The sequence below is a fragment of the Curtobacterium sp. MCJR17_043 genome (assembly GCF_003224315.2).
Classification (GTDB): Bacteria; Actinomycetota; Actinomycetes; order Actinomycetales; family Microbacteriaceae; genus Curtobacterium.
Window position 1 is genome coordinate 2,288,707 of the sequence record NZ_CP126259.1, and the last position, 57,671, is coordinate 2,346,377.

Annotated in this window: 35 protein-coding genes, 1 tRNA gene and 20 pseudogenes; 19 read left to right on the forward strand and 37 right to left on the reverse strand. The window is 73.0% G+C overall.

What is annotated here, in order from left to right; all coding sequences use genetic code 11:
- Positions 1–69: 69 nt before the first annotated feature.
- The 4 genes and pseudogenes from DEJ15_RS11840 to DEJ15_RS18555 form a co-directional block, all read right to left on the reverse strand.
- On the reverse strand, positions 70–1,041 hold the full coding sequence (locus DEJ15_RS11840; RefSeq protein ID WP_110825101.1) for an AAA family ATPase: 972 nt from the start codon (positions 1,039–1,041) through the stop codon (positions 70–72).
- A gap of 179 nt (positions 1,042–1,220) precedes the next feature.
- Entirely contained in the window at positions 1,221–2,219 is a 999-nt protein-coding gene (locus tag DEJ15_RS11845; protein WP_284175027.1) for a hypothetical protein, read from the reverse strand.
- 343 nt (positions 2,220–2,562) lie between these two features.
- Positions 2,563–2,823 (reverse strand): annotated as a pseudogene (locus tag DEJ15_RS18550) (fibronectin type III domain-containing protein); the annotation flags it as partial.
- 1,177 nt (positions 2,824–4,000) lie between these two features.
- A pseudogene (locus DEJ15_RS18555) lies at positions 4,001–6,256 on the reverse strand (Ig-like domain-containing protein); the annotation flags it as partial.
- Between DEJ15_RS18555 and DEJ15_RS11855 the strand changes: the two are divergent.
- Positions 6,156–6,521, forward strand: a complete 366-nt coding sequence (locus DEJ15_RS11855; RefSeq protein ID WP_284175029.1) for a hypothetical protein — start codon at positions 6,156–6,158, stop codon at positions 6,519–6,521. The pseudogene DEJ15_RS18555 and the gene DEJ15_RS11855 sit on opposite strands and share 101 nt — an antisense overlap.
- Positions 6,522–7,135: 614 nt before the next feature.
- On the opposite strand, the gene DEJ15_RS11860 is transcribed toward DEJ15_RS11855, so the two are convergent.
- The 17 genes and pseudogenes from DEJ15_RS11860 to DEJ15_RS11945 form a co-directional block, all read right to left on the reverse strand.
- Positions 7,136–7,669, reverse strand: a complete 534-nt coding sequence (locus DEJ15_RS11860; protein ID WP_284175030.1) for a hypothetical protein — start codon at positions 7,667–7,669, stop codon at positions 7,136–7,138.
- Complete coding sequence (locus tag DEJ15_RS11865) at positions 7,644–8,549, reverse strand: serine/threonine-protein kinase (protein ID WP_284175031.1); 906 nt, start codon at positions 8,547–8,549, stop codon at positions 7,644–7,646. The genes DEJ15_RS11860 and DEJ15_RS11865 overlap by 26 nt, the downstream gene beginning before the upstream one ends.
- Before the next feature lie 162 nt (positions 8,550–8,711).
- On the reverse strand, positions 8,712–9,101 hold the full coding sequence (locus DEJ15_RS11870; RefSeq protein WP_284175032.1) for a PP2C family protein-serine/threonine phosphatase: 390 nt from the start codon (positions 9,099–9,101) through the stop codon (positions 8,712–8,714).
- 236 nt (positions 9,102–9,337) lie between these two features.
- Entirely contained in the window at positions 9,338–9,541 is a 204-nt protein-coding gene (locus DEJ15_RS11875) for a hypothetical protein (RefSeq protein WP_284175033.1), read from the reverse strand.
- Between the two features lie 3 nt (positions 9,542–9,544).
- Complete coding sequence (locus DEJ15_RS11880) at positions 9,545–9,994, reverse strand: FHA domain-containing protein (protein ID WP_284175034.1); 450 nt, start codon at positions 9,992–9,994, stop codon at positions 9,545–9,547.
- 976 nt (positions 9,995–10,970) lie between these two features.
- A complete protein-coding gene (locus DEJ15_RS11885) occupies positions 10,971–11,252 on the reverse strand; it encodes a hypothetical protein (RefSeq protein ID WP_284175035.1) in 282 nt (93 codons plus the stop codon).
- Between the two features lie 85 nt (positions 11,253–11,337).
- Positions 11,338–11,742: pseudogene (yaaA, locus tag DEJ15_RS11890) on the reverse strand (peroxide stress protein YaaA); the annotation flags it as partial.
- Positions 11,739–12,002: a F0F1 ATP synthase subunit epsilon gene (locus DEJ15_RS11895; RefSeq protein WP_110825108.1), complete on the reverse strand. Its 264-nt coding sequence runs from the start codon at positions 12,000–12,002 to the stop codon at positions 11,739–11,741. The gene DEJ15_RS11895 and the pseudogene yaaA, both read right to left, overlap by 4 nt.
- A 1-nt stretch (position 12,003) precedes the next feature.
- A pseudogene (atpD, locus tag DEJ15_RS11900) lies at positions 12,004–13,459 on the reverse strand (F0F1 ATP synthase subunit beta).
- A gap of 49 nt (positions 13,460–13,508) precedes the next feature.
- Positions 13,509–14,411 carry a F0F1 ATP synthase subunit gamma gene (locus DEJ15_RS11905; protein WP_110825110.1) on the reverse strand — a complete coding sequence of 301 codons (903 nt, stop codon included), beginning with the start codon at positions 14,409–14,411 and terminating at the stop codon, positions 13,509–13,511.
- Positions 14,412–16,040, reverse strand: coding sequence for a F0F1 ATP synthase subunit alpha (gene atpA, locus DEJ15_RS11910; RefSeq protein ID WP_110825111.1), 1,629 nt, complete (start codon positions 16,038–16,040; stop codon positions 14,412–14,414).
- 107 nt (positions 16,041–16,147) lie between these two features.
- Positions 16,148–16,943, reverse strand: a pseudogene (locus DEJ15_RS18560) (F0F1 ATP synthase subunit delta).
- A 2-nt stretch (positions 16,944–16,945) separates the two neighbouring features.
- A complete protein-coding gene (locus tag DEJ15_RS11920; RefSeq protein WP_110825113.1) occupies positions 16,946–17,509 on the reverse strand; it encodes a F0F1 ATP synthase subunit B in 564 nt (187 codons plus the stop codon).
- Positions 17,510–17,518: 9 nt separating this feature from the next.
- The gene (gene atpE, locus DEJ15_RS11925) at positions 17,519–17,758 is read right to left on the reverse strand and encodes an ATP synthase F0 subunit C (protein ID WP_110825114.1); all 240 of its coding nucleotides are present in this window, start codon (positions 17,756–17,758) and stop codon (positions 17,519–17,521) included.
- A 61-nt stretch (positions 17,759–17,819) separates the two neighbouring features.
- Complete coding sequence (gene atpB / locus DEJ15_RS11930) at positions 17,820–18,680, reverse strand: F0F1 ATP synthase subunit A (RefSeq protein WP_258365879.1); 861 nt, start codon at positions 18,678–18,680, stop codon at positions 17,820–17,822.
- Positions 18,681–18,758: 78 nt separating this feature from the next.
- A complete protein-coding gene (locus DEJ15_RS19565) occupies positions 18,759–20,411 on the reverse strand; it encodes a Cg1360 family ATP-synthase-associated protein (protein WP_502866097.1) in 1,653 nt (550 codons plus the stop codon).
- A 103-nt stretch (positions 20,412–20,514) separates the two neighbouring features.
- A pseudogene (locus tag DEJ15_RS11945) lies at positions 20,515–21,190 on the reverse strand (L-threonylcarbamoyladenylate synthase).
- Between the two features lie 66 nt (positions 21,191–21,256).
- Between DEJ15_RS11945 and DEJ15_RS11950 the strand changes: the two are divergent.
- A complete protein-coding gene (locus DEJ15_RS11950; RefSeq protein ID WP_349814883.1) occupies positions 21,257–21,877 on the forward strand; it encodes an HAD family hydrolase in 621 nt (206 codons plus the stop codon).
- Positions 21,878–21,901: 24 nt separating this feature from the next.
- Here the strand turns inward: DEJ15_RS11950 and prmC are convergent.
- The 9 genes and pseudogenes from prmC to argS all read right to left on the reverse strand — a co-directional run bounded on the left by prmC (position 21,902) and on the right by argS (position 33,670).
- Positions 21,902–22,799, reverse strand: a pseudogene (prmC, locus tag DEJ15_RS11955) (peptide chain release factor N(5)-glutamine methyltransferase).
- A 5-nt stretch (positions 22,800–22,804) separates the two neighbouring features.
- Positions 22,805–23,888 (reverse strand): annotated as a pseudogene (gene prfA / locus DEJ15_RS11960) (peptide chain release factor 1).
- 3 nt (positions 23,889–23,891) lie between these two features.
- Positions 23,892–26,069, reverse strand: a complete 2,178-nt coding sequence (rho, locus tag DEJ15_RS11965; protein WP_110825119.1) for a transcription termination factor Rho — start codon at positions 26,067–26,069, stop codon at positions 23,892–23,894.
- Positions 26,070–26,198: 129 nt separating this feature from the next.
- A pseudogene (gene thrB / locus DEJ15_RS11970) lies at positions 26,199–27,180 on the reverse strand (homoserine kinase).
- A 41-nt stretch (positions 27,181–27,221) separates the two neighbouring features.
- Positions 27,222–28,302: pseudogene (gene thrC / locus DEJ15_RS11975) on the reverse strand (threonine synthase).
- Positions 28,303–28,374: 72 nt separating this feature from the next.
- A pseudogene (locus tag DEJ15_RS11980) lies at positions 28,375–29,683 on the reverse strand (homoserine dehydrogenase).
- Positions 29,684–29,711: 28 nt separating this feature from the next.
- Positions 29,712–31,028 (reverse strand): diaminopimelate decarboxylase, encoded by a 1,317-nt coding sequence (gene lysA / locus DEJ15_RS11985; protein ID WP_502866098.1) that lies wholly within the window; start codon positions 31,026–31,028, stop codon positions 29,712–29,714.
- Between the two features lie 173 nt (positions 31,029–31,201).
- Positions 31,202–31,996: a hypothetical protein gene (locus tag DEJ15_RS11990; protein WP_110825123.1), complete on the reverse strand. Its 795-nt coding sequence runs from the start codon at positions 31,994–31,996 to the stop codon at positions 31,202–31,204.
- A 2-nt stretch (positions 31,997–31,998) separates the two neighbouring features.
- A pseudogene (argS, locus tag DEJ15_RS11995) lies at positions 31,999–33,670 on the reverse strand (arginine--tRNA ligase).
- Between the two features lie 209 nt (positions 33,671–33,879).
- Between argS and DEJ15_RS12000 the strand changes: the two are divergent.
- The 4 genes and pseudogenes from DEJ15_RS12000 to DEJ15_RS12015 all read left to right on the forward strand — a co-directional run.
- Positions 33,880–34,326: a hypothetical protein gene (locus DEJ15_RS12000; RefSeq protein ID WP_284175038.1), complete on the forward strand. Its 447-nt coding sequence runs from the start codon at positions 33,880–33,882 to the stop codon at positions 34,324–34,326.
- A gap of 132 nt (positions 34,327–34,458) precedes the next feature.
- A tRNA-Arg gene (locus DEJ15_RS12005) sits at positions 34,459–34,532 on the forward strand.
- Positions 34,533–34,708: 176 nt separating this feature from the next.
- Positions 34,709–38,697, forward strand: a pseudogene (locus tag DEJ15_RS12010) (Pls/PosA family non-ribosomal peptide synthetase).
- 83 nt (positions 38,698–38,780) lie between these two features.
- Positions 38,781–40,040: pseudogene (locus DEJ15_RS12015) on the forward strand (M1 family metallopeptidase); the annotation flags it as partial.
- Here the strand turns inward: DEJ15_RS12015 and DEJ15_RS12020 are convergent.
- The 3 genes from DEJ15_RS12020 to DEJ15_RS12030 all read right to left on the reverse strand — a co-directional run bounded on the left by DEJ15_RS12020 (position 40,020) and on the right by DEJ15_RS12030 (position 41,021).
- Positions 40,020–40,307: a hypothetical protein gene (locus DEJ15_RS12020; protein WP_284175040.1), complete on the reverse strand. Its 288-nt coding sequence runs from the start codon at positions 40,305–40,307 to the stop codon at positions 40,020–40,022. The pseudogene DEJ15_RS12015 and the gene DEJ15_RS12020 sit on opposite strands and share 21 nt — an antisense overlap.
- 18 nt (positions 40,308–40,325) lie before the next feature.
- Positions 40,326–40,724, reverse strand: a complete 399-nt coding sequence (locus tag DEJ15_RS12025) for a 4'-phosphopantetheinyl transferase family protein (protein WP_284175041.1) — start codon at positions 40,722–40,724, stop codon at positions 40,326–40,328.
- A 93-nt stretch (positions 40,725–40,817) separates the two neighbouring features.
- The gene (locus DEJ15_RS12030; protein ID WP_110825128.1) at positions 40,818–41,021 is read right to left on the reverse strand and encodes a hypothetical protein; all 204 of its coding nucleotides are present in this window, start codon (positions 41,019–41,021) and stop codon (positions 40,818–40,820) included.
- Positions 41,022–41,245: 224 nt separating this feature from the next.
- Here DEJ15_RS12030 and DEJ15_RS12035 point away from each other — a divergent pair.
- The 5 genes and pseudogenes from DEJ15_RS12035 to DEJ15_RS12055 form a co-directional block, all read left to right on the forward strand.
- Positions 41,246–41,776: pseudogene (locus tag DEJ15_RS12035) on the forward strand (TPM domain-containing protein); the annotation flags it as partial.
- 1,570 nt (positions 41,777–43,346) lie between these two features.
- Positions 43,347–44,072, forward strand: a complete 726-nt coding sequence (locus DEJ15_RS12040; protein ID WP_110825130.1) for a PspA/IM30 family protein — start codon at positions 43,347–43,349, stop codon at positions 44,070–44,072.
- Between the two features lie 172 nt (positions 44,073–44,244).
- Positions 44,245–44,952 carry an arginase family protein gene (locus DEJ15_RS12045; RefSeq protein ID WP_349814884.1) on the forward strand — a complete coding sequence of 236 codons (708 nt, stop codon included), beginning with the start codon at positions 44,245–44,247 and terminating at the stop codon, positions 44,950–44,952.
- Between the two features lie 80 nt (positions 44,953–45,032).
- Positions 45,033–46,434, forward strand: a pseudogene (locus DEJ15_RS12050) (dihydrolipoyl dehydrogenase family protein).
- Between the two features lie 3 nt (positions 46,435–46,437).
- A pseudogene (locus tag DEJ15_RS12055) lies at positions 46,438–46,794 on the forward strand (Fe-S oxidoreductase).
- Positions 46,795–47,018: 224 nt separating this feature from the next.
- Here DEJ15_RS12055 and DEJ15_RS12060 read toward each other — a convergent pair.
- Genes DEJ15_RS12060 through DEJ15_RS12070 form a run of 3 tightly spaced genes read right to left on the reverse strand, consistent with a single transcriptional unit; the run spans position 47,019 to position 48,748 of the window.
- Entirely contained in the window at positions 47,019–47,828 is an 810-nt protein-coding gene (locus tag DEJ15_RS12060; protein WP_502866166.1) for an ABC transporter ATP-binding protein, read from the reverse strand.
- Positions 47,710–48,348, reverse strand: a complete 639-nt coding sequence (locus DEJ15_RS19570; RefSeq protein WP_284176203.1) for a siderophore-interacting protein — start codon at positions 48,346–48,348, stop codon at positions 47,710–47,712. The genes DEJ15_RS12060 and DEJ15_RS19570 overlap by 119 nt, the downstream gene beginning before the upstream one ends.
- Entirely contained in the window at positions 48,284–48,748 is a 465-nt protein-coding gene (locus DEJ15_RS12070) for a siderophore-interacting protein (protein WP_284175044.1), read from the reverse strand. Before DEJ15_RS12070 ends, DEJ15_RS19570 begins: the two co-directional genes overlap by 65 nt.
- Positions 48,749–49,113: 365 nt before the next feature.
- Here DEJ15_RS12070 and DEJ15_RS18575 point away from each other — a divergent pair.
- The 7 genes and pseudogenes from DEJ15_RS18575 to DEJ15_RS12100 form a co-directional block, all read left to right on the forward strand.
- A pseudogene (locus DEJ15_RS18575) lies at positions 49,114–49,248 on the forward strand (hypothetical protein); the annotation flags it as partial.
- A gap of 650 nt (positions 49,249–49,898) precedes the next feature.
- Complete coding sequence (locus DEJ15_RS12080) at positions 49,899–51,398, forward strand: ABC transporter substrate-binding protein (protein ID WP_110825136.1); 1,500 nt, start codon at positions 49,899–49,901, stop codon at positions 51,396–51,398.
- A 9-nt stretch (positions 51,399–51,407) separates the two neighbouring features.
- A pseudogene (locus DEJ15_RS19575) lies at positions 51,408–52,362 on the forward strand (ABC transporter permease).
- 296 nt (positions 52,363–52,658) lie between these two features.
- Positions 52,659–53,264 (forward strand): annotated as a pseudogene (locus DEJ15_RS19580) (ABC transporter permease); the annotation flags it as partial.
- Positions 53,261–53,899 carry an ATP-binding cassette domain-containing protein gene (locus DEJ15_RS12095; protein ID WP_502866099.1) on the forward strand — a complete coding sequence of 213 codons (639 nt, stop codon included), beginning with the start codon at positions 53,261–53,263 and terminating at the stop codon, positions 53,897–53,899. The pseudogene DEJ15_RS19580 and the gene DEJ15_RS12095, both read left to right, overlap by 4 nt.
- A complete protein-coding gene (locus DEJ15_RS19585) occupies positions 53,887–54,066 on the forward strand; it encodes a hypothetical protein (RefSeq protein WP_502866100.1) in 180 nt (59 codons plus the stop codon). The genes DEJ15_RS12095 and DEJ15_RS19585 overlap by 13 nt, the downstream gene beginning before the upstream one ends.
- Before the next feature lie 263 nt (positions 54,067–54,329).
- Complete coding sequence (locus DEJ15_RS12100) at positions 54,330–54,878, forward strand: ATP-binding cassette domain-containing protein (protein ID WP_349814886.1); 549 nt, start codon at positions 54,330–54,332, stop codon at positions 54,876–54,878.
- Positions 54,879–55,023: 145 nt separating this feature from the next.
- On the opposite strand, the gene DEJ15_RS12105 is transcribed toward DEJ15_RS12100, so the two are convergent.
- Positions 55,024–56,463 (reverse strand): amidase, encoded by a 1,440-nt coding sequence (locus DEJ15_RS12105; RefSeq protein ID WP_110825139.1) that lies wholly within the window; start codon positions 56,461–56,463, stop codon positions 55,024–55,026.
- A gap of 71 nt (positions 56,464–56,534) precedes the next feature.
- Here DEJ15_RS12105 and DEJ15_RS12110 point away from each other — a divergent pair, with 71 nt between their 5' ends.
- On the forward strand, positions 56,535–57,503 hold the full coding sequence (locus DEJ15_RS12110) for a hypothetical protein (protein ID WP_284176319.1): 969 nt from the start codon (positions 56,535–56,537) through the stop codon (positions 57,501–57,503).
- Positions 57,504–57,671 lie beyond the last annotated feature (168 nt).

Here is a 57,671-nt window from a genome sequence, read left to right on the forward strand (position 1 = left end):
CGACCGTGGCACGACGCGACCGCGTCGCGGACGGGCGACGCGAGCGCGTGGCGACGGGCCGGCGGTCGGTCACCGCGGCGTCCGGTCCGCGGGCGGCGGCGTCTCGACGAGGATCTGTCCGATGACGCTCGACGCGCTGACGCCGTCGAACTCCGCCTCGGCGTCCAGGACGAGGCGGTGGGCGAGCACCGGCTCGGCCAACGCCTTGACGTCGTCCGGTGTGACGTAGTGGCGCCCCTGCACCGCGGCGTAGACGCGTGCGGCGCGGACGAGGCCCATGGCACCGCGGACGCTGACGCCGAGTCGGACCTCGCCGGCTGCGCGGGTCGCGTCGACCAGACGAGCGACGTAGTCGGCGATGACCGGGTCGACGTGCACGGTGCGGGCGAGCGCGGCGAGCTCGGTGACGCTGGCGGCGGGGACGACGCTCGCGAGCGGGACGGCGGCGGACGGCGCCGAGGACGTCTCGAGGATGCGGACGGTCGCAGCGTGGTCCGGGTAGCCGATCGAGGTCTTCATGAGGAAGCGGTCGAGCTGCGCCTCGGGGAGCCGGTACGTGCCGGCCTGCTCGACCGGGTTCTGCGTGGCGATCACCATGAACGGCGCGCCGAGGCGGTGGCTGACGCCGTCGACCGTGACGGCGGACTCCTCCATCGCCTCGAGGAGTGCGGACTGGGTCTTCGGGCTGGCGCGGTTGATCTCGTCCGCGAGGACGACGTTGGCGAAGACGGGCCCGCGGTGGAACTCGAACTCCTGCGCGCGCTGGTCGTAGACGCTGATGCCGGTGATGTCGCCGGGCAGCAGGTCGGGCGTGAACTGGATGCGGCTCGTCACGCCCTGCACGCTCTGGGCGAGGGCTCGGGCGAGGCTCGTCTTGCCGGTGCCCGGGACGTCCTCGAGCAGCAGGTGCCCCTCGCTGAGCATCGCGGTGACGGCCAGGCGGATCACGAAGGCCTTGCCGAGGAGCACCTGCTCGACGTTCGTCACGATGCGGGCGGCGACGTCGGCGAAGCGGGTGGCCTGCTCCGGGGTCATGGTCATGCGGGTCGTTCCTCGTCGGGTCGGGCGGGGTGCGGGCTGGCGGGGTGCGGACTGGCGGAGTGCGGTTGGCGGGGTGCTGCGGGCCGGGTCGGTGGGGTCTGGGTCGTCGCGGTCTGGATCGTCGCGGCCTGGCGGGGCACGGCTGACGAGCCGTGTCTGCCCGCGGGGCGGCCCGGCGGTCAGCCGGACGCGCCCTGGCCGGGCGGGTCGCCCGTCCCCGGTGGGTCGCCCTGTCCCGGGATCGGTGCGGGGTCGGGCGCGGGTGCGTCCGGGTCGGGGCCGACGTCGACGGGGTCGGAGTCGGTGCCTGTACGGGTCAGGTCCGCGTCGAACGACGTGGTCACGGACGCCCGGACCGACACCGTCGAGGCGTCCGTCGGCGGGGTGGGCCCGACGCTGGACCCGTCCCACGGGTTGCCGTCGCCCGCGGGCAGGACCGTGCCGTCCGCGTCGTACCAGGTGGCGGTGTAGCGGACCGATCCGACGGCGCTGCCGTCCGGGCCGCTCACCACGATCGGGTGCCCGTGCGCCGCCGTCGTCACGGACGCGGACAGGTCGAGGGCGCCCGCGGTCGCGGAGGTCCGGTCCGAGCAGAACGCGTCACCAGGGGCACCGCACGCCTGCAGGGCGACCTTCACGGCGGTGTTGCGCGACCCGGCACCGGGGACACCGGTCCAGGAGTCACCGGGCGCCAGGTCGACCGTCCCGCTCCCGGTGTCGAGGCGGTAGTGGTCGACCTTCGTGGTCGGGGCCGTGACGCGCGCGTCGACGCGGTCCGGCTGGCCTGACGCGACGAGGCCGACCGACGGAGCGACCGGAGCCGCGGGCCGTTCGTAGGCGACCGTGTCCGTGACGGCCACGCTGCAGAACAGGCCGTTGTCGGCGACGACCGCGTACCGCGTCACGCCGGCCGGCACGCCCCGGTCGACGGAGCCGGACGCCGTCCCGACGGGCGTCTCCCCGGCGAGGCTCCGGCAGGTCGGCGTCGAGCCCGCCGCGATCCGGTACGCGGCGTACGACGGCCCGCTGCCGCCCCGGCCGTCCGCCGCGCCCCAGGTCACGGTCACGGTGGACCGCCCGTCGGTGTCGGGCGTGCTGCCGGTCGAGGCGCTGAGGGCGGTGACCGTCCCGGGCGTCCCGACCGCGGCGCCCGTCGCGGAACCGGTGTTCCACTGCACGGCGGTGCCGTCGCGGGCCGCGTCGTTCCGTGCCGAGACCGTGACCGCGTACGTCGCACCGCTGAGGGCGCCGTCGAAGGTCGTGGCGGTGGCACCGCGGACGGTCTTCGTGGTGCTGAGCCCCGGCCCGGCGACGGTGACCACGTACTGGTCGACGAGGCTCCCCCCGCGACGGACGCGGCACGGCGTCCCAGCGGACGTCGAGCCGGTTCGGCGTGGTGCGGTCCGGGGCGACCGTCGTGCCGGTCGGTGCCGCGGGCACGAAGTCCGCGCTCATCGCGGCCGACTGCGCGGACGGGTCCGACCGACCGACGGCGTTCGCGGCGGTGACGGAGAACCGGTACGACGCCGTCGGGTCGAGCCCCGTGACCGTGCAGACGGTCGCGGTGCCGCAGTCCTGTGAGACGCCGTTCGTCCCCGTCACCCGGTAGCCGGTGATCGCCGAGTTGTTCGCCCGCGGGGTCGACCAGGAGAGCGTCACGCGGCCGCCCTCGGACGACCCGGTCCGGGTCGGGGTCCCGGGCGCGTCGGGCACGTCCTGCACGGAGATCGTGACGTCGCCCCACACGGACCGTGCCGTGTCCCCCCGTGACGTCGGCGACACGGTACTGCAGGTGCGCGTCGACCGGCCTCGCGTCCCGCGCGACCGTCACGCGGAGGCGCGAGCGGTCGGCAGTCGGGGTCACCGAGACGCCGGACGGCAGCCCGCCGCCGAGCCCGCGGATGTCGGTCACGCGGAGCGGCTCGCCGGGGAACGGGTTCGTCGGCCGGTCGTTCGCCAGGACGTCGACCGTCGTGGTCGTGCCACGGGCGACGACGGCGCTGTCCGGCGCGGGCTGCACGAGCGGTCGGGTCGAGGTCACGACGTCGACGACGATCCGGCCCGCGCGACCGGCGTTGGTCGCGTCCGCGACGCCGACGCCGACGGAGGTGCTCGTCCCGGTCCGTGCGGACTCCGGCACCCGCACGGTGAGGCGCTGCCCGGTCACCGAGGCGGTGGTGCCGCCACCCGGTCGGTCGACCACCGAGTACCGCAGCTCCGGCAGGTCGGCCGGGTACGGGTAGTCGGTGAGCTTCGTGAGGTCGAGTGTGCGGGTGTCGCCCGGCTGGAGCTCGAGCGTGGTCCCGCTCAGCGACGGCGGCTGGTTCGACCGGGGCGTGACGGTGATCGGCAGGACCAGGGTCGCGACCCGCCCCTTGCCGCCGTCGGCGTCCGAGCCGTCGGTGACCTCGAACGAGATCGACGCGTTGCCGTAGTACAGCTCGGCGGAGGTGAACTGCAGCGTCGAGCTGTCGACCACGAGCGAGCCGCCGCTGGCGTGGGTGGCCTTCACGGCACCGCGGTCGGTCAGCGTGGCGGTGCGGCCGGTGGCGGTCACGACGTAGCGGTCGAGCGGGATCCGCACCGTCGACTCGCTCCGCACCGTGACGGCGGGCGCGGACCGGTCGACCTGGGGCAGGGCGTCGTCGGTGCCGGGCACGTGGACGAAGCCGAGCGAGACGACGTCCGGCTGGTCGCGCAGGGCCACCGAGAACGGGATCACCTGCGACCGTGCCGTGATCCGCACCGCGATCCGGTCGTCGTCGGTGACGCGGGCGCCGCTCCGGTGGCCACCGACGAGGCCGACCCGGAGGTCCGCGCGCGTGCCCTCGGCCGCGAACACGTTCCGGAGCACGTCGACCGTGACGGAGTCGCGCCCGAGGACGTCCTGCAGGTCGAGCACGGTGTCGTCGACCTCGGGCCGGAGCGGCGACGCGTCGGGGTCCACCGTGACGGTGAGGAAGGCGGTGCTGGACCCGGCCCGCTCGTTCGTCACGGTGTACAGGACGGCGAAGTCACCCGCGCGCGCGGACGCGGGCGGCGTGACGCGCACCGTCTCGCCGCCGAGGACCCGGGCCCGCACGCCCGACCCCGTCGGCTCGGCGGACGCGACGCGGAGCCGCCCGCCCTCGGGGTCCGAGTCGTTCTGCAGGACCCGGACCGTCACGGTGCCACCGGGCCGGATCGTGACGCGGTCGGCCTGCGCGACCGGGTCCGACGCCTGGTCGGCACGCGGCGCGATGCCGACGCGGACCGTTCCGGTGGCGCGGGCGCCGAGAGCGTCGACCACCGTGTACGTGAACTCGTCCGTGCCGGCGGAGTAGTCGCCGGCCTCGTACGTCAGCGCATCCGTCGTGACCTCCGTGACAGCGCCCTTCTCCGGGTTCGACCCGACGCCGACGAGCTGTACGGAGTCGCCGTCCGGGTCGGTGTCGGCGAGGGGCACCGCGATCCGGACCGTCTGCCCGGCGACGACGCGGGCCGTCACCGTCTGGGGCACCGGGGCGCTGTTCGTCGTCCGGTCGCGGTCGCGGACCGAGATGGAGACGGTCGCGTCGGCGGTCTGCCCGTCCGGGCCGGCGACACGGTAGGCCGCCGTGTACGTGCCCGGCGTGGTCGGTGCGAGGTACCGGAGCCGGTCGCCCGACACGAACAGCAGGCCGCTGCCGCCCGGGACGTCCTGCACCAGGTCGGGCAGCAGCGTCAGCGAGCCGCCCTCGGGCTGGGTGTCGTTCGCGAGGACGTCGATGTCCGTCACGTCCCCGACGCGGACCGTCGCCGTGTCCGGCTGGGCCACCGGCGGCTGGATGCGGTCCGGCTCCGGGATCTCGACGACGGTCACCGTGCCGGTCGCCGAGGCCAGTCCGTTCGACACCGTGTACCGGAAGGACACCGGGCCGGCCAGCGGGGCGGTCAGCGTCACGCGGACCACGTGCTGGTCGAGGACGCTCGCCTGCACGCCCGATCCGTCCGCGGGGCCGTCGAGCCCGGTCACGAGGAGGACGCCGCCGGACGGGTCGGAGTCGGTCGCCGTGACGTCGGTGTCCTTCGTGCCGAGGGTGTTGACGAACACGGTCTTCGGCGTCGTGACCGGGGCGCTCGAGGCGTCGGGCGGCGCGAGCACCGTGACCCGGACGACGCCGCTCGTGGTCTTGACGCCGTCGGTGACCGTGTACTCGAGTTGGGCGTCGCCGGCGGCCCGCGCGACGACCCGGAAGGTGCCGGCGTCGTAGGACGGGGTGATGGTCAGGCCGGACGCCGACGACACGCTCGTCAGCGTCACCGTGCCGTTCCCGCCGCGGACGTGCTCGAGCGGGTCGACCGTGAAGGGCTTGCCGGCGTACCCGGAGACGGGGAACGAGTCGGCGCGGAGCGGGACGTCCCCGGGCGCGGCGACGTCGACCGTGACCGAGCCCCGACCCTGGTCGCGGCCGTCGCTCACGACGACCAGCTGCGTCCGCTCGCCGGTGCGGCCGCTGTCGTTGCGGTAGTCGAGCAGCCCGTCCGGCGTCGTCGAGGCCGCGTCCCCGTCGGACGGCGTCGCCGAGCGGAGGAACACGGGGTCGCCGTCGGGGTCGATCCAGTCCCCGAGGACGTTCGTCGTGACGTGGCCGCCGCGCACGACGTCGGCCCGCGTGTCCCGGACCTGCCGCGGCGGCTCGTTGACCGAGTCGGAGCGGACCGTGACGCGCACGGCGGCCGTGTCCGAGCCTCCGTTGCCGTCCGTGATCGTGTACGGGAAGGTCAGGACGCCGGACGCGTCGTCGGGCAGGGTGACCTGCAGCCGCTGCCCGTCGGACACGATCGCGACGGTGCCGCGAGCCGCCGGGACCGTGCCGACCTCGCTCACGACGAGCGGGTCGCCGTTCGGGTCGTGGTCGTTGAGGAGGACCGGGAGGGTCGTGGTGCGTCCGGGACGCGCCCCGAGGTCGTCGTCGACGGCGACCGGCGGCGCCTGGTCCTCCTGCACCTCGGGGTCGTCCTCGGCGATGCGCTCCTGCTGGCGGTCGTCCGCGCGGTCGACCAGGTCCGCCCAGTTGTCGATGAGCTGCCCGCTCCGCCCGACCGCCCACGTCCGGCCGCTTTCCGGGTCGTTCGCGACCACCGCGGCGCCGTTGTGCACGATCCGGAGGGCGGCACCCCCCCGGGACGCGGTCGAGGTCCTGCACGGCCCGGCCGGCGCACGTGTCGACGGCCTGACCACCGTTCCAGGCACCGTACGTGCACGAGCCGCTGACGAGGGGTCGTGCGGCCCGCCCGGAGACGGCGAGCGGGACGGCGTCGACGGAACCCGACGGCCCGACCCGGACGAGGCCGGTCGCACCGGCGACGGTGACGCTCGCACCACCGTCCGACGACCGCTGGAGCGCGGGTGCCGCGCCGACACGGCTCGCGAGGTCGACCCGGCGCCCGTCCACCGCGAGCACACCGTCGGTCTGGTCGAGCACGGCGACGTGGTCGCCGAACGCGGCGACCTGTAGGTCGTGCGTGCGGTCCATCCGGACCGTCCACCGGTGCGCGACGGTCGGCGTGGCACCGAGGTCGACGAGGGACGCGGTCGACGTGCGGGGCGAGTAGACGGCGACGCGGTCGTCGGCGGCGTCGAACACCGCGTCGGCGCCGAGCGTCAGGTCGGCCTTCGTCGAGGCGTCGAAGTCCTCGAGCGCGGACGCGGGCGTGGTCCAGAGCTCGCCGGTGTCGCCGTTCCCGACGACCGCGGTGCGCCCCGCGAAGAAGACGTCCGGGCTGCCCGCGGGCAGCGTGACGGCGTCACCCAGGGTGGCGTCCGCGACGTCGACCCGTGCGACCGTCCCCTTCGTCCGGTCGACGCTGTACACGGTCGACCCGTGCTGCAGGACGTCGACGGCGTCGGAGGACGTCGACACCGCGGTGTTGAGCTCGAGCACCCCGGGGTTCGCGCGACCGACCGCGCCGTACTCCGCGGACGGCACCCAGACCGTGCCGTCACCGAGGTCGACACGCTGCGTGTGGTACCCGGTCGACACGAGAGCCGTCCCGGTGACGACCGCGCCGACGACGACGGCGACCACGGACGTCAGCGCCGCCGACCGGTGCGCGCGGAACAGCCGCCGGATCACGAGGCGCCGCCGATCGTCGCGCACCGCTGGTCGCTCACGGCCCCGGTACGCCCGTCCCGGTTCACCGCGACGGTGACGCACTCCTCGACACCCGAGCGTCCGGTGACCACGAAGGACGTGCCGGACTGCTGGCTCGTCGACCCGCCCGAGGTGACGACGTACGTGTCCCCGGGGCGCAGGCCCGGGTCGTCCCAGCGGAACGTGACCGACGACCCGGTCGTGCTCGTGCTGATCCCGGCCACGGTGGGGATGGACGCGTCGGCGTCGCGGGTGACGACCACGACGGCCGTCACCGCCAGTGCGGCGACGACGACGGCGGACGCCACGGAGGCCCACACGACGGTCGTGCGCGGGCCGCGTCGGGCGCGGGCGGACGAGCCGGTGCGGTGCACCGTCCCGACGCTCCGCGAACCGGTGCCGTCGACGCCACCGAGGACGGCTCGGCGTCGACGCCGTCGGCGACCGGCACGGACGGGAGGCTGGAGGGCGCGGACCACGGTCCGGTCACCCTCTGCCGTCGGTGTCGTCACGGCCCAGCTCTCCACGGCGACGTCGGCATGCGTCTGCGGGAGGCCGAGCTCGGCCTCGACCTGCTGGAACCCACGCACGAGGTCGAGGACGGTCGCGGGGCGGTCCGCGGGACGACGGGCCATGCCGGCGGCGAGGACGCGCTCGAGGGTCGGGGGGGACGTCCGGCCGTCCGGTGGGGCGTGGGCCGCCCTTGTCGATGCGGGCCATCAGGTCGGCGGCGCCGTTCGCACCGCCGGGGACCTCGAACGGGCTCCGCCCGGCGAGCAGGGTCGAGATCGTGGCCGCCAGCGAGTAGACCTCGGACTGGATCGACCCGCGGGACTCGTCGGACAGCACCTCGGGTGCCGACCACGGGATGGACATGCCGATCGGCTCGTCGGGGTCGGCCTCACCGAGGGACGCGGCGATGCCGAAGTCGCTGAGGACCGGGTTGCCGTAGGCCGTCATGAGGATGTTCGACGGCTTGACGTCCCGGTGCAGCACGCCCTCGCGGTGCGCGGTCTCGAGCGCGGCACCGATGCGCACACCGATCGAGAGGACCTGCGACACCGGGACCGGCTCGCGCCGGTAGCGGTCGCTCAGCGACGACGAGCACAGCTCCATGACGAGGTAGGGCCGTCCGTCCGCCGCGACGCTCGCCTGGAAGACGGTGAGGATCGAGGGGTGGGTGCTCAGCCGGGCCATGAGGTTGGCCTCGAGCTGGAACATCTGGCGGACGCGGTCGTCGACGACCTCGTCGAGGAGGACCTTCACCGCGACCTGTCGACGCGGCATGTCCTGCTCGTAGAGGAAGACGTCGGCGAAGCCGCCCGACCCGAGCACGTGCACGGCGGTGAAGCCGGGCAGGACGGGAGGGCTCGACGGCAGCCGGCGGGCCATGGTCGCTCCTTCCCGGCCGGACGGCCTGCTCTCGACACGGTCAGGACAGTCTACGAAGCAGCGGTGACGGCTCGGGGCCGGTCGCCGGAGGCGGACACGCGCCGGACCCCCCAGTTCGGGGGGCCTGCGTGACCGGACGGGGCGCACCCGGGCCCTCGCGGCTCAGTGGCGCGGGAGGGTGTCGTCCACGTCGTCCGGGCCCGCCGGTGCAGCGTCGACCTGCAGCACGACGACCGTGACGTTGTCACGCCCGCCCGCGATGACCGCGTCGCCCACCAGGCGCTCGGCGAGCTCCTGCGGGTCCGCGACCTTCGCGGCGATGCGCGAGATGCCGACGTCGCCGATCTCCTTGGTCAGGCCGTCCGAGCACACCAGGTACCGGTCGCCGGTCCGCAGCGGGATCGTCCACCAGTCCGGCTCCGGCGGCTCGCCGAACCCGACGGCCCGCGTGATGACGTTGCTGTCGGGGTGCGACTCGGCGTCCTCGGCGCGGAGCACGCCGGCGTCGACCATCTCCTGCACGACCGAGTGGTCGACCGTCAGACGACGCAACGGCCCTCCGGCCTCGCTCCGGTAGGTGCGGGAGTCCCCCCACGTTGAAGACGAGCGCCGCGGGCTGCCCCTGGCCGGCGACGAGTGCGACACCGGTCACCGTCGTCCCCGCCCCGAGGGCGTTCCCGCCCGCTGCGCGCTCGATGTCCGCCGTCGCGAGCAGCAGCGCGTGCTGGATCGTCTGGCGCGATGCGAACGACTCGTCGGTCGACGCACCGAGCCGTCGGACGACGGCGTCACTGGCGCGGTCCCCCCGCGAGGTGCCCGCCCATGCCGTCCGCGACGACGAAGAACGGCGCTGCGACGATGTAGCTGTCCTCGTTGTGGTCCCGGCGTCGACCGACGTCGGTCGCCGCACCCCAGGAGAGCGTGAGGGTCTCACCCCCGGCACCGGGGACGTCGATCGCGTGGGCGGAGGCTGCTCGGCCGAGTTCGGTCACGGTTCAGGATCGCTCTCTGGTGTTCGGGACGGACCGGGGTCCGGGGAGGGACCGGGGGGACGACGTGTCGGACGGCCACCGGTCGGACGGGCGTGCGACGACGGGCGGCACCGCCCGCGTGAACGGCGACAGCACCTCGATCCCGTTGCCGTCACCGATGTCGACAACCGTACCGGTCAGCACGACCATCGAGGCGCCGGACGGCATCCGGTGCGGCGGAGCGCCCGCGGGCCGGATGACCGTGCCGTTGGTCGACCCGAGGTCGTCGACGACCGTGGAGGTCCCGGCGGCGGAGAAGCGCACGTGCGACGACGAGACGAGGCCGGTCGGCGACGCCACCGTGACGAGCTCCGGCGCCGCGCCCGGGACCACGCGCGGCGATGCCGGGCGTCGCCCGACGACCACCGGTCGGTCGAGGCGGTGCACGCGGTCGCCGATGCGGACGGCGGGCACCGGGACGGACGGCGTCCACCGAGCTGCCGGGCCCGACGTCTGGGCGGACGCGGACGCCGATGCTCCGTCCGACCCGGCCGCCGATGCTCCGTCGGACCCGGCCGGCGCACCGGGGGAGTCCGCTGCCGACGCTCCCCCCAGGTGCCCGCAGCCGGGCGGGCAGCGCTGCCGACGGTGTCACCGAGGTCGTCCGGCTCCGCATCCCGCCGGCGCGCAGGACGGAGCACGGTGTCGTCGAGGTCGTCCTCGTCGTGCACGTGCGGCTCCTCCCGTCGGCACCCCCCACCGTAGACGATGCGGTGCACCGGGGCTTCACCTCCGCCACGCCGCGCGGGCGCCGGCGCGACAGGTCCGCAGCACGAGCCCGGCGAGCGGGTCGTCCGCCCGGACCGCGAGGGCGTGGCGCGCCCGGGTCGTCGCCCGGAGCTCGGAGCCGAGGGCCCACGAACACCAGGCTCCGAGTGCGAGGGCACCGGCGACACCGATCTCGGACAGCCCGGAGTCCGATGACCGCGTCCACCGACGCCACGCCTCGACGCACCGGTCCCCCCGCGGTCCGCACCCGGTCCCGATCCGGTTCCGGACCCGAACCGTGCAGCGCCGACGGCGTCGGCTCGCTGAACGGGTCGAGCGGCCGGACGTCCGCGGCGTCCATCGGACCCGGATCGGCGAGGAACCGGACGAGGGCGAGCCGGGTCGCGAGCGCCCCGCAGGCGGTCGTGACCGCGACTGCTCCCGACGCACTGAGGTCCTCCGGAGCGACGAGGGCACGGGCGGCTGCCGGCAGGGTCACGGCAGCGGCGATCTCGCGGGTGTGTCGTGTGTACGGGTCGGTCGTGGTGCTGATCGTGGTGGTCTCCATGCCGACAGCCTGCCGACCGGCGACCACCGCATCGTCACTCCCGGCCCGACCCGTGGACGTGCCTGCCGCGTCCGCACCCTGTGGACGAACGGTCGGGACGGCAGGGGACGGCGGTCAGGCCGTCGCCGGCTCGAGGCTCTCTGCGACGAGGTCCCATGCGTCCCCGCGGCGTTCGAGGTCGACCCCGTTCCCCGCTGCCCAGTCGACGAGGTCCGCCGTCGACGAGACCGCTGCACCGGTCCGACCGAGCAGCGCGACGAGCCGTCCCTTCGCGGTCTTGTTCCAGTGGTTCAGCGCCTTCCGCCGCCCGTCCGCGGTGACGGACACCACCCGCAGGACCACGGCGCCCTCGACCGGCCCGAGTGCCCGGTACCCCTCCGAGCGGAGGTCGAGCACGAGCCCCCCCGGTGCGGCCCGTCAGGGCAGCACCCGCCGGGGCCGGCCAGTGCGTCGCGAGCCGGAGGCCCGGCAGTCGGGAGTCGTGCGACAACCGGTACGCCGGCACCGGGTCCGCTGCCCCGACCGGCCCGAACATCGCCGACTGCACGACGACGTGTTCCGCCCACCACGCACGCGTGGTGGCGTCGGCCGCCGGCACGTCGAGCGGGTCGTAGAGCACGCCCGTGTAGCGCTCGATCGCCGGCATCGTCGGACTCTCGTGCAGCACGAGGTTCCGGAGCCGTTCCGCGACCGACCTCGGTCCGAGCTTGAGCGCCGCCCGCGCGGTGGACTCCTCGGAACTGACGGAGCGGGCCGCGGTGATCACCGCGGCCCGCTCTGTGGCCAGTTCCGGGAAGGAGAGCGCCCTCAGGTCGAGGGTGCGCTCCGGGTCCCCGCCCTCCCGCTTCGTCTCGGACGGCGGGAGGAGGACGGTCAGTCCGGTCAGGACGCGAGCGCGGCCTGCCGCGCCACGATCGTGACCGTGTCGTGCTCGACGGAGAGGAAGCCGTCCTCCGCGTCGACCGCGACGGTCGAGCCGTCGGCCCGCGTGATGCGGACCTGACCCTGCGCGAGGGTGGCGAGCATCGGCTCGTGTCCCGCGAGGATGCCGATCTGGCCCTCCGTCGTCCGTGCGACGACCATGGTGGTGTCGCCCGACCAGACCTCGCGGTCAGCCGAGACGACACTCACGGTGAGACCCGCCATCTCAGCGGTTCTCCTTCTGGATCTGTGCCCACTTCTCTTCGACGTCGTTGATGCCACCGACGTTGAAGAACGCCTGCGTCGCAACGTGGTCGAACTGGCCGTCGGCGATGGCGCGGAAGGACTCGATCGTGTCCTTCAGCGGGACGGTCGAACCCTCGACGCCCGTGAACTTCTTCGCCATGTACGTGTTCTGCGAGAGGAACTGCTGGATCCGGCGAGCACGCTCGACGGTGATCTTGTCCTCTTCGGAGAGCTCGTCCACACCGAGGATCGCGATGATCTCCTGCAGTTCCTTGTTCTTCTGCAGGATCGCCTTGACGCGGGTCGCGGTCTCGTAGTGGTCAGCACCCAGGTACCGGGGGGTCCATGATCCGCGAGGTCGACGTCAGCGGGTCGATCGCCGGGTACAGACCCTGCGACGCGATCTCACGCGACAGCTCGGTCGTGGCGTCGAGGTGCGCGAACGTCGTGGCCGGCGCCGGGTCGGTGTAGTCGTCGGCCGGCACGTAGATCGCCTGCAGCGAGGTGATCGAGTGACCACGCGTCGAGGTGATGCGCTCCTGGAGCACACCCATCTCGTCGGCGAGGTTCGGCTGGTAGCCCACCGCGGACGGCATGCGACCGAGCAGCGTGGAGACCTCGGAACCGGCCTGCGTGAAGCGGAAGATGTTGTCGATGAAGAGCAGGACGTCCTGCTTCTGCACGTCGCGGAAGTACTCCGCCATCGTCAGCGCCGACAGGGCCACGCGGAGGCGCGTTCCCGGCGGCTCGTCCATCTGGCCGAACACGAGGGCCGTCTTGTCGAAGACCCCCGCCTCTTCCATCTCACCGATGAGGTCGTTGCCCTCACGGGTGCGCTCACCGACACCGGCGAACACCGACACACCACCGTGGTCCTGCGCGACGCGCTGGATCATCTCCTGGATGAGGACGGTCTTGCCGACGCCCGCACCACCGAAGAGGCCGATCTTGCCACCCTGCACGTACGGCGTGAGGAGGTCGATCGACTTGATGCCGGTCTCGAACATCGAGGTCTTGGACTCGAGCTGGTCGAAGGCCGGGGCCTTGCGGTGGATCGGCCAGCGCTCGGTGATCTCGAGCTTCTCGTCCGTGTTCAGCACGTTGCCGAGCACGTCGAAGACCTTGCCCTTGGTCACGTCGCCCACGGGCACCGAGATCGGAGCGCCGGAGTCGCGGACTTCCTGGCCGCGGACGAGACCGTCGGTCGGCTTCAGCGAGATCGCACGGACGAGGTCGTCACCGAGGTGCTGCGCGACCTCGAGACCGATCTCCTGCGACGAGTCACCGATGGTGATCGTCGTGAACAGGAGGTTGTACATCTCGGGGATGGCGTCGTGCGGGAACTCGATGTCGACGACGGGACCCGTGACACGGGCGATCCGGCCGACACCGGGCGCCGACGACGTCTCGACCGCGGTGGTGGCGGTGTCGGTCATGGCTGGTGCCTTCCTGAGGGTGGGTTCTGTCCGCGAGCTGCGCGGACCACTACTTCTTCTTCGACGAGAGTGCGTCGGCGCCGCCGACGATCTCGGAGATCTGCTGCGTGATCTCGGCCTGACGCGCGTTGTTGGCGAGTCGGGTGAAGTCGCGGATCAGCGAGTCGGCGTTGTCGCTCGCCGACTTCATCGCCTTCTGGCGGGCGGCGTGCTCGGAAGCGGCCGACTGCAGCATGGCGTTGAAGATGCGGCTCTCGATGTAGACCGGGAGCAGGGCGTCGAGGACTGCGTCCGCGTCCGGCTCGAACTCGTACAGCGGGAGGGGCTCGTCGTTCGACGGGGCTTCCACCCCGTCGACGACCTCGAGCGGGAGCAACCGGACGACCTGCGGCTCCTGCGTGGCGAGGCTGAGGAAGCGGTTGAACACGATGTGGATCTCGTCCACGCCGCCCTCAGCCGTGTCCTGGAGGAACTTCGACACGACCGCGTCGCCGATCTCCTTCGCCGTCGAGAACTCCGGCTGGTCGGTGTTGCCGACCCACTGGCGCTCGGACGGACGCTCGCGGAACGCGAAGTACCCGACGGACTTGCGTCCGACCAGGTAGAAGACGACGTCCTTGCCCTCGCTGCGGAGCAGGGAGGCGAGCTCCTCGCCCTGCTTGAGGACGTTCGTGCTGAACGCGCCGTTCAGGCCCCGGTCCGACGTGAACAGCACCACGGCTGCACGCGTCGACGTCGCCGGCTCGGTGGTCAGCACGTGGTCGACGTTCGAGAACGTCGCCACGGCCGACACCGCCCGCGTCACGGCCCGCGAGTACGGGCCGGACGCGGCCATGCGGGCCTGGGCCTTCTGGATCCGCGACGCCGAGATCAACTCCATCGCGCGGGTGACCTTCTTGGTGGTCTTCGCCGACTTGATGCGCTGTCGGTAGACCCGGACCTGTGCCGCCATCTAGCGACGACCCTTGACGATCTGCTCCTGGTCGACGTCATCGGCCGAAGCGGACTCGACGTTCTCGGAGCCCAGGGTCTTGCCGTCGCTGGTCTGGAAGCCCTTCGTGAAGGCGTCGATCTGCTTCGACATCTCGGCGACGGTCTCGTCGCTGAGCTGGTTCGTCTCACGCAGCGTGGTGAGCACGTCCGAGTTGCGACGCAGGTGCTCGAGCAGCTCGCCCTCGAAGCGCAGCACGTCGGAGACGGGGACCTCGTCGAGCTTGCCGTTGGTGCCGGCCCAGATCGAGACGACCTGCTCCTCGACGGGGTACGGCGAGTACTGCGGCTGCTTGAGCAGCTCGGTCAGACGCGCACCACGGTCGAGCTGACGGCGCGACGCCTGGTCGAGGTCGGACGCGAACATCGCGAATGCCTCGAGCGAGCGGTACTGCGCCAGCTCGAGCTTCAGCGTGCCGGAGACCTTCTTGATCGACTTCACCTGCGCGTCACCACCGACGCGGGACACCGAGATGCCCACGTCGACGGCCGGACGCTGGTTCGCGTTGAACAGGTCCGACTGCAGGAAGATCTGGCCGTCGGTGATCGAGATCACGTTGGTGGGGATGTACGCCGAGACGTCGTTCGCCTTGGTCTCGATGATCGGGAGGCCCGTCATCGAACCGGCGCCGAGCTCGTCGGACAGCTTGGCGCAACGCTCCAGCAGGCGGGAGTGCAGGTAGAAGACGTCGCCCGGGTAGGCCTCGCGTCCCGGCGGACGACGGAGGAGGAGGGACACGGCTCGGTACGCCTCGGCCTGCTTGGACAGGTCGTCGAAGATGATCAGGACGTGCTTGCCCTGGTACATCCAGTGCTGACCGATGGCGGAACCGGTGTACGGGGCGAGGTACTTGAAGCCGGCCGGGTCGGATGCCGGGGCGGCGACGATGGTGGTGTACTCCATCGCGCCGGCGTCCTCGAGCGCACCCTTGACGGACGCGATCGTCGAGCCCTTCTGGCCGATCGCGACGTAGATGCAGCGGACCTGCTTGTCGACGTCGCCGGACTCCCAGTTGGCCTTCTGGTTGATGATCGTGTCGATCGCGATGGCCGTCTTGCCGGTCTGGCGGTCGCCGATGATCAGCTGACGCTGACCGCGGCCGACGGGGATCATCGCGTCGATCGCCTTGATGCCGGTCTGGAGCGGCTCGTGCACCGACTTGCGGGACATGACGCCCGGGGCCTGGAGCTCGAGGGCGCGACGGCCTTCCGCAGCGATCTCGCCGAGACCGTCGATCGGAGCGCCGAGCGGGTCGACCACGCGGCCGAGGAAGGCGTCGCCGACGGGCGCGGAGAGGACCTCGCCGGTGCGGGTGACCTCCTGGCCCTCCTCGACGCCGCCGAACTCGCCGAGCACGATGGCGCCGATCTCGTCCTCGTCCAGGTTCTGCGCCAGGCCGAGCGTGCCGTCCGCGAAGCGGATGAGCTCGTTGGCCATGACGCCGGGGAGGCCTTCGACGTGGGCGATTCCGTCACCGGCGTCGGTGACGTGCCCGACCTCGGCCGTGGAGGCCTTCGTCGGCTCGTAGTTCGAGACGAAGTCCTTCAGGGCATCACGGATCTCATCGGGGCTGATGGTGATGTCTGCCATGGGATTTTCCTTGTGGTTTTCCGGGGCCCTTCGGCTCCGAGAGGGTGATGCTGCCGCGGACGACAGTTCCCGTTGTGGACTTGGGTGGGGCGTCTTCGACCGTACGCTCAGCGCGCGAGCTGGAGACGGAGGTCGGCGAGCCGGGACGTGACGGTGCCGTCGATGACGTCGCCGCCGACCTGCACCCGGACCCCGCCGAGGACGGTGGGGTCGACGACCTGGTTGACGCTGATGTCCCGGCCGTACCGCTCGCCGATGCCGCGGGCGACGCGAGCCGCCTGCTCGTCGGACAGCGGGGCTGCCGTGATGACCGTGGCGACGAGCTTGTCCGCCTGGTCGGCGACGATCCGCGAGGCGTCACGGACGATCTCACCGATGCGGCGGCCGCGGGGCTGCTGCACGAGGTTCGACACGATCGTGATCGTCTGCACGGAGACCTTGCCGCCCAGGAGACGCTCGGCCAGCGAACCCTTCTGGTCGGGGCTGCCGAGCTTGGTCCCGAGCGCGAGCTCGAGGCCGGCGTCCGAACGGACCGCGGTCTCGAAGGCGAACAGTTCGGCCTCGATGGCGGTCGACTGGTCCGCCGTCGCTGCCACGGCCCGGACGGCCGCGTCCTCGATGCCGGCGAGCAGGTCCCCCCTGGGAGGACCAGCGCGATCCGGCCACCGCGCTCAGGACGGCGCGCGAGGCGTCGCTCTGACCGGCGAAGACGCGGTCGATGAGGACCTTCTTGCCGGCGGTGTCGGCGGTCGGGTCCGCGAGCAGGTTGAGCAGCTGCGGCGCACGGGCGATCGCACGCCCTGCGGCGAAGATCTCCGTCCCGACCGTGAGGTCGACGGCGCCGCCGAGGTCTGCGAGGGCCGCCCGGGTGGACGACATCGCTTCGCGGGTGGCGCTACGCATGCTCAGTGCTCCGTTCCGGCAGCCGTCTGGGCGCCCTTCGACGACTCGAGGTCGGCGAGGAAGCGGTCGACGACGGCGGTCGCCTTGGCGTCGTCCCGGAGGGACTCGCCGATGACACCCGACGCGAGGTCGAGTGCGAGCGTGCCGACCTCGGTGCGGAGCGACTGGAGCGCGCTCTGGCGCTCGGCCTCGATCTGCGCCTGGGCGTTCGCGGTGATGCGTGCGGCATCGGCCGTGGCCTGCTCGCGGACCTCGTTGCCGATCGCGGTCGCGTCGGCACGGGCCTGCTCACGGATGCGCGACGCCTCGGCACGCGCGTCCGCCAGCTGCTTGTTGTACTCGTCGAGCGCAGCAGCGGCCTGTTGCTGGGCGGCTTCGGCCTTCTTGATGCCGCCCTCGATGGCCTCGGTGCGCTCATCGAGCATCTTCGTGATGCGCGGTGTGACGACACGCCACATCACGATGAAGATGATGACGAAGGCCACCGCGGACCACACGATGTCGTACACCGGTGGGATCAGCGGATTGTGGGTCTCCTCCGCCGCGATGATGAGTGCAGTCTGCATCGAGATGCCTTACTGGGCGGTGAAGATGAAGTACGTCGCGATGCCGATGAAGGCAAGGGCCTCGGTGAAGGCGATACCGATGTACATGAGGGTGGTGAGGCGACCCTGGAGTTCGGGCTGGCGGGCCACGGACTCGATGGTCTTGCCGACGACGATGCCGACGCCGATGGCCGGGCCGATCGCAGCGAGGCCGTAGCCAACCGTCGCGATGTTGCCGTTGATCTCCGCGAGAACGGTCGTTGCGTCCACGTGTTTTCCTTTCGAGGTGCGAGTCCGACGAGTGTCGGTCCCGTAGGGGGTCAGAAGGGTGTCAGTGCTCGTCAGCCAGCGCGAGCTGGATGTAGACGGCCGTCAGCAGCATGAAGACGTACGCCTGGAGCAATCCGACGAGGACTTCGAAGAAGCTGAAGGCGATGCCGAACGCGAGCGTCCCGACACCGAACAACTTGAAGAGGCTCTCCGCGTCGAAGAAGAAGAACCAGGTCGCCGAGAAGAACAGGACGAGGAGCAGGTGCCCGACGACCATGTTCATCAGGAGTCGCAGCGTCAGCGTGATCGGACGGAGCACGAAGGTCGACACGATCTCGATCGGCGTCACGATGATGTACAGGAACCACGGCACCCCGGGCGGGAAGAGCGAGTTCCGGAGGAACGTGCCCGGGTGCTTGCGGAGGCCCGCGTAGATGAAGGCGACGTACGCGACGATCGCGAGGATCATCGGCATCGCGATGCGGCTGGTACCGGCGATGTTCATGAACGGGACGAGTCCCGTGAGGTTCATGAACAGGACGCCGAAGAAGATCGTCGCGAGGAGCGGCAGGAAGCGCTTGCCGTCCTTCTCACCCAGGTTGTCGAAGGTGTTGCGACGGACGACGTCGAAGGCGTACTCGATGAAGGCCTGTCCACGGTTGGGGACCAGCTTGAGCGCGCGGGTTCCGGCGAACGCGAAGACGAGGAGCACGGCCACCGCGAAGAAGCGGATGAGGACGATGCGGTCCATCTCGAACGCAGTACCGGCGAAGAAGATCGGGTCCGGGAAGAACTCGTTGATCGACGGACCATGGAACTCGGCGGCCTTGCTGCTCCCCGCCGCGACGGGGTTACCCGCAGCGATGAGGGACAGGGGAAGAGCGTGGGATAGCAGCGCTGTCTCCTGTGTCGGGGCGCGCACGCATGGCACGCGGAGGTGGACTGAAGTGGAGGCTTGCCCGTCCGAGCTCGTGCTCCGGCAGCGGGCTCCAGAAGCGTATCAGGTGTGCGCGGCTTCTCGGGCTCTCAGGCAGCCGGGTCGCGATCCCCAGCGTCTGTGCGGTCTCCGGGGGAGGGACACCCCGATCGGGACCCGGGACCGCGCGATGACCGTGACGTCGATCACGAGCGACCCGATGACGCCGACGATGATCGCGACGGCCAACACCGGGGTGTCCACCCAGTCCCGGTCCTTGAGCGCGACGAGGACGACGATGAAGAGCACGAACTTGACCAGGAACGTCCCCATGATCGTGCCGAAGAACGCACCAGAGACCATCTGTCCGCCCGAGAACCGGATCGCGAGGAGGACGCTCACCGCGGTCAGACCGCAGAAGACGACGCTCATCACGGCGCCGATGAGCCCGCCGGTCAGGCCGGGGCCACCGGCGACGAACCACCCGACGACACCGCCGACGAGCGCGAGGGCGGCGGCGAGGCCGGCACCCTGCACGAGGATGCGGCGGAACACCGGCCGGACGTGGTCGAGCGCGTTCGGTGCGGTCACGATGGGTCTCCAGGGGTCGAGCGGGGCCGGGGCCGCGGTCGCGGGTCCCGGACGGCGGCGGCACGGTCGAGCGGGTCGTAGCTGGCGTCGAACGGCGCACCGGCGGACGCGGTGGTCTGCGCCGCGATCTCGACCCGCTTCCGGCCGAGTGGGGCGAACGTCACGATGGCACACACCGTGAACCCGACCGCGACGAACGCCGCGACCCACCACCAGTTCACGAAGAGGAAGAGCAGGCAGCCGAAGGCGACCACTGCCGTCCACGCGTAGAAGATGAGCACCGCGTGGAAGTGCGAGTGCCCCATGTCGAGCAGGCGGTGGTGCAGGTGCTTCCGGTCCGCGGAGAACGGCGACTTCCCGGCGCTCACCCGTCGGATCACGGCCAGGCCGAAGTCGAGGATCGGCACGACGAGGATGGCGAACGGCAGCAGGATCGGGATGAACGCCGGCAGCAGGTCGGTCCGGGTCCGGACGGCTGCGGGGTCGATGTTGCCCGTGATCGACACCGCGCTCGTCGCCATCAGGAACCCGACCAGCAGCGCGCCGGCGTCCCCCCATGAAGAGCTTCGCGGGGTGCCAGTTGAGCACGAGGAACCCGGCGCAGGCGCCGACGAGCACCGCGGTGAGCAGCGACGGCAGGTTGAAGAAGAACTCCGTCTCCACGACCACGCGGTTGATGAAGAACGTGTAGAGGAAGAACACCCCGCCCGCGATGATCGCGACCCCGGCCACGAGTCCGTCGAGCCCGTCGATGAAGTTCACCGCGTTCATGACGAGCACGACCGCGAGCACCGTGAAGATGAGGCTCATGTAGGACGAGCCGACGCCGAGCGTGTTGCCGATCGGCAGCGAGACGATCGCGACGCCCTGCCAGGCGAGGATCCCCGCGGCGATGATCTGTCCGGCGAGCTTCGTCATCCAGTCGAGGTCCCAGATGTCGTCCGCGACGCCGAGCACGACGATGATGGTCGCGCCCGCCAGGACGGCGATCACCCGCCCCGGCTCGCCGAAGACGAGCCGGAAGTAGTCCTGTCCCGCGATCGCCGGGAAGAGGAACCACGCGCAGAGCAGGGAGACGATCACGCCGAGGAACATCGCGATGCCCCCCGAGACGCGGGGTGGGCGTCCGGTGCACGTCCCGCTCACGGACCTTCGGGTACCACTTGTACTTGATCCCGAGCTTCCACACGAGCCAACTGACGAGGAAGCTCACGACCGCCGAGATGACCCCCCGCGAGCAGGTAGAACTTCACCGGACGAGGTCGTCCCCGACGACCCGTCTGATCTCGTCGTCCGGGATCACACCGTGGCGGACGATGCGGAGGCCCTCCCCCCGCGGACAGACCGGTCGCGTCCACGATGGTGGAACCGGTCGACGCTGCAGCACCGTCGTGCGGCGCCAGCGCTCCGCCGTCGAGGTAGACCGCGACGCTGTCACCGAGCATGCGCTCGGCGTCGTCGACGTCCATCGCGGCCGGGTCGCCGGTGGAGTTCGCCGAGGAGACCGCGAGCGGACCGACCTCGCGCAGGAGCTCGAGGGCGATGCGCGAGTCCGGCATCCGGAGCGCGACGGTCCCCCGCGTCTCACCGAGGTCCCAGTCGAGCGACGGCTGCGCACGGAGGATCACGGTGAGACCACCGGGCCAGAACGCATCGACGAGCTGGCGCACCGGCTCGGGGACCTCGCTGGCGAGCGCGTCGAGCGTCGCGACGCCCGGGATGAGCACCGGCGGCGGCGACTGCCGCGTCCGGCCCTTCGCGTCGAGCAGGCGCTGCACGGCCGAGGCGCTGAACGCGTCCGCCGCGACGCCGTAGACGGTGTCGGTGGGCACGACGACGAGTTCGCCCCGACCGAGGGCGGTCCGTGCGAGCCGCATGCCGGTCAGGAGCCCGTCGGGGTCGGAACAGTCGTATCGGGAAGCCATGACCTGCACGATGATAGTGCGCGAGGATAGGAGGCATCGTGAACGAGACGCCCGCGCCCCCCACTCCTGTTCCTCTTCGACATGGACGACGTCCTCGTCCGCTACGACTGGACGACCCGGATGGCCGGGCTGACCGAGCTGACCGGGCACGACTTCACCGAGCTCCGCCGCCGCTGGTGGGACACCGGGAACGAGCAGCGGGCCGAGGCCGGGCACTTCGCGGACGCCGACGCCTACCTCGCCGCCTTCGAGCAGGCCATGGGGTGCCCGGTCCCCGAGACGGAGTGGGCACGCATCCGCGGAGCGGCGATGACCGAGCTGCCGGACCGGCTCGAGGCGGTGCGGATCGCCAAGCAGCACGGTCGGGTCGCGCTGCTCACGAACAACGGCCCGCTCGCCGGTCGGTGGCTGCACGAATGGGTCCCGTCGCTGCCGCCGCTGTTCGAGGAGCACCTGGACACCACGAGCGCGTTCGGCGCACGGAAGCCCGATCCGGAGGTGTTCCGGCGCGTGCTCGCCCACCACGGTGTCCCGGCCGAGCGCACCTTCTTCGCCGACGACATGCCCGAGAACGTCGCCGGGGCACGGAGCGTCGGCATCACCGCCGTGCTCGTCGAGCACGACACCGACCTGCGGGGTGCGGTGCGGACGTTCGTCGCGGCCCACGAGACGGCACCGGTCGTCTAGGAGCCGCCGCCCGGCACACGCCGGTCAGCGCGTCGCGGTGGTCGTGCGGTCGCGTCCGGTGAGGTCGACGTGCGTCTCCGGGGACCGGAAGCCCCGGTCGGCGAGCACCGCGCGGACGCCGGCGCCCTGCTGCTCGGCGTGCTCGACGACGAGCAGTCCGCCGGGCACGAGCAGGCGCCACGCGGTCTCGGTCAGGGCCCGCACGGCGTCGAGCCCGTCCGGTCCGCCGTACAGCGCGAGCGCCGGGTCGTGGTCGCGGACCTCGGGGTCGATCGGGACCGCGTCGTCGGGCACGTACGGCGGGTTCGACACGACGACCGACACCCGGCCGTCGAGCTCCGGCAGCGCGTCGGCGAGGTCGCCCTCGACGAGGTGCACCGTCCCGCCGTGTGCGTCCACGTTGCGACGCGTCCACGGCAGGGCCTCGGGCGAGCGTTCGACCGCGTACACCACGGCGTTCGGCACCTCGGTGTCCATCGCGATGGCGATCGCACCGCTCCCGGACCCGAGGTCGACGGCGATCGGCTCGGGCACCGCGGTCGACCGGAGCGCGTCGATGCCGAACTGGACGACCGACTCGGTCTCCGGCCGCGGGACGAACACGCCCGGTCCGACCGACAGGGTCAGCGCGCGGAAGTGCGCCTCGCCGGTGACGTGCTGGAGTGGTTCACGGGTGACGCGACGGGCGACGGCGTGCCGGAAGCGCTCGACGTGTCCCTCGGCGATCGCTCCCCCCGGTCATCGCACGCGCCTGCACGGCACCCCGCGAGGTGTCCGTCGCCCAGGCCAGCAGGAGTTCCGCGTCGACCTGTGGCGTCGGGACGCCTGCCGCGGCCAGGGCAACTGCCGCCTCGCGCAGGAGCCGGTCGGCGGCGAAGGCGGGCCGGGGACCCGAGGTGGGGCGGGCCTCCCGGCCGGACACGCCGATCAGGCGTCCTGGTCGCCGAGGGCGGCCAGGCGCGCCTCTTCGTCGGCCTGGATGGCGGACTGCACGACCGGTTCGAGTGCGCCGTTCATGACACGGTCGAGGTCGTACGCCTTGTAGCCGGTGCGGTGGTCCGCGATCCGGTTCTCCGGGAAGTTGTACGTCCGGATGCGCTCCGAACGGTCCATCCCGCGGATCTGCGACTTGCGGGCGTCGGAGGCGATCGCGTCACGCTCCTCCTGCTGGCGCGCGAGGATGCGGGCCCGCAGGACGCGCATGCCGGCCTCGCGGTTCTGCAGCTGCGACTTCTCGTTCTGCATCGCGACCGTGATCCCCGTCGGGAGGTGCGTGATGCGGACCGCGGAGTCCGTCGTGTTGACCGACTGTCCGCCGGGACCGGAGGAGCGGTACACGTCGATCTTCAGGTCGTTCTGGTTGATCTCGACCTCCTCCGGCTCGTCCACCTCGGGGAAGACGAGCACGCCGGTCGTCGACGTGTGGATGCGCCCCTGCGACTCGGTCGCCGGGACGCGCTGGACGCGGTGCACACCGCCCTCGTACTTGAGGTGTGCCCACACGCCCTGCGACGGGTCGGTCGCGTTCGACTTGATCGCGACCTGCACGTCCTTGTAGCCACCGAGGTCGGACTCGGTGCGCTCGAGCATCTCGACCTTCCAGCCCTTGCCCTCGGCGTAGTGCGAGTACATGCGGAGCAGGTCGGCCGCGAACAGCGCGGACTCCTCGCCGCCCTCGCCGCCCTTGATCTCCATGATGACGTCACGGCCGTCGTCGGGGTCGCGCGGGATGAGGAGCCGGCGGAGGCGCTCCTGGCGCTCCGCCAGCTGCTCCTCGAGCCCCGGGACCTCGTCCGCGAACGCCTCGTCCTCGCGCGCGAGCTCGCGGGCGGCGGCGAGGTCATCCCCCCGCCGCCTGCCAGCCCTCGTACGCGGCCTTGATCTGGCTCAGCTCGGCGTACCGCCGGTTGACCTTCTTGGCGCGGGCCGGGTCGGCGTGGAGCGCGGGGTCCGACAGCTGCTGCGTCAGTTCCTCGTGTTCCGCCAGCAGCCCTGCCACCGACTCGAACACGCGTTACTCCTGGTGGCCGCTGCCGTGGTGACCGTTGGTCGCCGGCACCGACTTCTGGATCTGGACGAGGAACTCCACGTTCGACTGCGTCTCCTTGAGGTTCCGGAGGACGACGTCGAGCGCCTGCTGCGGGTCGAGCCCGGCGAGGGCCCGACGGAGACGCCAGGTGATCGCGACCTCGTCGGCGGAGAGCAGCTGCTCCTCGCGACGGGTGCCGGACGCGTTGATGTCGACGGCCGGGAAGATCCGCTTGTCGGCGAGGTGCCGGTTGAGGCGGAGCTCCATGTTGCCGGTGCCCTTGAACTCCTCGAAGATCACCTCGTCCATCTTCGACCCGGTCTCGACGAGCGCCGTGGCGAGGATGGTCAGCGAGCCGCCGTTCTCGATGTTGCGGGCGGCGCCGAAGAAGCGCTTGACGGGGTAGAGCGCGGCGGAGTCGACGCCACCGGAGAGCACGCGACCCGACGGCGGCGTGGCCAGGTTGTACGCGCGGCCCAGTCGGGTGATCGAGTCGAGCAGCACGACGACGTCGTGGCCCAGCTCGACGAGGCGCTTCGCACGCTCGATGGCGAGCTCGGCGACCGTGGTGTGGTCCTCGGCGGGACGGTCGAAGGTCGAGGCGATGACCTCGCCCTTCACCGTGCGCTGCATGTCGGTGACCTCTTCGGGACGCTCGTCCACCAGGACGACCATGAGGTGCGCCTCGGGGTTGTTCTTCGAGACGGCGTTCGCGATCGCCTGCAGGACGACGGTCTTGCCGGCCTTCGGCGGGGAGACGATGAGACCGCGCTGGCCCTTGCCGATCGGCGACACGAGGTCGATGATGCGGGTCGAGATCTTCGCGGGCTCCGTCTCGAGGCGCAGGCGCTCGTTCGGGTACAGCGGGGTGAGGTCCTGGAAGTCGACCCGGGCCGCGGCCTCGTCGGCGGTCTGACCGTTGATCGTGTCGATCTTGACGAGCGCGTTGTACTTCTGACGGCTCTGCTGCTCGTCGTTCCGCGGCTGCTTGATCGCGCCGACGACCGCGTCGCCCTTGCGCAGGTGGTACTTCTTCACCTGACCGAGGGAGACGTAGACGTCCTCCGGCCCCGGCAGGTAGCCGGTGGTGCGCACGAACGCGTAGTTGTCGAGGACGTCGAGGATGCCGGCGATCGGGATGAGGACGTCGTCCTCGGTGACCTCGGGCTCGAACTCGTCGTTCTGGCCGCCGCGACCACGCTTGCGGTCACGCTGGCGACGGGTCCGACCGTTCTCGGCCTCCTGCTCGGCGGCGCGCTGCTGGTCGGCACGCTGCTGGTCGCCGCGCTGCTGGTCGCCACGCTGCTGCTCGGCCTGCTTCTGCTGGCCGTTCTGCTTCTGCTCGCCCTTGTCGGCGTTCTGCTGCTTGCCGTTCTGCTGCTGCTTCGGCTCGGCCTTGTCCGACTCGGGCTGCTGGCCGTTCTGCTCGGCCTGGTCGCCGTTCTGACCGCGACCACGACCGCGACCGCGACTGCGACGGCCGCGACGAGCGCCGCCCTCGGCCTGGTCGCCCTGGTCGGACTGGTCGGCCTGCTGGCCGTCGTTCTGCTGCGCGACGTCCTGGTCGCCCTGCTCGGCGGCGTCCGCGGCCGGGACCTGGACCTCCGCGGTGGCGCCCCGGGCCTCCTGGCCGTCGGCCTGCTGCGCCTGGCGGTCGCGACCGCGACCACGACGCTGACCGGTCTGGGCGGCCTCCTGCGCGTCCTTCTCGGCGCGGACCTGGTCCAGCCCGGCGAGGAGGTCCTCGGTGCCGGTGTGGCCGGCGTTCGTGTGCGAGGCCGCGGCGGTCGGCTCGGCGCTGACGGTGCCACCGGAGGAGGCACGGCGGTTGCGGCGACCGCGGGCCGGGGCCTCGGCGACCGGTGCGGCGGGCTGCTCGTCGCGCTCCGCCGGCGCCTGCTGCACGGGCTCCGCGGCAGCGACCTGCTCGGTGGTGTCCGCGACCGGGGTGCCGGTGCCGGCACCGTCGAGGGTCGGCGTGACCGTGGCGGGCGCCTCGGCCGGACGCTTGTCCTCGATCGAGGCGATGAGGTCGCCCTTGCGGAGCTTCGAGAGCCCGGTGATGCCGAGGGACGAGGCGATGCGCTGGAGCTCCGGGAGACGGAGCGCGCGCAGGTCAGTGGGGATCTCCACCGAACCGGTGGAGGTGGTGACGTCGGTCACGATGCTGATGGTTCCTTCCGACCGCAGAACGCGGAGAGTTTCCACCGTTCCCGTCGCGGATGTGCAACGGCCGTCGTTCAGACGACGGACCGGGAACGGTGATCTGGAGAGAGTGCCCCACGCACCGGATCAGCGTGGCGGTCGACCTGGGGTGGTCGACGCCTCCGCGAGTTCGGCTTCGAGCGTCGGGTGCGGCTTCACTGTAGCACCACCGAGGTCGACGGCCAGCATGAGCGCACGCCAGGTGGACTCGGCGTGTCGCTCGACCAGTCCGGCCGCCGCGAGCCGCTGTGCCGGGTCGCTCCCCATCACCAGGAGGCTCGGCCCGGCGCCCGAGACGACGGCCGCCAGACCGTGCTGCCGGAGGAGCCCGATCAGGGCGTCCGTCTCGGGCATCGCGCTCGCGCGGTAGGCCTGGTGGAGCCGGTCCTCGGTGGCCGCGAGCAGCAGTTCCGGGCTCTGGATGAGCGCCGCCACGAGCAGCGCCGACCGCGAGACGTTGAAGGCGGCGTCCTCGTGCGGCACCGTCATCGGCTGCAGGGACCGCGCGAGCTTCGTCGAGAGCGTCGACGTCGGGACGAAGACGACGGGCGACACCCCGCGGTGCACGAGCAACCGCTTGTACGCCGGGCCGTCGGCGGTCATCCACGCGATCGTCAGACCACCGAAGAGCGCGGGGGGCGACGTTGTCCGGGTGCCCCTCCATCTCGGTGGCGAGGCTCAGCAGCGTGGACGCGTCGAGGTCGACCACGCCGGCGAGGAGCCCACGCGCGGCCATCAGCCCGGCGACGATCGCGGCGGCGGACGACCCCATGCCGCGGCCGTGCGGGATCGCGTTCGTGGCGTGCAGCTCGAGCCCGGGCTGCGGGACGCCGGCGTGCTCGAAGCCACGGCGGACGGCCCGGACGACCAGGTTCGTGTCGTCGGTCGGCACCTCACCGGCGCCGACGCCGTCGATCGTCACGGTCGCGCCCGGCTCGGGCCGGACGCGGACGTCGACCTCGTCGTAGAGCGACAGCGCGAGTCCGAGGGAGTCGAACCCCGGGCCGAGGTTCGCGGAGGTCGCCGGGACGCGCACCCGGACCGCCCGTCCGGCCGGTACAGCCTCCAGGGCGGTCGCGCCCTCCCCCGGTCCGGACGAGCGGTCGACGCTCACCGCGCGCTGACCAGTCCGAGCACGTCCGCGATCGCGGCGGTGTCCACGGGCACGCTGGTCGGGGCGACCTCGCCGCCGTCCTGCGTGCGGAGCGCCCACTGCGGGTCCTTCAGGCCGTGGCCCGTCACCGTGATGACGACGGTCGCGCCCTTCGGGACGACGCCCGCGTCGGCGCGCTCGAGGAGTCCGGCGACGCCGATGGCCGACGCCGGCTCGACGAACACGCCGACCTCTGCCGAGAGGATGTGGTGCGCAGCGAGGATCGCGTCGTCGGAGATCGCACCGAAGTAGCCGTCGGTCTCGTCCCGGGCCTCGAGCGCAGGCTGCCACGACGCCGGGTTGCCGATCCGGATCGCCGAGGCGATGGTCTCCGGGTGCCGGACGACCTCACCGTGCACGATCGGGGCCGAGCCGGCTGCCTGGAAGCCGAACATCCGCGGCATCCGCGACGAACGGCCCGAGGCGACGTCCTCGCGGTACCCGCGCGAGTACGCGGTGTAGTTGCCCGCGTTGCCGACCGGCAGGAAGTGGAAGTCCGGCGCGTCCCCCCAGGACGTCGACGACCTCGAACGCGGCGGTCTTCTGCCCCTCGATGCGGTCGTTGTTGACCGAGTTGACCAGGTGCACCGGGTAGTTCGCCGACAGGTCCCGCGCGATGTCGAGGCAGTCGTCGAAGTTGCCCTGCACCTGCAGCAGCTGCGCGTCGTGCGCCACGGCCTGGCTCAGCTTGCCCATCGCGATCTTGCCCTCGGGCACGAGCACCGCGGCGGTGATGCCGGCGTGCGTGGCGTACGCGGCCGCCGAGGCGCTCGTGTTGCCGGTGGAGGCGCAGATGACGGCCTTCGCCCCGTGCTCGACGGCCTTCGAGATCGCCATCGTCATGCCGCGGTCCTTGAAGGAGCCGGTCGGGTTCATGCCCTCGTACTTCACGTACACCTGGGCGCCGGTGCGCTCGGAGAGTCGTCGCGCCGGGATGAGCGGGGTGCCGCCCTCACCGAGCGTCACGATCGGGGTCGCGTCGGTCACGTCGAGTCGGTCGGCGTACTCGCGCAGGACTCCCTGCCACTGGTGGGCCATCAGGCTTCTCTCTCTGTCCGGTGGGGCGGTCTGGTCTGGGTCGGCTGGTCGGTCGGGAGGCTCGGGGTCGCGTCAGGCGCCGACGACACGCAGCACGCTGGTCACGTCGATGACGACGTCCTCGCCGCGGAGCGCGACGACGGTGTCTGCCAGGTCGGCCTCACGCGCGAGGTGCGTGCGGATGACGAGCGTCGCGGTCCCCTCGACGGCCCCCGTGGTGGTCTGCTCGACGGTCTCGACGCTGACGCCGTTCGCCGCGAGCACCCCGGCGACGGTCGACAGCACGCCGGGGGGCGTCCGTCACGTGCAGCGCGATCTGGTAGCGGGTCCGCACCGTCCCGATCGGGAAGACGGGCAGTGCCGACTGCGTCGACTCCGCGACACCCGGCCCGCCGATGACGTGGCGACGGGCGGCGGACACGAGGTCACCGAGGACCGCGGAGGCCGTCTCCACCCCGCCGGCGCCGGCACCGTAGAACATGAGGTCGCCGGCGGCCTCGGCCTCGACGAACACCGCGTTCTTCGCCCCGTGCACGCTCGCGAGCGGGTGCGACTCGGGCACGAGCGCGGGGTAGACGCGGGCGCTGACGCCCTCGCGACCCTCGGCGTCGGTGAGGCGCTCGCACGTGGCGAGGATCTTCACGACGTAGCCGGCCTTGCGGGCGGCGCGGACCTGCTCGATGGTCACCGAGGTGATGCCCTCGCGGTGCACGGCGGCGAGCGGGACCGAGGTGTGGAACGCGAGCGACGCGAGGATCGCCGCCTTCTGCGCGGCGTCGTAGCCCTCGACGTCGGCGGTCGGGTCGGCCTCGGCGTACCCGAGCTCCGTCGCGGTCGCCAGTGCGTCGTCGAAGGTCGCGCCCTCGCGGTCCATCAGGTCGAGGATGAAGTTGGTCGTGCCGTTGACGATGCCCATGATCCGCTCGATGCGGTCCCCCGCGAGCGAGTCGTGCAGCGGTCGGATGATCGGGATCGCGCCGGCGACGGCGGCCTCGTAGTAGAGCTGTGCGCCGACCTGCTCGGCGGCGGCGAAGAGCTCCGGGCCGTGCGTGGCGAGCAGCGCCTTGTTGCCGGTGACGACGTCCGCCCCGGACTGCAGCGCCTGCAGCACGAGGGTGCGCGCCGGCTCGATGCCGCCGATGAGCTCGACCACGATGTCGGCCCCGAGGATGAGCGACTCCGCGTCCGTCGTGAAGAGGTCACGCGGCAGGTCGACGTCCCGCTGCACCTCGACGTCGCGGACGGCGATCCCGACCAGCTCCAGACCGGCGCCGGCCCGGGTCGCGAGCTCCTCGCCGTGCTCGAGCAGGAGTCGGGCGACCTGGGAACCGACCGAGCCGGCTCCCAGCAGCGCGACGCGGACGTTGCGGTATTCGATCATCGGGTGGGTGTCTCTCCGGGTCGGGTGGTCAGCGTGCGGCACCGGTGTCGGGCACCGGCGCGACGCCGGTGTCACGGGCGAGGAGGTCGTCGACGGTCTCGCCACGCACGAGGATACGGGCCGTGCCGTCCGCCACCGCGACGACCGGCGGACGACCGACGTGGTTGTAGTTGCTCGCGAGACTCCAGCAGTAGGCACCGGTCGCGGCCACCGCGAGCAGGTCGTCCCGCTGCACGTCGCCGGGCAGGTACTCGTCGTGGACCACGACGTCACCGCTCTCGCAGTGCTTCCCGACGACGCGGGTCAGCACCGGGTCGGCGTCCGACGTCCGGGCGAGGCGTGCCGTGTAGTCCGCGCCGTACAGCGCCGGCCGCACGTTGTCGCTCATGCCGCCGTCGACCGACACGTAGGTGCGCGTCGCCGACGTGCCCTCGTCCGTCTCGACCGTGACGGGCTTGATCGTGCCGACGCGGTACAGCGTGACGCCGGGCGGGCCGACGATGTAGCGGCCGGGCTCCACCGCGATCTCCGGCACCGGGATGCCGCGGGACGCGCACTCCTCGGCGACGATCGCGGCGAGGGCGTCCGCGACGTCCTCGGGCGCGAGGGCCGCGTCCGCCTCGGTGTAGTCGATGCCCCAGCCGCCGCCGAGGTTGAGTTCCGGCACCGGACCGGTGGCGACGAGCGTGGCGTGCACGTCCATCAGCCGGCGGGCGGCCTCGCGGAAACCGCTGTCGTCGAAGATCTGCGACCCGATGTGCGAGTGCAGCCCCACGAACGCCAGGGACGGCTCGGCACGGACGGCCGTCGCCGCCTGCACGGCCTCGGACAGCGGGATGCCGAACTTCTGGTCCTCGCGCGCGGTGGCCAGGAACTCGTGGGTCGAGGCGTGCACCCCGCTGTTGATCCGGATGCGCACGCGCTGCACGACACCGGCCTCGGCGGCGATGCGGGCGACGCGGCCGATCTCCTCGTGGCTGTCGAGCACGACCGTGCCGAGCCCGATCGACACCGCGCGCTCGAGTTCTGCGTCGGACTTGTCGTTGCCGTGGAAGCCCATCAGCGCCGGGTCGACGCCCGCGGCCAGCGCGACGGCGATCTCCCCCATCGTGCAGACGTCGAGACGGAGGTCGGCGTCGGCCATCCACCGGGCGACGTGCGTCGTCCAGAAGGCCTTGGCCGCGTAGTAGACGTGCGCCCGGGTCCCGATCCGCGAGAAGGCGTCGGTGAAGGCGTTCCGTACGCGGACGGCGCGCGACTGGACGTCACGCTCGTCGACGACGTACAGGGGTGAGCCGTACTGCGCCACGAGTGCGTCCGCGGCGACACCGCCGATCGCCAGCATGCCGTCGTCGGTCCGCGTCGCGGAGGCGGGCCAGATGCGGTCGACGAGTTCGGACGCGTCCGTCGGGAACCGCAGCCGCGGCGGCGCAAGGGGGGTTCTCGCTCACGGGACCCGATCCTATCCGGCCGGGACGAGCCTCCCGGCGCATGTGACGCTCGTCGCCCGCGGGGTCCTCAGCAGCGGCCGGTGGTGCGCAGGCCGTCCTCGCTGAGCGGGAGTTCGTCCGCGGTGACGCGCACCGTCGCCGCCGACTCCGTCACCCGGAGCGACCGGACCCGGAGCTGCTCCGGCAGGAACTGCGCCGTGCAGACCGGGACGGGCACGTCCGAGACGCCCGGGATGTCGTCGAGGTCCAACCCGAGCGAGGAGTTGGTGATGCGGACGGTCTCGGGCGTGATCGTGACGCCCCGACCGTCGGACTGCACCGCGACCGAGCCGTCCGCCGCGTAGCCGATGTCGAAGCCGAGCACCGAGGTGGTGCCCCGCAGCTCGACGCCGCCGTCGATGAGCCGGAGTCGTTCGAACAGCGGTGAGTAGGCCGCCAGGTCCTTGACCGCCCCGGCCGCGAGCCGGACCGTGCCGTCGACGTCGTGCACGGCGCCCTGGCCGTCCACCGGCAGGTCGCGCGCGGTCACGTCCGCCGCGAGCGGGATGCCCGCCACCGTCAACCGGTCCGAGGAGATGTGCACCCGGTCGAAGGTCCCGCCGACCAGCTGCGGGATGACGACGCCGTCCACGTGCGCGTCCACCGTCCCGGTCGTGCCGTCGGGCAGCGACTGCTCGACCTGGTCCGCGATCGTCCGGTCGACGACCCCGCGGAGGACGAACTCGGCGACCACGACGACGACCGCCAGGAGCAGGAGCACGACGACCAGCACGATCGCCAGCGTCCGGCCCCGACGCGTCCGGCCCCGACGCTTCCGGCCCCGACGCTCCCGACCCCGACCGGTGGCGGGTGCGGACGTCACCGCTACATCCGTTCGGGCGCGCTGACGCCGAGCAGACCGAGGCCGTTCCGGACCACCTGGCCCGTGGCGTCGTTCACCCAGAGACGGGTGCGGTGCAGGTCCGACACCGGCTCGTCACCGAGCGGCGTGACGCGGCAGGAGTCGTACCAGCGGTGGTACAGGCCGGCGAGCTGCTCGATGTACCGGGCGATCCGGTGCGGTTCCCGGAGTTCCGCGGCCTGGCGGACCACCCGCGGGTACTCCGCGATCGCGCCGAGGAGGGCGCTCTCGGACTCGTGGGTGAGCAGCGACGCGTCGAACACCGAGCGGTCCACGCCGGACGCCGCGGCGTTCCGGGCGACGGACTGCGTCCGGGCGTGGGCGTACTGGACGTAGAACACCGGGTTGTCGTTCGTGCGCTTGGTCAGCAGGTCGAGGTCGATGTCGATCGCCGTGTCGCTCGCGAACCGCACGAGCGCGTACCGGCCGGCGTCCACGCCCACGGCGTCGACGAGGTCCTCCATCGTCACGACGGTGCCGTTGCGCTTCGACATCCGGAGCGGCTGGCCGTCCTTGAGCAGGTTCACCAGCTGGCCGATGAGGATCTCGAGGTTCACGCCCGGCTCGTCACCGAACGCCGCACACATGGCCATCATCCGGCCGACGTAGCCGTGGTGGTCCGCGCCGAGCATGATGAGGTTCCGCTCGAAGCCGCGCTCGCGCTTGTCGAGGTAGTAGGCGAGGTCGCCGGCGATGTACGCGGGTTCGCCGTCCGACTTGATGACCACGCGGTCGCGGTCGTCGCCGAAGTCGGTCGTCCGGAGCCAGAGGGCGCCGTCCGCCTCGTACATCCGGCCCTGCTCCTGCAGCCGGGCGATCGCGCGGTCGACCGCCTTCGACTCGTGCAGCGAGTTCTCGTGGAAGAAGACGTCGAAGTCGACGCCGAAGTCGTGCAGCGAGCGCTTGATGTCCGTGAACATGAACTCGACGCCCTCGCGCCGGAACAGCTCCTGCGCTTCGTCGCGCGGCATGCCCGTGACGTCGACACCCGGCTCGAGCGTCGCGAGCACGCGGGCCGCGATCTCGCCGATGTACGCGCCGCCGTAGCCGTCCTCGGGCGTCGGCTCCCCCCAGCGCGGACGCCAGGAGGGAGCGGGCGAACCGGTCGATCTGGTTGCCGTGGTCGTTGAAGTAGTACTCGCGGGTGACGAGGCCGCCCTGCGCCTGGAACACGCGCGCCAGGCTGTCGCCCACCGCGGCCCACCGCACGCCGCCCATGTGGATGGGTCCGGTCGGGTTCGCCGACACGAACTCGAGGTCGATGCGGACCCCGTCGTAGAGGTCGCCGTGCCCGAAGGTCACGCCCTGGTCGACCACGGTGCGTGCGACCTCGCCGGCCGCGGCGGCCTCGAGCGTGATGTTGATGAAGCCCGGCCCGGCGATGTCGACCGAGTCCACGCCGTCGAGCTCGGTCAGCTCGCCGGCGATCTCCGTCGCGAGCTCGCGCGGGTTGGACCCGAGGCGCTTCGCGAGCTGCATGGCCGCGTTCGACGCCCAGTCGCCGTGCGCCCGGTTCTTCGGCCGTTCCAGGGCCACGTGGGACTCCTGGACCGTCACGGTGTCGGCAGCGCCTCGGCGCTCGACGATGCCCGTGAGGATCGACAGGTACGCGGCGGAGAGTTCGGCAGGAGTCACGGCGATCGAGTCTACCGGGACACCCGGCGACCACCCGGACCACGCCGGGAGGGATGCAGCATCATGGTCCGTCATGACCTCCCGCAGCCTCCGGGCGTCCGGCCTCGCCGCACTCGTCGTCCCCGCCGCGCTCGTGCTCGCGGCCTGCTCGGGCACGGGCGGTGGTGCCCCTTCCGCCTCCCCCCACCACCGGGAGCGTCGGCCGTCCGGTGCCGCAGGACTGCGACGAGCTCGTGCCGGCGACGACGTTCACCGTCTACGGGCGGGATTTCGAGCGGGTGCGGACACCGCGTCCCGCATCGGGTTCGGCCGTCGCGCAGATCGCCGGCCAGGACGGTCGCGTGTGCACCTGGCGGTCCACCGCGGACGAGGACGTCACCGTGACCGTCGCCGTGGCACACCTGCCCGCGGCGCAGATCACACAGCTCGAGGACGCCCTCTTCGCGCAGGGCGGGTCCGTCCCCACGTACACGGTGGAGGGCTACTACTCCCTCCGCTCCGGCACCGGTCGCGCCGACGCCTTCGCCGGTCCGTACTGGATCCACACCAACTCGACGCTCTTCACCGAGCCCGGGACCGCCCAGCCCGTCGTCGACGCCGTCCGGCACGCGGTCGCGCCGGACGCGACCGCGCCGACCGGGTCACCGACGCCCTGACCGGCGCCACGGCGGACGGGAGGCCCGTGTCGGACCGGTGCGGAGCCTCCCGTCCGACACGGCACGCCCGGGGGAGGCGCACCGGCGTTCAGGAGGCGGGCGCGGACCTGCTACGGTTGGTGACACCCCCGGGCCCCCCATAGCTCAGGGGATAGAGCACTGCCCTCCGGAGGCAGGGGCGGAGGTTCGAATCCTCCTGGGGGGCACAGTCACATCCCCGCGCAAGCTGTCGTCCTCGCTGCGCTCGGTCGGCAGCGCGCGACGTCGCCTGCGGCGACCTTCCCCCCGTGGGCACCAGCGCGACGTCCGCCGCGGCGACCCTCCGGCTCGCGGCCACGTGCGTTCCCGAGCAGGACACCTCCGGGCCCTAGGATCACGCGGCGTGACGACCTCCACGCAGCAGGAACTCGACCGCGGGGACCGCGCCGCACCGGCCAGGACCCTGCTCGACGTCCTCACCGCCACCGCCGAGGCACACCCCGACGCCCTCGCCCTCGAGACGCCGGAGGGTGCGCTCGACTACCGCGGCCTCCTCGCCCTCGTGCAGGAGCGCGCCGCCGACCTCGCCCGCCACGGCGTCCGACGCGGCGACCGGGTCGGGATCCGCATCCCCTCCGGTGGCCGGGACCTGTCCGTGTCGATCCTCGCCGTCCTCGCCGCCGGCGCCGCCTACGTCCCCGTCGACGCCGACGACCCCGAGGAACGCGCCACCCTCGTCTTCGGCGAAGCACGGGTGGTCGGCGTCATCGGTGCCGGCGGTGTGCTCCGCGACCGCCGGGGCGCTCCGCTGCCGGTCACCGACCCCGCGGCGAGCGCCGAGGCGCCCACGACCGAGGACGACGCGTGGGTCATCTTCACGTCGGGGTCCACCGGCGTGCCGAAGGGCGTGGCCGTCACCCACCGCTCCGCCGCGGCCTTCGTCGACGCCGAGGCCCGGATGTTCCTGCAGGCCGCGCCGCTCGGTCCGGACGACCGGGTGCTCGCGGGCCTCAGCGTGGCGTTCGACGCCTCGTGCGAGGAGATGTGGCTCGCCTGGGGACACGGTGCCTGCCTCGTGCCGGCGCCCCGGTCGCTCGTGAAGAGCGGGGTCGACCTCGGCCCGTGGCTCATCGCGCACGGCATCACCGTCGTCTCGACCGTCCCCACGCTCGCGGCACTGTGGCCCGACGACGCGCTCGAGTCCGTGCGGCTGGTGATCTTCGGCGGTGAGGCCTGCCCGCCGGAGCTCGCCGCCCGCATCGCGTCCCGGGACCGCGAGGTGTGGAACACGTACGGCCCGACCGAGGCGACGGTCGTCGCGTGTGGTGCCCTGCTCGACGGCAGCACCCCGGTCCGGATCGGCCTGCCGCTCGACGGGTGGGACCTCGCGGTCGTCGACGCCGAGGGGCAGCGCGTCGCGCCGGGGCAGGTCGGCGAACTCGTCATCGGGGGGCGTCGGCCTCGGCCGGTACCTCGACCCGGCGAAGGACGCCGAGAAGTACGCGCCCTTCCCGCAGCTCGGGTGGGAGCGGGCGTACCGGAGCGGCGACCTGGTCCGGTACGACCCCGAGGGGCTCGTCTTCCAGGGTCGCGCCGACGACCAGGTGAAGCTGGGCGGCCGGCGCATCGAACTCGGCGAGATCGACGCGGCCCTGCAGTCCCTCGACGACGTCGCTGCGGGGGCCGCGGTCGTGCAGCGCACCCCGGCGGGCAACCAGGTGCTCGTCGGCTACGTCGCCCCGGTCGCCGGCGCGGTCGTCGACACGGCCGCGGCGAACACCCGTCTCCGCGAGGAACTGCCCGCCGCGCTCGTGCCGCTCCTCACCGTCGTCGACTCCCTGCCGACGCGGACGTCCGGCAAGGTCGACCGGGCGGCGCTGCCGTGGCCCCTCGAGGGCGCGATCGGGACGGACCTCCCGCCGACCGTCGCATGGATCGCCGAGCGGTGGTCGGCGATCCTCGGTGTCCCGGTCGCCGACGTCGACGACGACTTCTTCGCGCACGGCGGCGGTTCCCTGACCGCCGCGCAGCTCGTGTCGGCGGTCCGCGAGCGCTACCCCACGACCACCGTGGCCGACGTCTACGACCACCCGCGGATCGGCGCACTCGCGGCAGCGCTCGACGCGTCCGGGCCGGTGGCGGCGGCACGACGGGACGTCCGGCCGGTGCCGCCGCGCACCGGGCTGCTCCTGACGGTGCTCGGCCTGCCGCTCCAGGTGCTCCGTGGGCTGCGCCTGCTGAGCTGGACGGCACTCGTCGCGGCGGTGCTGCACGCCACCACGATGCCGTTCCTGCCCGTGCTGCCGTGGCCGCTCCTGGTGATCGCCCTCGTGCTGTTCGTCACCCCGGCCGGCAAGATGACGATCACGGTCGTCGCCGCCCGCCTGCTCCTGGCCGGGGTCCGTCCCGGCGACCACCCGCGCGGCGGCTCGGTGCACATCCGGGTCTGGCTCGCGGAACGGATCGCGGAGGCCGTGGACGGTCCGTCGACCGCGGGTGCCCCGTGGATCAGCTACTACGCCCGGGCCCTCGGTGCGAGGATCGGCCGGGACGTCGACCTGCACACGCTGCCGCCGGTCACCGGGATGCTCACGATCGGGAAGCGGGCCGCAGTGGAGCCCGAGGTGGACCTCGCCGGACACTGGGTGGACGGCGACGTGTTCCGCCTGGGTCCCGTGCACGTCGGCACGGACGCGGTCGTGCACAGCCGCTCGACCCTGATGCCCGGAGCACACGTGGGCGACGGCGCCGAGGTCGAGGCCGGCTCGGCGGTGGCCGGCGCGGTCCCGGCGGGTGAGCGCTGGGCGGGCTCGCCGGCCGAGCGCGTCGGGTCGGCACGCCACGGCCGGGAGGCCCGCCCCGCGTCCCCGAAGCGGTGGCTGCTCGCGTACGGGGCCGGGTCGGTCGCCGTCGCCGGGCTCCCCGTCGTCGGCGTCACTGCCGGACTGGCCGTCGCGGCGCTCGTCGTCGGGCGCCCGACCTCGCTCGGGGCCGCGGTCGGCCCCACGCTGCTGAGCGTGCCGCTCGCCACGGTCGTCGCGGGCCTCGTGTACGCGGGCCTCGTCGTCGCCGCGGTCCGGCTGCTCGGGCTCGGGCTCGTCGAGGGTCGGCACCCCGTGCGGTCCCGGACCGGGTGGCAGGTGTGGTGCACCGAGCGGGTCCTCGACGCTGCCCGCACCCTGCTGTTCCCGCTGTACGCGAGCCTCGTCACCCCGCTCTGGCTCCGCCTGCTCGGCGCGCGGGTCGGCCGGGACACCGAGATCTCCACGGTGCTGCTCATCCCCGCGCTGACACAGATCGCGTCCGGGGCGTTCCTGGCCGACGACACCATGGTCGCCACCTACGAGCTCGGCGGCGGTCGGGTGAGGATCGGTCGGTCGAAGGTGGGCCGCCGGGCGTTCCTCGGCAACAGCGGCATGACCGGCGCCGGTCGGTCGGTGCCGCGCGAGGCCCTCGTCGCGGTGCTGTCCGCCGTGCCGAAGAAGGCCAAGCGCGGGTCCTCGTGGCTCGGCAGTCCCCCCGGTCCGGCTCCGACGGGCGGCGGCGCAGTTCGACGAGGAGCGCACGTTCCGGCCGCCGACCCGGCTGAAGGTCGCCCGCGGCGCGTGGGAGGTGCTGCGTCTCGTGGCACCCATGGTGTCCGCCGCGATCGGGGTGGCCGTCGCCGCTACCTTCCTGGCCCTGTGGACCACGGTGGGACTCGGCTGGACGGTGCTGCTCGCCGGCCCGGTCCTCATCGCCGCCGGTGCGGTCGCGGCGGCCGTCTCGACCGTGGCGAAGTGGGCCTTCGTCGGGCGCATCACCGCCACCGAGCACCCGCTCTGGTCGTCGTTCGTCTGGCGCAACGAGGTGCAGGACACCTTCGTCGAGTCCGTCGCACGCCCCTGGTTCGCCGAGCAGGCCATCGGCACCCCGGCCCTGGCGGCGTGGTTGCGGAGCCTCGGCGCGACGATCGGCCGCGGTGTCTGGTGCGAGACCTACTGGCTGCCGGAGGCCGACCTCGTCACGATCGGCGACGGGGCGACCGTCGCCCGCGGCACCGTGGTGCAGACGCACCTGTTCCACGACCGCGTCATGCAGCTCGACACCGTGACGCTCGACGCCGGCGCGACGCTCGGGCCGCACGGTGTGGTCCTGCCCGCTGCCGGCATCGGCCCGGGAGCGACCGTCGGGCCCGCCTCGCTCGTGATGCGCGGCGAGCAGGTCCCGGGCGGCACGCTCTGGGCCGGCAACCCGATCGGCCCGTGGGAGCACCCGCCGTGGCGCACCGCGGCGTCCACCTCCGGGCACGACGGGGCGAGCGGGTCCGGCGACGCCGACGGACCACGCGACGCCAGTGGGTCCGGCGAGCGCGCCGAGCACCCGGGGCCGGTCGGCGCCGTGGCAGACTGACCGGCACCGTGAAGCAGACCGACCCCACCGCCGACCCGTACGCCCCGCACAGCGGCGACCGGCGGTGGACGACCCGCCACCACGACCTGCGACTCGACTACCGCGTCGCCACGAACCGGCTCGACGCGACCGCGACGATCAGCGCGACCGCCGACGAGCCGCTCGAGAAGGTCGTGCTCGACCTGCACGGGCTGAGCGTCGACCGGGTCGACGTCGACGGCGTGCGCGCGAAGAAGGTCTCGGTCGGGACCCACAAGACGACCGTGACACCCGCCGCACCGATCGCTGCGGGCGACGAGTTCACGGTGCACGTGCGGTACCGCGGCGCACCCCGACCACTCCGGAGCCCCTGGGGCACGCTCGGCTGGGAGGAACTGACCGACGGCGTGATCGTCGCGAGCCAGCCCGTCGGCGCACCGTCGTGGTTCCCCTGCAACGACCGCCCCGACGACAAGGCGACGTACCGCATCGAGGTGACGTGCGAAGCGGGGTACGAGGTCATCGCGAACGGCGCGCTGCTCGGCCGGGAGCGCACTGCTCGTGGCACGCGCTGGACCTACGCCGTCACCGAGCCGATGGCGACCTACCTGGCCACCGTGCAGATCGGTCGGTACCGCGCGACGAAGCTGCGCGGCGGTGCGGTGCCGGTCACCGTGCACCACCCGTCCGACCTGACCGCCGCCGTGAGGACGGACTTCGGCCAGGTGCCCGACATGATCGCCCTGTTCACCGACCGGTTCGGGCCGTACCCGTTCGCCGAGTACGGCGTCGTGGTGACCGACGACGAGCTCGAGATCCCGCTCGAGGCGCACGGCCTCGCGGTCTTCGGGCGGAACCACGTCGACGGGGAGCACGGCACCGACCGGCTCATCGCCCACGAGCTGGCGCACCAGTGGTTCGGCAACTCGGTGACGCTCGGCGTGTGGCGCGACATCTGGCTGCACGAGGGCTTCGCCTGCTACGCCGAGTGGCTCTGGTCCGAGCACCGCGGCGGCCCCACCGCGGACGACCTGGCGGCGACGTACCGTGCCGGGCTGCTCGACCAGCCGGAGGACCTCGTCGTCGCGGACCCCGGCGCCCGGGACATGTTCGACGACCGCGTCTACAAGCGCGGCGCGCTCGCCCTGCACGCCCTGCGACGGACGATCGGCGACGCTGCCTTCACCGACGGTCTCCGCACGGTGACCGGACGGCACCACCACGGCACGGTGACGACGCCGGACGTCGTGGGCGCGTTCGCGACGGCCGCCGGTACCGACCCCGCGCACGTGCTGCGCGCGCTCGGACCCTGGATCGACGAACCGGGCGTCCCCCCCGCTGCCCTAGCCCCGGCGCCGCCCTGACACGGCGCCGCCCTGGCGCCCGTGCCGTCGCGGCGTCGGCGTCGTCCCGGTGTCCCCGCCGTCCTGGGGTCCCGGTCCACGGAGGTCCTCGACCCGGACCGGAGTACCGCCCGCGGCGACGGCCACGACCAGGTCCGCGTCGAGCACGACGACCGTGACGAGCTGCTCCATCCCGTCGAACCGCGCGCGGTCCACCTGCCCGTCGCCGACTCGTCCGAGGACGGCCTCCACGCGTGCGGGATCGACCCGGAGCCCCCCGTCCGTCACGCTTCAGCACCGCCTCCTTCACCGTCCAGCACGAGGTGAGGTGCACCCCCCGCGCACTCCGGTCCGGACGCGGCCGCGCGGTGCCGCTCCCCCCGCGGTGAAGGCGTCGAGCGGGGCCGCCGTCACCCGGGACGCCCGCTCGACGTCGACACCGAGCGACGCCGGCCCGACGGCGAGGACGACGATCCCCGAGGTCCGCGCCAGACCGAGGCCGACCGGACGACCGTCGACCCGGGCTCCCGGCCGACCGTGGTCCGCAGCACCGCAGTGGGGACAGCGCTGCTGCACGGAGACCAGGGCCGGGTCCGATCGGGTGACCTCGGCGACGAACGCGACCAGGGCCTCCCGGTCGGCCGTTCGCGACGCCCCTGCGGCGGCCACCCGCACCGACACGGTCTGGAGGCCCGACTCACCCACGCGAGCAGCCTACGGTCCGCAGTGGGACGGCCGGTGCGGGCACGACGACGGCCCCGGTCGGGACCGACCGGGGCCGTGCTGTCGTCCTGCGGGTCAGGCGTGGGTGAGGGCGATGAGTGCGACGTTCATCGTCGCGTACCGGCCCTCGGACCGGGTCGCCTGACGCACGCGTCCGCGGAGGACCTCGTACCGTCCGTCGCGCTCACGCACGAACCCGATCACGCCGCTCGCCGGCGTGGACACGCGGTGGTACCCGTCCTCGAGTGGGACGACTTCTGCGGTGGTCGCTCGCTCCATTGCTGCTCCCCTTCCTTCATTGGCTCGACATCACTCTACCCCGTTTCGGGGGGACATGCCCGCAGCACTGTCCACTGTGTGCGGGCCCCGGGCGATCCCGGTGGGGTACAACCGGCGCCGGCCCGCCCTCCCGCTCCACAGCCCCGGCCCGTCCAGGAGGTGCCTGGCTAGACTCCGGACGACGGCCACGGACCAGCTGGACGAGGGCCACGGACGGAGGACGGATGCGCACGGTCGAGGTCAGGACGGACTCCGGGTCGACGGGGGTGCCTGCCCGGGGCGACGCGGCGCCACGTCCCCTGCTCGCGCGTCTGCTGGCAGGCGCGACCGCCGCCACCGTCGCCGCGCTGCTCGTCGTCGCCCCGGTCCCGGCCGCGCACGCCACCGAGCCGGTCGACCTCAGCGGCGCGTACGTCCTCGACGACGCTGACGCCCTCACCGACGCCCAGCAGGCCGACGTCGAGCAGGCCGTGCAGGACCTGTACCAGGAGACGCAGACACAGCTGTTCGTCGTCTTCGTGCCGTCCTTCACCGACCCGAGCGACCACACCGCCTGGGGTGCCGCGACCATGCAGCAGAACCAGATCGAGACGGACAGCATCCTGCTCTCCGTCGCGGTCGACGAGCGGAACTACGACGTCCAGCAGACCAACGAGACGGCGATCACCTCGAGCGACGTCGAGCGCGCGGTCGACGGCGACCTGCTCCCCCGCCTCAAGCAGGGCGACTGGGCCGCCGCGGCGACGGCCTTCGCCGGCGGACTCCAGCAGAGCCAGCAGCCCGCCGACCTCACCTGGCTGTGGGTGCTGCTCGGTGTCGCCGTCCTGGCCGCGGTCGTCGCCGTCCTCGTCATCCGGGCCCGCAACCGGCGGCGCACCGTCGCGGCCCGGCGCGAGCAGGAGCAGTCCCTCGCCGAACTCCAGCGACGCGCCGGTGGGGCACTCGTCACGATCGACGACGAACTGCGCACGGCCGAACAAGAGGTCGGCTTCGCGGCGGCGCAGTTCGGCGAGGACGCCGCCGCCCCGTTCGCCGAGACCGTGTCGATCGCCAAGCGCGAGGTCCGCAAGGCCTTCGCCCTCCAGCAGCAGCTCGACGACGAGGTCCCGGACACGCCGCAGGAGCGCGCCGATTGGGCGAACCAGATCATCGCCATCTGCGAGCAGGCGCACGCGGCCATCGAGTCGCAGACCGAGTCGTTCGACCAGCTGCGCTCGCTCGAAGCGGGCGTCGACACCGCCGCCGCCGAGCTGACCGCCGCCCTCGGGACCGCTCCCGCCGCCGTGGCCGTGGCCCGTGCGGCGCTGGAGCGCGTCCGGACGGCGTACACCGGTCGGACGCTCGCGACCGTCGCCGACAACGTCGACCAGGCCGAGCAGGTGCTCGCGTACGCCGACGAGCGTGCCGGTGCCGCTCGGACGGCGCTCGCCGCGGGCGACCGGGGCGAGGCCGTCGTCGCGGTCCGGGACGGGCAGCACGCGCTGGCCCAGGTGCAGCAGCTCACCGGCGCCGTCACGGCAGCGGAGCGCACCTTCGCCGACGCCGCCGAGCGTGCCGAGGCGATGCGCGCCGACATCGAGGGCGACATCGCCGCGGCCGCCACCCTCCGCACCGGCGGCCCCGACCTCGCGGCCACGGTCGCGCGGGCGCAGCGGGTCCTCCGTGCCGACGTCGACCCGCGTGACCCCGTCGGGGCGGTCGACGCGCTCACGAAGGCGAACACGGACATCGACGCCGCCCTCGCGACCGCCCGCACCGCCGAGGAGCAGCACCGTCGCGCGACCCAGGCCCTCGACGCCGCCCTCCGGGACGCCCGTTCCCGGATCGGCCAGGCGCGCGAGTTCATCACCGTGCACCGCGGAGCCGTCGGCCCCGCCGCACGCACCCGCCTGTCCGAGGCCGAGCGGGCCTTCGACGACGCGCTCGACCTCGCCACCACCGACCCGCAGCGGGCGCTGCAGGCCGCCCGTGCCGCGGAGCAGTACGCGGCGGCGGCCATCGACGAGGCGAACGACGACACCACCGGGTGGCCCGGCGGCGGCATGGGCGGGATGGGCGGCGGTCGCGGCGGCCCGCAGCTCGGCGGGCTCGTCACCGGTCTCGTCCTCGGCGGGCTGCTCGGCGGTCGCGGCGGGAGCTACGGCGGCGGCAGCTTCGGCGGGGGCGGCTTCGGCGGCGGGTCGTTCGGCGGCGGGGGGTGGCTTCGGCGGCGGGGGGTGGCTTCGGCGGCGGGGGGCGGCGGGGGGTGGCGGCGGCTTCTCCGGCGGCGGCCGCTTCTGACCGGTCAGACCCACCCAGACAACCAACCACGAAAGGGACACAGCAATGGCAAAGCAGACCATCTTCGGCCGGATCTCCTCGCTCGTCCGGGCGAACATCAACCAGATCATCGACGACGCCGAGGACCCGCAGCTGATGCTCGACCAGCTCGTCCGCGACTACTCGAACAACATCGCCGACGCCAAGAGCGCCATCGCGCAGACGATCGGCAACCTCCGCCTGCTCGAGCAGGACAACGAGGAGGACGTCCGCGCCGCCCAGGAGTGGGGCCAGAAGGCGGGCAACGCCTCCGCCGCAGCGGACAAGTACCGCGCCGAGGGCAAGACGGCCGAGGCCGACAAGTTCGACAACCTCGCCAAGATCGCCATCGGCAAGCAGATCGCCGCCGAGCAGGAGGTCAAGGACAACGCCGCACCGCTCGCCACGCAGAACGAGCAGGTCGAGAAGCTCAAGCAGGGCCTCGCCGGCATGGAGCAGAAGCTCGAGGAGCTCCGCGCCAAGCGCAACAGCCTCGTCGCCCGCGCCAAGACCGCGGAGGCGCAGTCGAAGGTGAACGACGCCATCGGCACGATCGACATCACCGACCCGACGAGCGACCTCGCGCGCTTCGAGGAGAAGGTCCGTCGCGAAGAGGCGAAGGTCATCGGCCAGCAGGAGCTGCAGGCGTCGAGCCTCGACGCGCAGTTCGAGAGCCTCGAGGACGTCGGCCGCGACGCCGAGGTGGAGGCCCGTCTCGCAGCCCTCAAGTCCGGCGGGACGTCCGCGGTCTGACACCGCGCACCACCGGCAGCTCCGGACGACGTCGGACCCGGCTGACAGACTGACAGGATGCGCTTCCTCGTGGTCGGTCAGTGGCAGGGTTCGGCGTCGTCTCGCGCCATGCGGCTCGCGGACGGAGCCGCCGCCGTCGCCGCGGACCTCCCCCCGAGCCGCGACGACCACGATCGCCGTCCCACCCGGTGCGGGCGACCGGCTCGACACCGCGGTCGCCCGCTACACCTCGGTCCTCTCCGTCTCCGGGTCCGTCGCCGAGGAGTGCGCCGTCGCGAGCGAACCCGTGCTCGTCATCGGCGGGGACGGCTCGACCGTCCTCGGTGCCTCGGTCCTCGTCGGCCCCGACACCACCGTCGTCCGGTTGTCCGGCTCGAGCGGCTACCGAGCGCTGAACCGCGCGCAGCCGGTCGCCGCCGAGACGGCCGCGCTGCGCCTGCTGGTCGACCGCCCGGCAGACCTGTTCCCGGAGCTCCCGGTCGTCCCCGCCGCGTCCGTCGTCGTCGCGGGCACCCGCGGGACCGAGGGGGCCGAGGCGGCCGCCCTCGAGCGCGCCGGCGTCGCACACCTCGACGTGGACGCGGCCACGCCCGACGCGCTCGCAGCCGCCGTCGAGCGGACCGGGGCCACCGGGGTCTTCGTCCACGTCGACCTCGACGTGCTCGACCCCTCCGAGGTCGACGGCCTGCTGGAACCCGTGCCGTTCGGACTCGACGGCGCCGCCCTGGTCGCCCTCGTCCAGGCGGCCACCGCCGGCCGACGGCTCGTCGGCGCCGCACTCACCGGCTTCGCACCCGTCGACCCGGAGCGGGCGGTCGACGACCTCGGCGTGATCCTCCGGATCGTCGGCGCACTCTCCACCGCAGCACGGGCCTCCTGACCCGCCCGTCCACACCGGACGCTCCACACAGCGCAGCGCTCCCGGCCGGGACCCCACCCCGGGCGGCTACGCTCGGCCCCATGACGGACTACGACCTCATCGTGATCGGAGCCGGCGCTGTCGGCGAGAACGTGGCGGACTACGCCCACAAGCGCGGCCTGTCGGTCGCGGTCGTCGAAGCCGAGCTCGTGGGCGGTGAGTGCTCGTACTGGGCCTGCATGCCGTCCAAGGCCCTCCTGCGCAGCAGCCACGCGGTCGCCGCGGCCAAGCGCCTCGGCGGAGCGGAGGAAGCCGTCACCGGCACCGTCGACGCTGCCGCCGTCCTGGCCCGTCGCAACTCGTTCACGAGCAACTGGGACGACGCGTCGCAGGTGCAGTGGCTCGAGTCGTCCGACATCGCGCTGATCCGCGGGTACGCGAAGTTCACCGGCGCGAAGACCATCGAGGTCGACGGGACCTCGTACTCGGCCGGGGCCGTCGCCGTCGCGACCGGCTCGCTGCACACGCTGCCGCCGGTCCCCGGACTCGAAGCGGCGAAGCCCTGGGGCACGCGCGAGGGCACGAGTGCGCAGGAGGTCCCGGAGAGCCTGCTCGTCATCGGCGGCGGTGTCGCCGGGTCCGAGCTCGCCACCGCGTGGGCGGCGCTCGGCGCGAAGGTGACACTCGTCGCCCGCCACGGCCTGCTCGGCGGGATGGAACCGTTCGCCGGTGAACTCGTCGGCGACGCCATGCGCGAGGCCGGCATCGACGTCCGCACCGGCGTCAACCCGACGCGCGTGGACCGCGACGAGCACGGCCTCGTCACGACGACCTTCGACGACGGCACGACGCTCGTCACGAGCGAGGTCCTCGCCGCGACGGGCCGCGCCCCGGGCACCGGCAACCTCGGGCTCGAGGCCGTCGGACTCACCCCGGGCGAGTGGCTCGAGGTCGACGACACCATGCTCGTCACCGGCACCGACTGGCTCTACGGCGTCGGTGACGTGAACCACCGCGCCCTCCTCACCCACCAGGGCAAGTACCAGGCCCGCGCCGCCGGTGAGGCGATCGCCGCCCGCCTCCAGGGGAAGCCCGTGCACGCGGAACCGTGGGGCGCCCACGTCGCCACGGCCGACCACGCCGCGGTCCCCCCAGGTGACCTTCACCGACCCCGAGGTCGCGAGCGTCGGCCTCACCGAGGAGCAGGCCCGGCAGCAGGGCATCGACGTCCGTGCGGTCGAGTACGACCTCGGCGCCGTCGCCGGCTCGGCACTGCAGGCCGACGGCTACACCGGGCGCGCCAAGATGGTCGTCGACGAGTCCCGCGGGGTCGTCGTCGGCGTGACCTTCGTCGGGCAGGACGTCGCCGAGATGCTGCAGGCCGCGACGGTCGCCGTGGTCGGCGAGGTCCCCGTGCACCGACTCTGGCACGCCGTGCCCGCCTACCCGACGATGAACGAGATCTGGCTCCGCCTGCTCGAGACGTACGGCCGACCCGAGTAGCCGGTGCTGAACCCGCTCGTCGACTCGCCGGTGTCCCGCGCCGGGTGGGCGTTCGCGACGGCCGTCGGCCTCGCGATCGGCCTGACGCTGTCGACGGGGCCCGTGCGGGTCGTCGACGGGCTCGTCGTCTGCCGGGGCCTGCCCCGCTGGGTCTTCCGGCGTGGCGGGACCTGCGTCGGCTCGGTGTAACTCACCCGGGACAACGACGGCGACCGGGTCCTGCGGCACGAGCGGGTGCACGTCGACCAGTGGCGGCGGTACGGCATGCTCATGCCGCTGCTGTACGCGCTGGCGGGGCGCGACCCGCTGCACAACCGCTTCGAGATCGAGGCCGGACTCGAGGACGGCGGCTACCGCTGAGCGCCGAGCGCCTGCCCGCGCCCGGCTCGGCGTCGGCCGCGGCGTCCGCCGGTCACGCACAACGGAAACCGGCTCGAACCACGGACTCCCGTGGTTCGAGCCGGTTTCCGTTGTGCGGCGCCGGACCGCGCCGGCGCCGGACCGCGTCGGCCCCGTCGGACCCGGATCGCGCCGGCCCCGTCGGACCCGGACCGCGCCGATGCGCGCAGCGCGCAGCGCGCCCGTCAGCGCGCGCGACGCGGCACGACGAGCGGCGTGCCGGTCTCCGGGTCCGGCACGACCACGCACGGCAGGCCGAAGACGTCCTCGACGAGCTCCGCGGTCACGACCGTCGCCGGCGGCCCCTGCGCCACGATCACCCCGTCCCGCATCGCGATCATGTGCGTCGCGTACCGGGCAGCCTGGTTGAGGTCGTGCAGGACGGCCACGACCGTGCGACCGGCCGCGTGCAGCGTGGACGCGAGCTCGAGCACGTCGTACTGGTGCGCGATGTCGAGGAACGTGGTGGGTTCGTCGAGCAGCACGATGTCGGTCTCCTGCGCGAGCACCATCGCGATCCAGACGCGCTGCCGCTGGCCACCGGACAGCTCGTCGACGCCGCGGTCGGCGAGGCCCACGATGTCCGTCTGCGCCAGGGCGGCCTGCACGACCTGCCGGTCGGTGCCGCTCGAGGGGTGCAGCAGGTCCTGGTGCGGGAAGCGTCCGCGGGACACGAGGTCGCGCACGCTGATGCCGTCCGGGGCGATCGGCGTTTGCGGCAGCATCGCGACGCGCCGGGCCACGGCCTTCGGGCGATAGGACGTGATCGGACGGCCGTCCAGGTAGACCGTCCCGGCGGTGGGCTTGAGCGTCCGCGCCAGCGCCTTGAGGAGCGTCGACTTCCCGCAGGCGTTCGGACCCACGATCACGGTGAGCTCACCGTCCGGCACGTCGACGTCGAGCCCGTCGACGACCACGCGGTCGTCGTAGCCGAGCCGCAACCCGCGGGCGCCGAGTGCGGTGACGGGCGCCTCGGGGGGTGAGGACGCTGGCAGGGGTCAACACTCCGCCTTGCCGTGGCGCCAGTAGCCCATGAACGCGACCTGCTTCCGGTCCAGCCCGACTCCGCGCACGAGGTGGCGTCGGAGTTCCTTGACGCAGCCGGCCTCCCCCCGCGATCCAGGCGTAGACGGGCAGGTCGTCGTCCTCGCGCGGGACGTCCCAGAGCACCTGGTGGTCCACGTCGACGTCCGCGAGTTCCACCGGCACCGCCGCGCGCCCATCGGTCAGGACGGGAGCCGGCACCGCGACCGTCGATGCCCAGGCCTGCACGTGGTCGGTCATGCGGACGCCGTGCGACGCGCCGTTGCGGGCGATCCACCGCACCTCGACGCCGGCGGGCGCGGAGACGGGCAGGCGGTCGGCGTCGGTCGGGACCTCGATGAACACGTGTCCGACGGCCGAGACGTCGAGGGCCTCGAGGATCGCGCAGATCGCGGGAGCGGCCGTCTCATCGCCCGCGAGGAGGATCCGGTTCGCCGACCCGGGCGCGAACTCGGCCGCGCCGGACGGCAGGTCCTCGGGCGACTCCGGGACGCGGGGGGCCGACGATCCGCAGTTCGTCGCCGACACGGCACGCGGACACCCAGCGCGAGGCCGGCCCGCCGTCCCCGTGGGCGACGAAGTCGATGTCGAGCTCGTGCGCGTCCGGACGGAAGGAGCGGACGGTGTACGTGCGGATCGGGTTCCGGGTGGCGTCCGGCAGTGCGCGCCACGCCGCGAACCAGTCCTCGCCCTCGGGCAGGTCGGAGAACCCGTGGCCGTCGAGCGGCAGGAGCACCTTGATGCGCTGGTCCAGCCCGACGGCGGAGAACTCCGCGAGTTCGGCACCGGTCAGCGTCACGCGGACGAAGTGCGGGGTGAGCGAGGTGACGGCCGCCACGCGGACGGAGAAGACGCGGTACCGGGCAGCCACACATCGAGTATGGCATGCCTTACCTAACGAGAGAAGGACGGTTCATGTCGCAGCCCGCGTCGGCTGCGACACTGGGACGGTGTCCGTGCACGATGACGAGTTCTCCGACGTCCCCGCCCTGGCCGCCGCGAGCGGCGTGACGGAGCCGCTCCGCGCCTCCCGGCAGGTGGTGCCGACCGTCCCCGGTGGTGACGTGTCGGCGATCCGTTGGTCGCGCACCGGTCCGCCGGTCCCCGCTCGGGAGGCCCGGATCACCTACCTGCACGGGCTCGGCATCGACGCGCACAGCTTCGACCAGACCGCGATCGCCGTCGACGAGCCGGCCGTCGCGCTCGACCTGCCCGGGCACGGGCGGTCCGCGTGGCGTGCAGACGCCGACTACGCCGCCACCACCACGGCCCCCCACCGTCCTCGCCGCGCTCGACGCCCTGGACGTCCCGCCGGGCATCGTCGTCGGGCACTCCCTCGGCGCGATCCTGTCCGCCCGCCTCGCCGCCCTCGCACCGGAGCGTGTCACCGGTCTCGTGCTGGTCGACATGTCGCCGGACTTCGCGCAGCGCGCCGTCGACCGGATCGCCCGCGCACTGGAGGCCGAGGAACCGTTCTCGGACCTCGACGAGGTCGTCGACCGGGCGATCGCGGCCCGCGTCGGCGACGACCGACCCACGCTGCTCCGCGAGGCCCGGCACACCACGCGGCTCGGTGCCGACGGTCGGCTGGTGCGACGCCACCACTTCCCGCACCTCGGCGTCGGACGGTCGGCCTCGGTCGGGCGCTTCGCCGACGCCTGGCCGGACCTGGAGCAGCTGGACGTACCGCTGCTGCTCGTGCGCGGGGACCGCGGGTACGTCTCCCCCCAAGCTGCACCAGTCCTTCGCCGAACGGCTCCCGGATGCCACGATCGTCACGGTCGCGTCCCGGCACGCGGTGCAGACGCAGGCGCCCCTGCCCCTCGCCGCTGCCATCCGGTCCTGGGCGACCACGCACGGTTTGTCGGACGGCGTCGAAGAACCCCCCCTCGACTTCGTCGGAGCCCTGACACCGCCGGTGCGACGCATCCCGGTAGCCTCGTCCGAGCGCCGCTGACGACCGTCGTCGCGCCGCCCTCGTTCCGGACCCTGCGTGGCCCGGCTCCGGGAAGGAACCCAGCATGCGTCCGCTCCACCGCACCGCACTCGCCGCGACAGCACTCGTCGTCGCGACCTCGGTCGCCCTGGCCGGCTGCTCCGGCGGCCCCGACGAGACCCGTGGCGGTCCCGACGCGACGGTCCGGGTCGGCCTGGTGCTCGAACCGACGAGCCTCGACATCCGCACCCAGTCCGGCAACGCGCTCGACCAGGTCCTCATCGACAACGTCTACCAGGGGCTCGTCGGCCGGACCGCCGACGGCGGGATCCGCGACGTGCTGGCGTCCTCGCACGAGGTCTCGGACGACGGCCTGACGTACACGTTCACGCTCCGCGAGGGCGTCACCTTCCAGGACGGCGAGCCGCTCACGGCGGACGACGTCGTGTCCTCGCTCGAGGACGTCAAGGCGAACGACTCCTACGTCGACGCGGACGACCTCGCCTCGGTCGACACCGTGACGGCGACCGGCGACGACCAGGTGCAGCTCCGGCTCACCCGGCCCGACTCCGAACTCCTGTGGAACCTGACCGGACGCGCCGGGCTCGTGCTCGAGCAGGGCGCTGACGGCGACCGGACGAAGACCGCGAACGGCACCGGGCCGTTCGAGGTCGCGAACTGGAAGCAGGGCGACTCGCTCACCTTCAAGCGGAACCCGGACTACTGGGGTCCGAAGGCGAAGGTCGGCACGGTCGTCTTCCGGTACATCACCGACCCGTCCACGGCCGTCAACGCGATGGCCGGCGGGGACCTCGACGTCCAGACCGCGGTGGACGGCACGCTGAAGGGGCAGCTGGAGGGCACCTCCGGCATCACCCTGCACACCGGCAAGACCACCGACAAGTACACGCTCGCCTTCAACGACCGGAAGGCGCCCTTCGACGACGTCCGCGTGCGCAAGGCGATCCGGCAGGCGATCGACCCCAAGGCGGTCATCACGGCCATCGGCGGCGGCGGCGTCGAGCAGGGCGGCCCCATCCCGGCGCTCGACCCCGGCTACCAGGACCTGACCGACATCGACGCGTACGACCCCGCGTCGGCGCGGAAGCTCCTGCGGCAGGCCGGCGTCACGAAGCCCACGCTCACCCTCACGTACGCGAACGTCTACCCGACGGCCATCGGCGACGTCCTGACCTCGCAGCTCGCCGAGGTCGGCATCACGCTGAAGGTGCGGCGCGTGGACTTCGCCACCTGGCTCGACACGGTGTTCACGAAGAAGGACTTCGACCTCAGCATGGTCAACCACACCGAGGCGCGGGACTTCGGCAACTGGGCGGACCCGGACTACTACTTCGGCTACGACAACGCACAGGTGCAACGGCTGTACGCCGCGGCCCTCGCCACCACCGACCAAGACGAGAAGGTCCAGGCGCTGCGACAGGCCGCCCGGATCGTCAGCGAGGACGCCGCTGCCGAGTGGCTGTACACCGCGACGACGACGACCGCGGTCCGTGACGGCGTCTCGGGCTTCCCGTTCGACAGCACCACGACCCGGCTGGACCTGGCGGACCTCGCGGTCTCGTAGCATCGCACCGTGACCCGATTCCTCGTCGGGCGGGTGCTCCTGCTCGCCGTCGGCCTGCTCGTGGCGAGCCTGATCGTCTTCGCGACGCTGCGCGTGCTCCCCGGGGACGTCGCACAGGTCGTCGCCGGGGCCGAGGCGACGCCCGCGCAGGTCGCAGCGCTCCGGGAGCAGCTCGGGCTCGACCGTCCGGTCGTCCTGCAGTACCTCGACTGGATCGGCGGGCTGTTCCACGGCGACCTCGGGAACTCGCTCGTGACCCGCGGGCCGGTCGCACCGGAGATCGCGGAGAAGCTCGCGGTCACGCTGCCGCTGGCCGGCATGTCCCTGGCCGCCGCCCTCGTGGTCGGCGTCCCGCTCGGGGTCCTCGCCGCGGTCCTCCGCCGCCGTCCGGGTGGGGCGGTGATCTCGTTCGCCGCACAGGCCGTCGCGGCGGTCCCGGTGGTCTGGGCCGGGCTGCTCCTGGTCGCGCTGTTCGCCGTGACGCTGCACTGGCTGCCGGTGCAGGGCTTCCCGCTCGACGGCTGGCGGGCGCCGGGCCGGGCGTTCGCCGCGCTCGTCCTCCCCGCGCTGACGATCGGTGCGGTCGAGGGCGCCGTCATCCTGCGCTTCACCCGCTCGGCGACGCTGTCCGTCCTCGACGCCGACCACGTCCGGACCGCCGCAGCGGTCGGGCTCACGAAGACCCGCGCTCTGCTCCGGCACGGCCTGCCCAGCGTCGCCCTGACCGTGCTCGCCGTCCTCGGGGTGCAGATCGCCGGGCTGCTCGTCGGAGCGGTCGTCGTCGAACAGGTCTTCTCGCTCCCGGGCGTCGGCCGGATGCTCGTCACCGACGTCGGCCGGCGGGACATCACGAAGGTGCAGTCCGAACTCCTCGTCCTCACCGGTCTCGTGCTGCTCGTCGGGTTCGCCGTCGACGTGCTCCACCGTGCGCTCGACCCCCCGGCAGCGGGAGGCCGCCTCGTGACCGTGCTCCGTCGTCTGCTCCGCACCCCGACCGGGCTCTTCGCCGTGGTCGTCCTCGGGCTGCTCGTCGTCCTCGCAGCCGTGTCGCTCGTCTGGACACCGCAGGACCCGTTCCGCACCGACCCCGCGGCGCAGTGGGGTCGACCGAGTGCCGCGCACTGGTTCGGCACCGACGCCGTCGGCCGCGACATCGCCAGCTACCTGCTCGCCGGGACCCGCACCACGCTCGTCGTCGCGGTCGGCTCCGGCGTCATCGCGAGCGTCGTCGGCGTCGTCCTCACCGCGATCGGGTCGCTCACCGCGCGCTGGGTCCGCGAGGGGACGGCCGTGCTGCTCGACGTGCTCGTCGCCTTCCCCACCCTGCTCACGGCGATGCTCCTCACCGCGGTGTACGGCGGCTCCCTCGGCGTCGTCGTCGTGTCCGTCGGACTCGCCTCCGGTGTGACGATCGCCCGCGTCGCCCGCGGGGAGATCCGCCGCATCGCCCGGAGCGACTACGTCGTCGCAGCGCGGGCCTCCGGCGTCGGTCCGGCCGGCGTGCTCTTCCGGCACCTCGTCCCGAACGCCGCGCCCCTGTTCACCGTGCAGCTGTCCCTCGCGATGGCGACGGCGGTCCTCGCCGAGGCCGGCCTGTCCTACCTGGGCTACGGCGCCGATGCGGGCACGGCCTCGTGGGGACGGTTGCTGTCCGACCTGCAGACCTACATCGGTGTCCACCCCTGGAGTGCGACCTGGCCGGGTGCCGCGATCGCGGTCGTCGTCGCGGCGCTCTCCCTCCTCGGTGACGCCGTCCGCGACGCGACCGACCCCCGGCTCGGCACCGGCCGACGGGACGGCGACGACCGCGGTGCCCGCCCTGCTGACGGGGTCCCGGGCGTCACCGGGTCGGAGGGCATCGCATGACCGCCGACGCCCCCACCTCGCGTGGTCTGGACGTCCGCGGCCTGACGGTCCGGATCGCCGACCGGACGGTGCTCGACGACGTGACGTTCGCCGTGCCTCCCGGCCGTCGCGTCGGCGTGATCGGCGCGTCCGGGTCCGGCAAGTCCATGACGGCGCTCGCGCTGATGGGTCTGGAACCGGCGGGTGCGGCCGTCACCGGCAGCATCCGTCTGGACGGGCGTGAGCTCGTCGGGCTGCCGGACCGCGAGCGCGCGCGGACCCGCGGCGCCGCGATCGGCATGGTGTTCCAGGAGCCCGGCACCGCACTCGACCCGCTCCGCCGGGTGGGGAAGCAGATCGCCGAACCGCTGCGCCTGCACCGCGGGCTCGACCGCCGGGCGGCCGCCGAGGCCGCCGTCGGCCTCGCGCGCGACGTCGGCCTGCCCGACCCCGAGCTGCTCCTCCGCCAGTACCCGCACCAGCTGTCCGGCGGCCAACGGCAGCGTGTCTGCATCGCGATGGCGATGGCGGGGGGAACCGGACCTGCTGGTCGCCGACGAGCCGACCACCGCCCTGGACGTCACCACGCAGGCCCGGATCCTCGACCTCTTCGAGTCGCTCACCGCCTCCAGGGGGGGCCGGCATGCTCTTCGTGACGCACGACCTGGCGGTGCTGTCCCGGATCGCCGACACCGCGGTCGTGCTGGAGGCCGGACGTGTCGTCGAGCAGGGCCGGGTCGCCGACCTGCTCGCCGCGCCCCGGCACCCCGCCACCGCGGCGCTCGTCGACGCGGCCCGCGCCACCGCCAGGAGGACCCCGTGACCGACCTCCCAGCACCGGCCACTGCGGGCGCACCGGCACTCGCCGCCGCCGACCTGCACCGCACCTACCGACTCCCCCCCGCCGCGGACCGTTCGAACCCGGCGCGCTCCGCACCGCCGTCGACGGCGTCGACCTCACCGTCGCCGCCGGTTCCCGGCTCGGCATCGTCGGTGAGTCCGGGTCCGGCAAGTCGACCCTCGTCCGTCTGCTGGCCGGACTGGAGGCCCCCCTCCACCGGCACCGTGCACGCCTCCGGCCGCTCCGTGGACGCCCGCGCTTCGGCCGCCGCCGGCAGGTGGTACCGGCGGGAGACCGGCATCGTCCTCCAGGACCCGGTCGCCTCGCTCGACCCGCGGATGCGCGTCGGGGCCGTCGTCGCCGAGCCCCTCCGGGCGCTGCGGATCGAAGGCGACCACCGGGCGATGGTCGCCGCCGTGCTCGAACGGGTCGACCTGCCCGCCGATGCCGCGGACCGGTACCCGCACGAGTTCTCCGGCGGGCAGCGGCAGCGCATCGCGATCGCGCGGGCGGTGGTGCACCGTCCGCGGATCCTGTTCGGGGACGAACCGATGAGCGCCCTCGACGTGGTGGTCCGGGCGCGCGTGATCGACCTGTTCCGCTCGTTCGTCGACGACCTCGGCGCGACGGTCGTGCTCGTCTCGCACGACATCGGCGTCGTCCAGCGGCTGTGCGACACCGTCGCCGTGATGAGCGCCGGGCGCATCGTCGAGCACGGGCCGGTGTCCCTGCTCGACGCTCCTGCCCACGAGGTCACGCGGGCGCTGGTCGCGGCGGCACCGACGCTGCCGTAGCGGCGCGCTCCTCCCCCGGGTTCCAGAACCGCGGCATCTCGCGCCGCCAGATGTGACGATCGTGGAACCTGGACGGTGAGCGAGCGGCGAATCGTGGAACCGCGACGGGCGGCGCAGGGCACTCGGCGCTCGGGCGTCGACGGCGCTACCAGCCGGCCGGGTGCCTCCGCTGCCAGCGCAGCCGCCGTTCGAGCTGCGCCCCGATCGCCAACAGGATCCGCTCGCCACCCGGGCGCCCGATCAGCTGCACGCCCATCGGCAGGCCCGCGCCGTCCGGGTGTCCCTCGGCGGTGACCCCGACGGGCAACGTGATCGCGGGCAGCCCCGACACGTTCGCCATCGACGTCCACGGCGAGTACGCGCACTGGCGGCGGAAGTCCTCCTCCGGGTCGTCGCCGTACCAGCCGAGGGGCCGCGGGGTCATCGCGAGGGTCGGCGTGAGGACCGCGTCGAACCGGTCGAACGCCCGGATCAGGGCGATCGAGAACGCGTCGAGCCCGGCCATCGCATCGAGGACCTGCGTGCTCGTCACCGCCCGCCCGCGCTCCACCAGCCAGGCGACGAGGGGCGTCAGAGCACGCAGGTCGATGCCCGGGATCCGGGCGATCCCAGCACCGGAGGACTCCCAGGCGACCCGGAACGGCTCGGCGTACGGCGCGCACGGCATCGCCACGTCCTCGACCCCGTGCCCGACCTCGCCGAGGACCCGCACGGCCGTGTCGACCGCCTCGCGCGCGGCCGGGTCGACGACCACGTCGACGGAGTCGTCCCACGGCGAGCCCTCGAGCACGCCCACGACGAACCGCCCCTCGCCCCGGACGGCGGCCGCGGTGAAGGGGCCGTCGCCGACGTCGGGCGTCACGAGCGCGTACGGCTGGCGCTCCGGCAGCCCGGTCGGTGCCACGAGCGCGTCGAGGAGCATCCCGGCGTCGGCGACCGTCCGGGTGAGCGGTCCGGCGACGGCCAGTCCGCCCAGCCCGGCGCGTCCGGGCATGGACGGCACCCGGCCGCGACTCGGCTTGAGCCCCACCAGGCCGGTGGCCGCCGCCGGGATCCGCACCGAGCCTCCGCCGTCGGACCCGACGGCCGCCGGCAGCAGCCCGGCTGCCACGGCGACGGCGGCACCGCTCGACGACCCACCCGGGGCGCGGGTGGTGTCGTAGGGGTTCCGCGTCGTGCCGAACCGCGTCTCCGACGAGGACGACATCCCGAACTCGGGCGTGGCCGTCTTGCCGAGGCTGATCGCCCCGGCGGCGTCGAGCGCGGTGACGAGCGGGTGGTCGGCCTCCGCCGGGTCTCCCGGCAGGGCGGCGGTGCCCGACCGGGTGGGGACGCCGCGACGGTCCGTCAGGTCCTTGTCCCCGGACGGGAGGCCCCACAGCGGTCGTGACGTCGGCACCAGGTCGCCGAGGTGGTCGGCCCGGGCACGTGCAGCATCGGCGGTGACCGTGACGAAGGCGCCGAGCTCCGCGTCGAGCCGGTCGATCCGGGCGAGGTAGTGGTCGGTGACCTCGCGGGCGGTGGCGTCGCCGCGGCGGATCCAGTCCCAGAGTTCCTGCGCGGACAGGTGGTGGAGTTCGAACACGGACCGAGCCTAGGCGGACGCGGTCGGACCCGGTCCTTGACCGTGCCGTGGTCCGGGGCCAGGCTCGCCGTATGGACTTCGGCGGAGTGCTCGGCGCGGACGCTCCTGACCCCGAGCTCGAGCAGCGGGCCGCGGTCCGTGCGCTCGGGTTCGACGTCGCCGGTCTCGTGGCGCAGCGGCACCTCGAGGACTCCGGCTCCCTCGGCGTGCAGACCAGCGAGTCCGACGGTGTGCTCGTCGGTAGGACCGTGTCCCGGCAGTACACGCTCTGGCGGAACCCCGACGACCGCGACGACCCGGTGAACCTGGCGGTGCTGGACGACGAGCGGCGGCGGTCGCTCGAGGAGGTCCCGCCGTGGCCGCGCCCGGACTGGCTCGTCGCGACCGTCGAGCGCCTGCGGTACCCGATGCTCTGGGAGGCGGTCCAGACGCACTGGTCCGCACCCGGTCCGACCCGTCCCACGGCGGCGGAGACCCTCGTCCAGCACGTGCAGAACGTCCTCGTCAACCAGTACCGCGACGAACACGCCCTCCCCGACCTGACCGCCGAGCACACCTGGCCCACCCTGGTCGACGAGCGGAGCGTCCAGTCCGGGCACCCCCCTCCTGGTCGACGGCGCCGAACGCCCGGGACTGCTCCTCGACACGGACCCGTTCGTGCTCGGCCTGGCCGCGGAGCTCGACGACGGCCGTCTCCTGACCGCGGTGCTCCCGCGCGACGAGCTGTCCCTGCTCACCATCGCCTTCGACGCGGCGGTGCAGCTCGACCGCATCGCTGCAGACCGACCCGGCAGCATCGCACCCGACCGGCCTGGCGGCACCGCAGCGGGCTAGTCCGCCCGAAGCGCCTCGAGCACCCGCAGTTCCTCGTCCGCCGTCAGCCCCGACCGCCGGACCCGTCCGACCCCGCGGGCACGCTCGTCGTCGACGACGCGTCGCACCGTGTCGACGAGCGGCCGAGGTGTCCCGCCTGCAGCGAGGAACGCCCGACCGGCCCGCCGCGCGAAGCCGACCTCGCTGACCGGGATCCAGAGCGGTAGGGACATGGGACCGGCCCAGTAGCCGACCCCCCTGCGCCAGGAGGGAGTCGTCGTCGCCTGCCACGAGCCTCCCGTCGAACCCGGTCACGTCCGCCACCGCGTCGACGAAGGTCCGCATCGACGTGCTCGACCCCACGGCGTCCACCGTGCCGACCGTGCCCGTCCGTC

Bases quoted from the DNA above. Each gene is read 5' to 3' on its own strand.
- DEJ15_RS12110 (WP_284176319.1), top strand. From the start codon at position 56,535: ATGGACTTCGGCGGAGTGCTCGGCGCGGACGCTCCTGACCCCGAGCTC.
- DEJ15_RS19585 (WP_502866100.1), top strand. From the start codon at position 53,887: ATGCTCTTCGTGACGCACGACCTGGCGGTGCTGTCCCGGATCGCCGAC.
- DEJ15_RS11865 (WP_284175031.1), bottom strand. From the start codon at position 8,549: ATGGCCCGCCGGCTGCCGTCGAGCCCTCCCGTCCTGCCCGGCTTCACC.
- DEJ15_RS11895 (WP_110825108.1), bottom strand. From the start codon at position 12,002: ATGGCGGGTCTCACCGTGAGTGTCGTCTCGGCTGACCGCGAGGTCTGG.
- lysA (WP_502866098.1), bottom strand. From the start codon at position 31,028: ATGCTGGCGATCGGCGGTGTCGCCGCGGACGCACTCGTGGCGCAGTAC.
- DEJ15_RS11905 (WP_110825110.1), bottom strand. From the start codon at position 14,411: ATGGCGGCACAGGTCCGGGTCTACCGACAGCGCATCAAGTCGGCGAAG.
- DEJ15_RS12080 (WP_110825136.1), top strand. From the start codon at position 49,899: ATGCGTCCGCTCCACCGCACCGCACTCGCCGCGACAGCACTCGTCGTC.
- atpA (WP_110825111.1), bottom strand. From the start codon at position 16,040: ATGGCAGACATCACCATCAGCCCCGATGAGATCCGTGATGCCCTGAAG.
- DEJ15_RS11840 (WP_110825101.1), bottom strand. From the start codon at position 1,041: ATGACCATGACCCCGGAGCAGGCCACCCGCTTCGCCGACGTCGCCGCC.
- DEJ15_RS12030 (WP_110825128.1), bottom strand. From the start codon at position 41,021: ATGGAGCGAGCGACCACCGCAGAAGTCGTCCCACTCGAGGACGGGTAC.
- DEJ15_RS12040 (WP_110825130.1), top strand. From the start codon at position 43,347: ATGGCAAAGCAGACCATCTTCGGCCGGATCTCCTCGCTCGTCCGGGCG.
- DEJ15_RS12095 (WP_502866099.1), top strand. From the start codon at position 53,261: ATGACCGCCGACGCCCCCACCTCGCGTGGTCTGGACGTCCGCGGCCTG.
- DEJ15_RS11920 (WP_110825113.1), bottom strand. From the start codon at position 17,509: ATGCAGACTGCACTCATCATCGCGGCGGAGGAGACCCACAATCCGCTG.